The sequence below is a fragment of the Kitasatospora sp. NPDC096147 genome (assembly GCF_044763225.1).
GTDB lineage: Bacteria > Actinomycetota > Actinomycetes > Streptomycetales > Streptomycetaceae > Kitasatospora.
This window is the reverse complement of the sequence record NZ_JBIWFX010000011.1, coordinates 1-57,379: the sequence shown is the minus strand read 5'-3', so window position 1 is coordinate 57,379 and position 57,379 is coordinate 1. Positions and strand designations below refer to the sequence as shown.

Here is a 57,379-nt window from a genome sequence, read left to right as displayed (position 1 = left end):
CGCGGCGGGCAGCCGCGGCGCCCCGGGAGTGGGAGGAACCGCGCGGGTCGGGAGGCAGCTCACCGGCGGCCGAGGCTCCGTCAGCCGGTCGCCGGTGCTGCCGTTCCCGTCCGCGCGGTTCCCCGCCCCCGGGGCACTGCCTAGTCGGCCAGGCGGATCTCCAGGCCGGAGAGCACCTCCGGGTCGGCGATGACCTCGATGTCGTCGATGCTGCCGTCCGCCGCGAAGGCGAAGCGCAGCACCACGGCGAGGCGGCCGAACGGGGCCATCACCAGGGCGAGCGCGTCGTTCACCAGGGCCACCTCGGTGGCCCGGGCGCGGGCCATCGCCGCCATCGCGCCCCGGGCCACCGGGACCGCCCCGGACACCGTGACGGGCTCGGGCGTCGGGATGACCCTCCGGTCGGCCCGCAGGGCCACGTCCGGGTGGAGCAGGGCGAGCAGGGCCTCGAAGTCGCCGCCCCGGGTGGCGGCCAGGAAGGCGTCCAGCACCGTCCGACGGCGGCTCAGGTCCGGGTCGGGGGCGGGGGAGGCGCCGCGCACCCGGCGGCGGGCCCGGCTGGCCAGCTGCCGGACGGCGGCCGGGGTCTTCTCCAGCAGCGGGGCGATCTCGTCGAACGGGACCGCGAACATGTCGTGCAGCACGAAGGCCAGCCGCTCGGCCGGGGTCAGGGCGTCCAGCACCACCAGCAGCGCCAGCCCGACCGAGTCGGCCAGCAGTGCCTCCTCCTCCGGGTCGGCACCCGAGCCGCGCTCCAGGGCCTGGTCCGGTCCCTGCGGTCCGGCCTCCCAGGGGTCCTCGCGGCGGGTCCGCCGGGTGCGCAGCAGGTTGAGGCAGACCCGGCCGACCACCGTGGTCAGCCAGGCGGCGAGGTTCTCCACCGCCGAGACGTCAGCGCCGGCGGCCCGCAGCCACGCCTCCTGGAGCGCGTCGTCGGCCTCGCTCAGCGAGCCGAGCATCCGGTAGGCGACCGCGCGCAGGTGCTCGCGCTCCTCCTCGAAGCACCGTATGAGGTCCAACTGCCCGTCCACGTCCCCACGTCCCCCGTCCGCTCATGGTCATCCGGTGCCGGAGAACCTACCGGGCCCGGGTGGCCGGGGTGGTGGACGGGGCCGGATGCCGATGGTCCGTCAAGTCCGCCGGACCTGGTGGACCGGACCGGGCGTACCCATAGGCTGTCCGGAGCAATCCGTCGGAGCAGCCAGTGGGGGCACCCAGATGACGACAGGCCGGCCCGGGTCCGCCGCGCCCAACCAGGCGTACGCGGGACAGGTGGTGCAGTTTCCGGACCCGCTGCGGGCGGGGAAGTACCCGGCCGGGGTGCGGGTGGACGAGGACGGCCTGCCGGACTTCTCCCCGTACGCCGTCGCCGCCGCCGAGGTGGCCGATCCGCCGGACGGCTTCGGCGTGGACGAGATGCGGCTCACCGACTACGTCTCGGCCAACGCCGCCCTCTACACCCAGGGCCACGAGCTCTGGGCCGACCAGCCGACCGCCGTGGCCACTCCGGCGGGCTGGACCTGGCACCACGTCAGCCGCCGGGCCGAGCCGGGCTGGCGGCGGATGGAGCTGGTGCCGGTCGAGGTGAAGGCGCTGCTGCGCCACCACGGCGGCCTGGCCCACTCCGGCGCCGACCACCTCCGCCGGGGCACCCGGCCGCTCCAGGAGCAGCTCCCGGCGCACTTCCCGCTGGCCCTGGACGGCGGCGAGCCGCAGGCGGTCACCGAGGACCTGGTGCAGCGGGCCGAGCAGCGCCTCGGCCACCCGCTGCCGGCCCCCTACCGGGACTTCCTGAAGCTGGCCGGCGGCCGGGCCCCGGTCGGGGTCGCGCTGGACGTCGGCCTCGGACTGCTGCTGGACCAGCCGTTCCTGACGCTCAGTGAGGAGTACGGCGTCCGGGACCTGGTCTACGCGAACAAGTGCCTGCGCGACCACCTCACCAAGGACTACGTGGGCATCGCCTACCTCCAGGGCGGCCTGCTGGCCCTCAAGGTGCGGGGCGAGTCGGTCGGCTCGGTCTGGTTCAGCCCGTACGACGACGCCCGGGACACCGGCGACCCGGAGGAGACGCCCGACCAGCGGGTGGCCCGGCTGCTGCTGCCCTGCGGTGCGGACTTCGACGAGTTCCTGCTCCGCCTGGCGGGCAGCCCCCCGGAGCTGGAGACGGTGGCGGCGATGATGGTGGACGGCGGCTTCGTGCGCCCCGTCCCGGCGACTGCGGAAGGGGTGCGGCAGCCGTGGTGACCTACGCGCAGGCCCGCGAGACGGCCGAGGACTGGATCAACGCGGGCGTGCCGCGCTCGCAGCAACGCGAGGTCCGGGTGCGGGAGTTCGACCTGGGCTACGTCTGCTGGGCGGAGGAGCGGACCGAGACCCCGTCGGCCGATCCCGGCGCGGCCCCCGGGCCCCGGCTGGTGATCGCCCGGGAGAGCGGCGCCAGCACGCTCTGGCCCGCCCTCCCGGTGAACGAGGTGGTGGCCCGCTACGAGGCCGTCTACGGCACCCCGAGCGAGCCCAATCCGGCCGGTGCCGCCAAGCCCGCCCCCGGACAGGTGGAGGCCACCTCCTTCCTGCTGAGCCCGCCGCAGTGGCTCAAGGAGGCGGGGGAGGCGGCGATCGCCGCCGAGCGGGCCGATCTGGCCGGCGAGGGAGCCGGTGCGACCGGGGGAGCGGGTGGCGGCGCCGATGCCACGCTGCCCGGGCCGGGGGCGGCTGACGGGCCGCCGGGTGGTGCGGGTGCGGGTGCGGGTGCCGGTGCGGGTGCGAGTGGCGGCCGGTCGCCGGGCGGGCCGTCCGAGCCGGAGGGCATCGATGCCGCGCTGGCCTTCGCGCTGGGCGGCGGGGCCCTGGACCTGACCGACGAGCCGGGCGGCCCCGGGGCCCAGGCCGGGCCGGGTGCCCCGCCCGCACCGGGGGGTGCCGTACCGCCGGCCGGTCCCGGTGCCGTTCCGCCTTCGCCGGGCGGTCCGGGGGCGTTCCCTCCCGGGGCTCCCGGGGGCTTTCCGGCTGCCGCGTTCCCGCCGCCGGGGGCGCCCGGTGGTCAGCCGGGTGGTCAGCCGGGTGGGTTCCCGCCGCCGGGCGGGCCGTTCCCTGGCGCTCCGTCAGGGGGCGTGCCGCCGCACGCTCCGGGGGCTTTCCCGCCGGGAGCGCCCGGTGGGCCGTTCCCGCCCGGTGCTCCGTCCGGCTTCCCGCCGCCCGGCGGCCCGGGCACGCCGCCGCACGGCGCCGGTCCGTTCCCGCCACCGCCCGGGGCACCGTTCCCCGGCGCTCCGTCAGGTGGCATGCCGCCGGGAGCTCCGGGCGGCCCGGGTGGCTTCCCGCCGCCTCCGCCGGGTGGTCCGGGGGCGTTCCCGGCTGCCGCGTTCCCGCCGCCGGGGGCGCCCGGTGGTCAGCCGGGTGGGTTCCCGCCGCCGGGCGGGCCGTTCCCCGGCGCTCCGTCAGGAGGGCTGCCGCCGCAGGCTCCTGGCGGCTTCCCGCCGCCGGGCGGGCCCGGAGCTCCGCCGGTGTTCGCCACGCCGCCGCCGTCCGGCCGCCCGGCCGGGGACGCGCCGACCCTGCTCGCTCCACCGCCGGGCCATCCCGGTCATCCGGGTGGACCCGGTGTGCCCGGTCCGGGCCCGGCCGTCGACCCTGCCCACGCGCCGACCCTGCTGTCCCCGCCGCCGGGCCAGCCCGGCCACCCCGGTGTGCCCGGTCCGGGCCCGGCCGTCGATCCCGCGCACGCGCCGACCCTGCTGGCCTCCGAGGTCCCCGGGCTGAGCGGGCTGCCGGGCGCCCCCGGCCGGGGCGGGCCGACCGCGCCGCCGCCCCCGCCGCCCGCCGACCTGCGCGGCCCGGCCGGAGCCCCGCCCGTACCGCCGGGCCAGGCCCCCGGCCGGACCGCGACCGCGCCGCCCCCGCCGCCCCCGGCGGGGCTGCTCGGCGCGGACGGCGGCGCTCCCGGCCACCGCCCGGTGCCCGGTGCGGCCCCGGTCGGCTACGGGTACCCGGACGCCGCCTCGGCCGGGGCCCCGGCCCCCGCCGCACCCGCCGAACCGGCCGCCGCTCCGGCCCCGGCCCCGGTGGCCGACCCGGGCCAGCCCTCGGTCGGTCCGGGCAGCAGCGCGGTGGTCCGCTACCGGGGGCCGGACGGCTCCGAGCAGACGGTGATCCAGCGCAGCGAGCCCGGCACCCCGCACCCCGAGGTCAAGGTGCTCGGCGAGCTGCGCCGGCTCAACGTGCCGCCGGACCAGGTGCTCGAACTCCACACCGACCTGGAGCCCTGCGACCTGCCCGGCGGCTACTGCCGCCGGATGGTCCGGGCGGCCTGGCCGAACGTCCGGATCAGCCACACCGCCGGGTACGGCCACGACCACCAGGGCCGGCAGGCGGGCATGGCGGTGCTGCTGGACCACCTCGACCAGCTGCACCAGCTGGCGGCCGGTCCGCAGCGCCCGCGCACCGTCCGCACCCCGCTGCCCCCGCCGGGCTCGCCGCCGGCCGGTGCGGTGCCGCTGCCGCCCACCGACCCGCAGCAGCTGGCCGGTGAGCTCGGGCAGGTCTTCGGGCCCGCCGTGTTCCGCTTCGAGCAGCGCGCGGTGGCCCGCCAGGGCGTCCCGGAGCAGGTCGCCCAGGTGCTGATGTGGGCCGGTCTGCCGCGGGACTTCGCGCCGTTCTTCTGGGCCCAGGCCCAGGAGGGCCGGCCGATCCCGACGCTGGCCGAGCTGGCCGCCGAGCGCGGCCTGCCGGGCGGTCCGGACTTCGGCGGCTACCTGGTGCTGGGCAACGACTACGGCCGCCAGCTCTGCGTCCAGTACGGCACGGCGGCGGTGGTCGCGGTCGACCTGGAGCGGCCGGGCGCCGAGCCGCCGCGCTTCGTCAACAGCGGCGTGCTGGAGTTCGTCCGCTCGCTGGCCCTGCTGGGCCGGATGTGGCGTCTGCGGTACGGGCTGACGCCCGATCAGGCGGGCCGCTGGACGGTCGATTTCCAGGCCCAGCTCCAGGCGGTCGACCCGGCGGCGCTGAACGGTCCGGAGACCTGGTGGTCGGTGCTGCTGGAGCAGTTCTGGGACGGGCTGATGTAACAACCGCTCAACAACCGAGGGGCCCGCCGCACCGTGGCGGGCCCCTCGGCCGCGCGGACCGCCAGGCTGGTTCGTGGGGCCGCGCACCCGGAGGACCGGGGCCTTTCGGCCCCGTCCGGTCCGCCTGCCGGGGACCCGGCCGGAGCGTCCTCACCCACCTGCCCCGGCATGCCCTTGTTTGGGTTTCGTTGCCGCTTGCGCAAAATAGTTCAAGAGGACGGTCCTATCCGCGCCTGCCCTCGACCGGCACCGACAGGGGAAGAGACCATGAGCGACGCAGTCTCCCAGCACGGCTTCATCGTCACCCGCCGGGGCTACGCCCCCGAGCAGGTGGACCACGCGATGGCCGCGCTGACCGCCGAGCGCGACCGGGCCTGGGAGCAGCTCAGCGTGCTGGGCTCCGGCGTCCGGGAGATGGAGCGCCGACTGGCCGAGGTGCGCCAGAGCGCCGCCGACGCCCCGGAGCCGGACTACTCGGTGCTGAGCGAGCAGGCCGTGAAGCTGATGGGCATCGCGGACTCCGAGGCCACCGCGATCCAGGAGGCCGCCCAGCGGGCCGCCGAGGACGCCCGGGACGAGGCGTACGAGAACGGCCAGAAGGCCGCCGGCGCCGCCCGGGACTTCGCCCTGAAGACCCGGACGGAGGCCGACGCGGCGGCCCGCCGCACCGACGAGCGGACCCGGGCGGAGGCCGAGCAACTGCGGGCGACCGCCGACCGGGAGGCCCGGGCGGTCCGGGACTCGGCGACGGCGGACGCGGCCAAGGTGCGGGTGGCCGCCGCCGAGGCGCAGGAGCGCGCCGAGGCCAAGCTGGCCGAGCTGCGCCGCCGGGCCGACGAGACCTTCGCCGCCGCCGAGACCAAGGCGGACACCGAGGACAACAAGATCGCCACCACCGCCGAGCGGCGGGTGCGCGAGGCCGAGCAGCACCGGGAGTCGGTGCTGGCCAAGATCAAGATCGCCGATGCCGAGGCCCGCGCCGAGGCGGACCGGCTGGTCGAGGCGGCCCGCCGCGAGGCCCACAAGGTCACCATCATCAGCGAGCGCGAACAGCGCGAGTTCGCCGCCAAGTACGAGCAGGTGCAGCAGCACCTGGACCACATCAAGCAGACCCTGGCCGCGCTGACCGGCGCCGCCGTCGGCCAGATCGAGGCCGCCAAGGCGCTGGAGGCGCCCGCCACCCCCGCCGTCGCGCCGGCCCTGGACGCGCCCGCCGACCGGCCCGCCCTGGACGCCCCTGCGGTGGCGGCCGAGGAGCTCCCGACGGAGGTGCTGCCGGCCGTGCCGCCGGCCGCCCCGCTGCCGCCCAAGCCGCCGGCCCCGCCGGCCGTCGCCCTCGGCCCGGTGGCCGCGGCCCCGGCGCAGGCCCCTTCGGACGCCCCTTCGGACGCGCCGGCGGTCGGGCCCGAGGTGGAGACCCGGATCGTCCCCAAGGTGGTGATCGTGGACGAGGGCCACGAGTACCCGAGCGAGGTCATCCACCGCGGCTGACGCACCGTCGGACACACCGCGGGGCCCCGTCCACAGCCTGTGGACGGGGCCCCGCGGCGCACTGACCGGACGGGGTCAGAGCACCTCGACCGCCGGGCCGCTGAGCCGGCGGCGGCAGTCCAGCACGTAGCTCGCGTGGGCGGTGACGGCCTCGTAGTCGAAGTCGTCGTGGTCGGCGAGCAGCACCACCGCGTCGGCGGCGGCCAGCTCCTCCGGGGTGGCCTCGACCCGGACCACCGCGCTGAACGGCGTCTCCGGCTCGGTGGCCCGCTGGCCGGGGATCACCGGCTCAGCCACGTGCACGCCGGCCACCACGTGCGGGTCGGCGGCCCGGACCTCGGCGCCCATCCGCAGCAGCAGCTCGGCCACCCGGGCGGCCGGGGTCTCCCGGGCGTCGCCGGTGTTCTTCTTGTACGCCAGCCCGAGCAGCAGCACCCGGGAGCCGCGCACCGAGCGGTGCCTGTCGTTGAGTGCCTCGCCGAGGCGGCGGACCACGTAGTCGGGCATGTGGCTGTTGACGTCGTTGGCCAGCTCAACGAACCGGAAGGACTGGCCGAGCGCCCGCTCCACCCGCCAGGACAGGTAGGAGGGGTCGATCGGCAGGCAGTGCCCGCCGACGCCGGGGCCCGGGGTGAAGCGCAGGTAGCCGAAGGGCTTGGTGGAGGCGGCGTCGATCGCCTCCCAGACGTCGATGCCGAGGTCGTGGGCGAACATCGCGAGCTCGTTCACCAGCGCGATGTTGACGTGCCGGAAGGTGTTCTCCAGCAGCTTGGTGAGCTCCGCCTCCTTGGTGGAGGAGACCGGCACGGTGCGCTCGATCAGCTCGGAGTAGAAGGCGTCCACGGCGGCCAGGCCCTCCGGCGAGGTGCCGGAGACCACCTTGGGGGTGTTCTCCAGCTTCCAGGTCGGATTGCCCGGGTCGATCCGCTCGGGGCTGTAGCCGAGGTGGAAGTCCTGACCGGCCGTCAGGCCCGAGCCCTGCTCCAGGATCGGGGCCAGCAGCTCCTCGGTGGTGCCGGGGTAGGTGGTGGACTCCAGCACCACGGTCGCGCCGGGGCGCAGGTGCTGCGCCAGCAGCCGGGCCGAGGACTCGATGTAGGAGAGGTCCGGGACGCCGTCCCGCAGCGGCGTCGGCACGGTGATCACCGCGACGTCGAAGCCGGCCACCTCGGCCGGGTCGGCGGTCGGCTGGTAGCTCCCGTCCTCCAGCAGCGGGCGGAGCCGCTCGGCCGGGATGTCCTCGACGTAGGACTCGCCGAGGGCCAGGCGCTTGACCCGCCGCTCGTCCACGTCGTACCCGACCACCTGGTGCCCGACCTCCGCCGCGCGGACGGCCAGTGGCAGTCCTACGTAGCCCTGGCCCGCGATGACCACGCGCATGACGAAGTACCCCCTCCGTTGCGGTTCGCACGGTGTCCCCACACCGTCTTCACACGAGAGGGTACGGAGCCCTGACCGGCCGCGCCGGGGTTCGGGCAAAGTGGTCGAGGAGTGGTACGGGGAGCGGCCGGTGGGACGACCCCGGAAATGCCAGGTGCCGTGGCGTCCCCCAGGAAGGGACACCACGGCTCCCGCGATTGGGCACGGGCGCCCCCACCCAGGGCCGCCCGGCCACGCACTCCCGACCCCCATCGGAGGTGCGTCCGTGCCACCACAGCCATCCCCCACGGTTGGGTGCGGCGGGCACGAACACCATGCTGCGCGACCACCATGGACGTGCAGTGTCGGCAATATGTCGAGTTCGTGATCTGTGGGCGGGGTCGGGTGGCCGCCGGGCGTCCCTCCGGGAGCGCAATGGTCACGGCGGCGGGGCGGGTGGCGGCGTAGGCTGGACACCCCCGGGGCGCTCCGCGTTCCGGGTCGTTCGCGTTGCCCGGCCGGGCCTCTCCGGTGCCCGGGCACTCCAGCCGTGGAGCCGAGAAGCATGAGCCTGTCCGGACTGCTCGACGTCGTCGTCCGCGACGCCGCCCTCGCCGAGGCGATCGAGGCCGCCGCCGCCGGACAGCGGCAGCACCTCGACCTGGTCGGGCCGCCTGCCGCCCGCCCGTTCGCGATCGCCGCGCTGGCCCGCTCGCTGGCCGGATCGGCCGGCGAGCGGGGCCGGCCGGTGCTGGCGGTGACCGCGACCGGCCGGGAGGCCGAGGACCTGGCGGCCAGTCTGCGGTCGCTGCTGCCGCCGGACGCGGTGGCCGAGTTCCCGGCCTGGGAGACGCTGCCGCACGAGCGGCTGTCGCCGCGCTCGGACACCGTCGGCCGCCGGCTCGCGGTGCTGCGCCGGATCGTCCACCCGGGCGGGGTGGGCGCCTCCGGGGCGGAGGCCGGGGGAGACCCGGCGGCCGGGCCGGTGCAGGTGGTGGTGGCGCCGGTCCGTTCGGTGCTCCAGCCGCAGGTGAAGGGGCTGGCCGAGCTGGAGCCGGTGGCCCTGCGGCGGGGTGAGCAGCACGACCTCGGCGAGGTGTCCCGCCGGCTGGCGGCGGCTGCCTACTCCCGGGTCGAACTGGTCGAGAAGCGCGGTGAGTTCGCCGTCCGGGGAGGCATCCTGGACGTCTTCCCGCCGACCGAGGAGCACCCGCTCCGGATCGAGTTCTGGGGCGACGAGGTGGAGGAGATCCGCTTCTTCAAGATCGCCGACCAGCGCTCGCTGGAGATCGCCGAGCACGGCCTCTGGGCGCCGCCCTGCCGTGAGCTGCTGCTGACCGACCAGGTGAAGCTGCGGGCGGCCGAACTGGCCGAGCAGCACCCGGAGTTGGCCGAGATCCTGGACAAGATCGCCCAGGGCATCGCGGTCGAGGGCATGGAGTCGCTGGCCCCGGTGCTGGTGGACGACATGGAGCTGCTGCTCGACGTGCTGCCGCAGGGCTCGGTCACGGTGGTCTGCGACCCGGAGCGGATCCGCACCCGGGCGGCCGACCTGGTGGCGACCAGCCAGGAGTTCCTGCACGCCTCCTGGGTGGCGGCGGCGTCCGGGGGCGACCGGCCGATCGACGTCGAGATGATCGACGTCTCGGCCGCCTCGCTCTGGTCGCTGGCCGACGTCCGCGAGCACGCGGCGCGGATCGGGCTGCCCTGGTGGTCCGTCAGCCCGTTCGCCACCAGCGACTCCTCGGTGACCGAGATCCTCGAGTTCGACGCCGACACGCTCACCCTCGGCATGCACGCCGTCGAGGCGTACCGGGGCGACACCGCCCGCGCCATCGCCGACGCCAAGGAGCGGCTGAACGCCGACTGGCGGGTCGTCATGGTGACCGAGGGGCACGGCCCGGCCTCCCGGCTGGCCGAGGTGCTGAGCGGCGAGGGCATCCCGGCCCGGCTGGTGGCCGATCTGGACGGGGCGCCGACCCGGGACGTGGTGTACGTCTCCTGCGGCTCGATCGAGCACGGCTTCGTCGACGAGGCGCTCAAGCTCACCGTCATCACCGAGACCGACCTGTCCGGCCAGAAGTCCTCCACCAAGGACATGCGCCGGATGCCCTCGCGCCGCCGGAACGCGATCGACCCGCTGGCCCTGGCGGCCGGCGACTACGTGGTGCACGAGGCGCACGGCGTCGGCCGGTACGTGGAGATGGTGCAGCGCACCGTGCAGGGCGCCACCCGCGAGTACCTGGTGCTGGAGTACGCCCCCGCGAAGCGGGGCCACCCCGGCGACCGGCTGTTCGTGCCGACCGACCAGCTGGACCAGGTCACCAAGTACGTCGGCGGCGAGGCGCCCACCCTGCACCGGCTCGGCGGCGCGGACTGGGCGAAGACCAAGCAGCGGGCCAAGAAGGCGGTCAAGGAGATCGCCGCCGACCTGATCAAGCTCTACTCGGCCCGGATGGCCGCGCCCGGCCACACCTTCGGCCCGGACACCCCGTGGCAGCGCGAGCTGGAGGACGCCTTCCCGTACGCGGAGACGCCGGACCAGCTGACCACCATCGCCGAGGTGAAGTCGGACATGGAGAAGTCGGTCCCGATGGACCGGCTGATCTGCGGGGACGTCGGCTACGGCAAGACCGAGATCGCGGTCCGGGCGGCCTTCAAGGCGGTGCAGGACGGCAAGCAGGTGGCCGTCCTGGTGCCGACCACGCTGCTGGTGCAGCAGCACTTCTCCACCTTCGCCGAGCGGTACGCCAACTTCCCGGTGAACGTGAAGGCGCTGTCCCGGTTCCAGACCGACGCCGAGGCCAAGGCCGTGCTGGAGGGGCTGTTCGAGGGCTCGGTGGACGTGGTGATCGGCACCCACCGGCTATTCTCCAAGGAGACCAGGTTCAAGGACCTCGGGCTGGTGATCGTCGACGAGGAGCAGCGCTTCGGCGTCGAGCACAAGGAGCAGCTGAAGAAGCTGCGGGCCAACGTGGACGTGCTCACCATGTCCGCCACCCCGATCCCGCGCACCCTGGAGATGGCCGTCACCGGCATCCGGGAGATGTCCACCATCACCACCCCGCCGGAGGAGCGGCACCCGGTGCTGACCTTCGTCGGCCCGTACGACGAGAAGCAGATCTCGGCCGCGATCCGGCGTGAACTCCTGCGCGAGGGCCAGGTGTTCTACATCCACAACCGGGTCGAGTCGATCGACAAGGCGGCCGCCCGGATCAAGGAGCTGGTGCCGGAGGCCCGGGTCGCCACCGCGCACGGGCAGATGGGGGAGACCCAGCTGGAGAAGGTGGTGGTCGACTTCTGGGAGAAGGAGTTCGACGTGCTGGTCTCCACCACCATCGTGGAGTCGGGCATCGACATCTCGAACGCCAACACCCTGATCGTGGAGCGCGGCGACACCTTCGGCCTCTCCCAGCTGCACCAGCTGCGCGGCCGGGTCGGCCGGGGGCGCGAGCGCGGCTACGCGTACATGCTCTACCCGCCGGAGAAGCCGCTCACCGAGACCGCGCACGAGCGCCTGGCCACCATCGCCCAGCACACCGAGATGGGTGCCGGCATGTACGTCGCGATGAAGGACCTGGAGATCCGCGGCGCCGGCAACCTGCTCGGCGGCGAGCAGTCCGGCCACATCGCCGGGGTCGGCTTCGACCTCTACATGCGGATGGTCGGCGAGGCGGTGGCCGAGTTCCGCGAGTCGCTGGCGGCCGGTGGGGCGGAGCCGGAGGAGGAGCCGCTGGAGGTCAAGATCGAGCTGCCGGTGGACGCCCACGTGCCGCACGACTACGCGCCGGGGGAGCGCCTGCGGCTCCAGGCGTACCGCTCGATCGCGGCGGTGAACTCGGAGGAGGACATCGTCCAGGTCCGGGAGGAGCTGACGGACCGCTACGGGAAGCTGCCGGAGCCGGTGGAGAACCTGCTGCTGGTGGCGGCGCTGCGGCTGTACGCCCGGCGGTGCGGGATCGGGGACATCACCCTGCAGGGGCAGTTCGTCCGGTTCGGGCCGGTCGAGCTGCGGGAGTCCCAGCAGCTGCGGCTGAACCGGCTCTACCCGCGCAGCCAGGTCAAGGCGACGGCCCAGCAGCTGCTGGTGCCCCGGCCGTCCACCGGCCGGATCGGCGGCAAGCCGCTGGTGGGACGCGAACTGCTGGCCTGGAGCCGGGAGTTCCTGACCACCATGTTCGACGACCTGGCGGGTTCCAGGAACTGATCGTGGTGCTGGACGGGGCGGGCCTGGGACACCGGGCCCGCCCCGAGCCGTTCCTCCCCCGGTGGAGCGGACGGGGCGTCAGGAGAGCTTCCACTGGCCGGTCTGCGGGGCCATGCCGCTGTCCAGGGTGAACTGGACCTTGTCGATCTTGGCCTCCTTGGGCACCTCGAAGGTGACGAAGCCCAGGCCGGTCTCGTTCGGGGCGATGTTCGTCGAGCCCTCGAAGGACTTGCCCGCCTTGGTCTCGGCCAGCGTGGTGCCGTACGCCTGACCCTCGGCGTCGACCACCTTGGCGCTGTTGAACGGGGCGTCGCTGTACGCCTTGCTGCCGGTCGGCTTGATCCGGAACTGGACCGCGACCCAGCGCTTGCCGTCGGCGGGCTTGAAGAACTCGTCGCCCGGCTCGGCCGGGTCCACGATCTTGACCGCCGCCACGTCGGCGGTCTCCGCCTTGTCGAAGCCCTTGAGCCCGATGGTGTCGCCGATCTTGGCGGCCTGCTTCGGCGCCTCCGCCGCCTTGTCGGTGGCGGCGCCGGCGGCCTTGTCGGAGGTGGCGGCCGAGGGCTTGGCGTCGGTGGAGACGCCCGACTCGGCGGGGGTGCAGGCGACGGCGCCGAGCGCGACCAGGCCCGAGCTCAGCAGCAGGGCGGTGCGGCGGGCGGTGGTGGTGAGGGCCATGACGGTGGTCCGTTTCTCTCGGGTGAGGTCCGCGGCGGCGACTGCCGTTCGCGATGGGTCGATCACACCATCAGCTGTGAACAATGTCAACGACGAAATGGAGAACTGCTCTGTTCACGCGTGAACGCCTCGATCGGACCCGGCCCGCTATGCTGTGCGGTCACACCCGCCAGAAGGAGCCCTCGATGCCCGACCGCCCCGAGGTGACCGCCGCCGAGATCGCCAGGCTGGCGGGTGTCGGCCGGGCCGCCGTGAGCAACTGGCGGCGCCGGCACGCCGACTTCCCGCAGCCGGCCGGGGGCAGCGAGAGCAGCCCCACCTTCCGGCTGGACCAGGTCGAGCGGTGGCTGCGCGGGCAGGGCAAGCTGGCCGAGCTCCCGCTCCCCGAGCAGGTCTGGCGCCTGCTGGAGGTGCTGCGCGACCCGGGCGATCCGGCCGCCCACCCCGCCGCCGCGCTGCCCTGGGCGGGCGCCTTCCTGCTGCTGCTGCACCGCGAGCCGGCCGCCTGGGCCGCCCTGGCCGACGCGCCCGACCACACGCTGGCCGTCGAACTGCCGCGCACTGTCCGGAAGGTGACGACCGGTGCGCTGGGCCCGGAGGCCACCGCCGGGCTGGCCCTGACCGACCTCGCCGGGGCCACCCACCTCGACCTGGCCCGCCTGCTGGCCCGGCTCGCCGACGGCCCCGGGCCGGTCGCCGGGTACGAGCAGCTGCTCACCCGCTACGCCGAGGCGAACCCCCGGCTGGCCGGCCCGACCCCGCCCGAGGCCGCCGCCCTGCTGGCCGCACTGGTCGACGAGCGGGCCACGGCCGTGCTCGACCCGGCCTGCGGGCTCGGCCCTCTGCTGCTCGCCGCCCCGGCCGCCGGGCGGCGACTCGGCCAGGAACGGGACGGAGTGCACGCCGCCCTCGCGCTGCTCCGGCTCGCCCTGCACACCCCCGCCGACGCCCCCGGCCCGCTCGGCCTGGACCTGCGCCCCGGCGACGCGCTGCGCGCGGACGCCCACCCCGGCCTGGCGGCCGACGCGGTGCTCTGCCAGCCCCCGTACAACGAACGCGACTGGGGCCACGAGGAGTTGCAGTACGACCCGCGCTGGCTGGCCGGGCCGGTGCCGCCGCGCGGCGAGTCCGAGCTCGCCTGGGTGCTGCACTGCCTGGCGCACACCGCGCCCGGCGGGCTGGCCGCCCTGCTGCTGCCGCCGACCGTCGCCTCCCGCCGGGCCGGCCGCCGGGTACGGGCCGAGCTGCTGCGCACCGGCGCGCTGCGGGCCGTGGTCGCGCTGCCCGCCGGGGCCGCACCGCCCTACGGGGTGCCGCTCCACCTCTGGGTGCTGCGGCGGCCGGTGCCCGGGGACGACTTCCGCCACCTGCTGCTGCTGGACGCGGCCGGGGCGGTGGCCGGGGCCGGCGCCGAGGGCGGGCGGGAGCGGGTGGACCGGCCCGCGCTGCACCGCACCGTGCTGGACGCCTGGCGGGCCTTCGACACGGCGGCGGCCGGCCGGGGGCCGCTCCCCGCCGATCTGCCCGGGGTGCACCGGGCCGTCCCGGCGATCGAGCTGCTGGACGACGAGACCGACCTCGCCCCGGCCCGGCACCTGCCGCCCGCTGCGCCCGTCGAGTCGCCGGACGGCCTGACCCACCGTCAGCAGCGGCTGGCCGAGCGGCTGGCCGGGGTCGCCGGGGCGGTGGCCGGTCTGCCGGCCGTCCGGCCGGCGGCGGCGAGCGCCCCGCAGTCCACCGTGACGGTCGGTGAACTCGCCCGCTCCGGCGCCCTGGAGGTGTACCCCGGCGGCCAGGGTCCGGCGGTCCGCTCCCCGCTTGGCCCCGGGGACACCCCCGTGCTCACCGACCAGGACCTGATCACCGGCGCGGCCCCCGCGCTGGCGCTGGACGGCTCGGCCGTCGTCCTGGCCCGGCCGGGCGACGTGCTGGTGCCCACCCTGGCCACCTCCGCCGCCCAAGTGGTGCTCCCCGGCGGCCCGTTGGACGGCGTCGCACCCGGCGCCCGGGTGCACCTGCTCCGGCCGGACCCCGAGCAGCTCGACCCGCACCACCTGGCCGGCCTGCTGCGGGCCACCGACGCCACCCGGCGGGCCAGCAGCTACGCCTCCACCACCACCCGGCTGGACGTCCGCCGCCTGGAGCTGCCCCGCCTCCCGGTCGCCCGCCAGCGGGAGTTGGGCGAGGCGTTCCGCCGGATCGCCGCCTTCGAGGCCGAGCTCCGGGAGGCCACCACCCGGGCCCGGTCCCTCGCCCAGGCCCTCACCGACGGTCTCGCGGCGGGCACCCTGGAGCCGTAACCACCTTCGCCCGCGCACCGGCAGGCGGTAGCGTGTGCCGGGAGTTCCGCAGCCCTCGCACGGGAGTACGCATGGCAGGTCAGCAGTACGGGCCGTTCAAGGTGGGACCGAAGATCCTGCTCGCCCTGGTGCCGTTCCTGACCCTCGGTCTGCTGGGCATGGTGCCCTCGCTGGTGCTCGCCCTGCGCCGCCGCCGGGTGGCCGACGTGGTCGGCGCGGTGCTGGTCGGCCTGGTCCAGCTCTTCGTCTACGTCTACCTCGGGCTCAACGACCCGGACAGCGACGCCACCAACGGCCTGACGGTGGCCGGCGGGTTCGGCCTGGTGGCGCTCTGGCTCGGCGGCCCGGCGCACTTCCTGGTGATGGACAGCAGGCACATCTGGGGCACCGGCGCCCAGCCGCCCGCGCCCGCCGCCTGGTACCCGCAGCCGCCGCTCCAGGCGCAGCCCGGGTACCAGCCGTACCCGCAGCACCCCGCGCCGATGCCGGCCCCCGGGCCGCTGCCGGCTCCGCAGCCCCAGCCGTACCCGCCGGTCCAGCCGCAGGGCCCGGCCACCCAGGGCGACCTCCAGCAGTTGGGCGAGCTGCTGCGCCGTCAGGCGCAGGAGGGCCGCCCGTGAGCGGCGGCCGGTTGGTCGGCGGCCGGTACCGGCTGACGGAGAAGATCGGCCACGGTGGGATGGGCCAGGTCTGGGCGGCCCGGGACGAACGCCTCGGCCGCGCGGTCGCGGTGAAGCTGCTCCGGACCGACCGCTTCGGCGACGCGACGGACGGGCGCCCGGCCACCGACCGGGACGCCGCGCTGCGCCGCCGGTTCCTGCGCGAGTGCCGGGTGACCGCCGCGCTGGACCACCCGGGGCTGGTCACGGTCTTCGACGCCGGGGAGGACGACGGCGAGCTCTACCTGGTGATGCAGCGGGTGCCGGGCCTCAGCCTGGCCGACCTGATCGCCGAGCAGGACCCCTTCCCGGTGGACCGGGCGGTCGCCGTCGCGGCCCAACTCTGCGGTGCGCTGGGCGCGGTGCACGCGGCCAAGGTGGTGCACCGCGACCTCAAGCCGAGCAACGTGATGGTCCGCGAGGACGGCCGGGTGGTGCTGCTCGACCTGGGCATCGCCACCGCGCTGGACCCGGAGGCCACCCGGCTCACCATGACCGGCGTGCCGATCGGCAGCCCGGCCTACATGGCACCCGAGCAGGCGCTCGCGGCCGGTACCGACCGGCGGGCGGACCTGTACGCGCTCGGCTGCCTGCTGCACGAGATGCTCTCCGGCCAGGCTCCGTTCCGGGCCCCCACCGCGCTCGGCGTGCTCCGCCGGCACGTGGACGAACCGCCGGTGCCCCTGCGGGAGTTGCGGCCCGAGGTGCCGGCCGCGCTGGAGGCGCTGGTGCTGGACCTGCTGGCGAAGCGGCCCGAGGACCGTCCCGCCGACACCCGTCCGGTGTACGCCCGGCTGCTGCCGCTGCTCCCGCCCGGCCGGGCCGAACTCCGACCGGCCGGCGGCCCGTTGCCCGACCCGACCGCGCCCTACCGCTACCCGCACCAGCCGCTGCCCGGCACCGACCCGCTGCCGGCCGGCCCGGCGCTGGAGAGCCCGGTGCCCGAGGGTCCGGCGATCCTGCCCTCGGTGGCGGTGCCGCCGACCGCCGCCGGAGACCTGGCCGCAGCCTGCGACGAGCTCTCCGACCTGGTCGCCGCCCGCCGCTACCCCGAGGTCACCGAACTGGCCGCCCGGCTGCTGCCCCGGGCCCGGGCCGAACTCGGCGACACCGCACCGCTGGTGCGCACCGTACGGACCATCCACGCCCGCGCCCTGCTGACCCAGCACCGCTACCCCGAGGCGCTGGCCGAGTACCGGGAGCTGCTGGCCGGTGCGGCCGGCGATCCCGAGCGGTCCTTCGAACTCCGGGAGCAGATCGGCCTGTTGATGGCCCGCCAGGGCGAGCGCGGGGCGGCCTGGCACCACCTGCTGGAGCTGCTGCTCGAACGCGAGCGCGGCCACGGCCCGCACCACCCCGACGTGCTCCGGCTGCGCTCCCACCTGGCCGCGATCGGCCCGGCCACCCCGGCCCCGACCCCGGTCATCGGGAACCCGTACGCCTCCGGCTGAGCCGCGACCGGCCCGCCGGATGCACGGCTGTACGGGTGCGCGAATCATAGGGGCACGATCGGACGGGCGTTCCTCTCCCCTCCCGTCGGCGCGACACCAGCCTTCCGGGGGTGTCGGCACCCTTGGCCAAACGCCCCCGTGGCACGAGACTGGTGCACCGTCAGCTGAACCACGCGCGCCCCACAACTCCCGGGAGGCCCCACGTGATCCGCCACCTCCGCACCACCGCCGGAGTACTGCTCGCCGGAGCCGCGCTGACGGCCTGCGGGAGTCAGCCGCCGCACCAGGGGGCTGCGGCCGTGGTCGGTGGGGAGAAGATCAGCATCGCGGCGGTCGAGGCCCGGGTCGGCGAGGTGCGGCGGGGCGTGGCGGCCGAGACCGACGGGCAGCAGGCCGAGCGGGCCGGGCTGGTCCGCCGGACGGTGGTCGACCTGGTGCTGGACCGGGTGGTGGCCAAGGCGCTGGCGGACCGTCAGCTGGAGGTCACCGACGGGGAGGTCTCGCGGGCGAAGGAGAGCGAGGCGCAGATGATGGGCGGCCCGGCCGAGCTGGAGCGAGAACTGCTGGTGCGGCAGAACGTCCCGGCCACCGGTGTGGACGCCTTCTACCGGCAGCAGTTGGGCATCCGGAAGCTGGCCGGCGGCAAGGACCTCCGCACCCCCGAGGGCGACGCCGCGCTCCGGGCCGCGCTGACCGAGGCCGGGGCCGCGCTGAACATCGACGTCAACCCGCGCTACGGCAGCTGGGACGTCCGGCAGATCGGCCTGGTGGCCACCCCCACCGACTGGATCAAGCAGCCCGCCGCCACCACCTGACCGGGTAGGTTCGGAGGGTGGACACTCCGAAGCTGATCCTGCTCACCACCACCCACCGGATCGCCCCCGGCCTGCTCTCCTGGCCCGCCTGGGAGGCGCTGCGCGGGGCGGCCCGGGTGCTGGCCGGGGACCCGGCCCACCCCCAGCTGCCCGCCGTCCGGGCGGCCGGCGTCGAGGTGGAGCTCGTGGAGCGCGGCACCGCGCCCGCGCTGGCCCGGCTGCTGACCGGGGACCGGCCGGGGGTGACGGTCTGGCTCGGCAGCCCCGACGGCGACCCGGGCCTCACCGACGCGCTGGCCCGGATCGCGGTGGAGCAGGCCGGGCAGGCCCCGGAGATCGAGCTGCTGCCCGGCTCCTACGACCTGCCCGGCGCCCGGCTGCTCGACCTGGTCGCGGTGATGGACCGGCTGCGCTCCCCGGGCGGCTGCCCCTGGGACGCCGAGCAGACCCACGCCTCGCTGGTGAAGTACCTGGTGGAGGAGGCCTTCGAGCTGGTCGAGGCGATCGAGGACGGGGACCGCGTCACGCTCCGCGAGGAGCTCGGCGACGTGCTGCTCCAGGTGCTGTTCCACTCCCGGATCGCCGAGGAGCACCCGGAGGACCCGTTCACGGTGGACGACGTGGCCGGGGACATCGTGGAGAAGCTGATGTACCGTCACCCGCACGTCTTCGGCGACGTGCGGGCCGACGGCGCGGCCGAGGTGGAGGCCAACTGGGAGCAGCTCAAGGCCGCCGAGAAGCAGCGCGACTCGATCCTGGACGGCGTGCCGGCCGGGCTGCCCGCGCTGGCGTACACCGCCAAGCTGGTCTCCCGGGTCCGCCGGGCCGGCTTCACCGGCGTCCCGGACGCCCCGTACGAGCTGCCCGCCGTGCTCGACCGGCAGAGTCTGGGCAGGCTGCTGCTGGCCCTCGCCCAGCGGGCGTACGACGAGGACCTCGACATCGACCAGGCGCTGCGCGCCACCGCCCGTGCCTACCGGGACGAGGTCCGCGCGGCGGAGTGAGGGCTGGGCTCAGGCGGCGATCGGCGGGGCGACGACCTCGCCGATCGCGTCGCCGACCCGGGCCATCAGCTCGGCCAGCGGGCCGAGGTGGTCGGGGAGTTCGGCGAGGGTGAGGATGCGCTCGGCACCGGGGCCGCAGACGCAGAACAGATCGATCGGGCCGAGGTGCTTGGCGGCGGTGGAGACCAGGGCGGCCACGTCGGAGGGCTGCCGCACGTCACCGCTCACCCCGACCACCGGGCAGCCCGGCCGGTCCAGCTCGGTGGCCAGGTCCTCGGCCACGCCGGGCCGCTGATCGGCGATCAGCATGCCCGCCGCCCCCGCGGCGGCGAACCGCCGGGCCAGTCCGGCCCCCGATCCGCCCTCCAGCACCGCGATGACGACCACTGCCCCGGTTACTCGCATGGGACTGCTCCTCCTTGAGCCGCGCCCGGCGGGACGCGCCGCACCGGCGTCCCTCCAAGTCCGTATCGGAGGATCGTAAGCACGCTCCGATCCTCCGCAAGAGCAATTACCCACCAGGTGACCAGGCTCACTCCTGCCGTCTCCCGGGCCGGGTCCGGCCCGCCGCCCCGCCGCGTCGTGCCGTCGGCGGCTCCGCCCCGGGGCCGTCCTCGGGCACGCTCCCGGCGGGGCGGGCCCTGCGGGGAGGGGCGCCGCCGCCGGGTTACCGTTCACGGCATGCCGGAAAGCGCCGCCCCGACCCAGCCCTCCCTCTTCACCTGGGAGTTCGCCGCCGACCCGTACCCCGCGTACGCCTGGCTGCGCGAGCACGCCCCGGTGCACCGCACCACCCTGCCCAGCGGGGTGGACGCCTGGCTGGTCACCCGGTACGCGGACGCCCGGCAGGCGCTGGCCGACGCCCGGCTCTCCAAGAACCCGGCGCACCACAGCGGGCAGGCGCACCGCACCGGCCGGGTCGGCATCCCCGGGGAGCGGCAGGCCGACCTGATGACCCATCTGCTGAACATCGACCCGCCGGACCACACCCGGCTGCGCCGGCTGGTGTCCAAGGCCTTCACCCCGCGCCGGGTGGCCGAGTTCCAGCCCCGGGTGCAGGAGCTGACCGACCGCCTGATCGACGGCTTCGCGGCCCGGGGCGAGGCCGACCTGATCCACGAGTTCGCCTTCCCGCTCCCCATCTACGCGATCTGCGACCTGCTCGGCGTGCCGCCGGAGGACCAGGACGACCTGCGGGACTGGGCCGGGGCGATGATCCGGCACCACGGCGGCCAGCGTGGCGGGGTGGGCCGGGCGGTGAAGAAGATCCGCGGCTACCTGCTGGAGCTGATCCACCGCAAGCGCGCCGATCTCGGCGAGGACCTGATCTCCGGCCTGATCCGGGCGAGCGACCACGGTGAGCACCTGACGGAGAACGAGGCCGCCGCGATGGCCTTCATCCTGCTGTTCGCCGGCTTCGAGACCACCATCAACCTGATCGGCAACGGCACTTACGCGCTGCTGCGCAATCCGGTGCAGCGGGAGCGGCTCCAGGACTCGCTGCGCCGGGGCGAGAGCGCCCTGTTGGAGACGGCGGTGGAGGAACTGCTGCGTTACGACGGCCCGGTGGAGCTGGCCACCTGGCGGTTCGCCACCAGCCCGCTGGCCATCGGCGGGGTGGACATCCCGGTCGGCGACCCGGTGTTGGTGGTGCTGGCCGCCGCCGACCGCGATCCGGCGCGCTTCTCGGACGAGAACACCCTGGACCTGGCCCGGCAGGACAACCCCCACCTGGGCTTCGGCCACGGCATCCACTACTGCATCGGCGCCCCGCTGGCCCGGATGGAGGGGCAGCTCGCCCTGGCCGCCCTGCTGACCCGGCTGCCGGATCTGCAACTGGCCGCCGATCCGGCCGATCTGCGGTGGCGCGGTGGCCTGATCATGCGGGGCCTGCGGGAGTTGCCGGTCGCCTTTACCCCGGAGTCCGCAACTCCCCTGACCTGAGCGGACATCAGCTGACGGCGTGTCGGAGCAATCTGATCGTTCGTGATCTGAATGCGTATCAATCAGGCCACCGGGATACGGTTTGTGGACGACCCACAGCGCTGTGTGATTCCGGTGTGATGTGTTCGACATAAGCTTGTGATCCATCGGCTCATCTGCTTACCCTCCCTGGAGTCCGCAGCTGCGGACCCCGCGCGCGGAACGCCGAATCCTGCCCGCCGTGCACCGGGACACCGACCAGACCCTTGGGCAGGGGCGGGGGACCCACTCGTACGTCGCCGTCCCCCACGGCTTGGGGTGAAGCCGCCGAAAGGCGGCCGGGCCACCTCCCGGTCCGAACCCGACAGCTCACCTCGCAGGCGTGCGGAGAGGGATTCTTCATGCTGTTCACTGGTTCGGGCCGTCACCGTCGTCGTACCCAGGCCGAGAAGGCCGTCGCCGTCGTGGGCGTCGCCGGCGTCGGCATCGCCCTGCCGCTGATGGCCGCCACCGGCGCCTCGGCCGCCCCGGTCTCCACCTGGGACAAGGTCGCGCAGTGCGAGAGCGGCGGCAACTGGTCGATCAACACCGGCAACGGCTTCTACGGCGGGCTGCAGTTCACCTCCAGCACCTGGGCCGGCTTCGGCGGCAAGGCGTACGCCGCGCAGGCCAACCAGGCCACCAAGGGCCAGCAGATCGAGATCGCCGAGAAGGTGCTCGCCTCCCAGGGCCCCGGCGCCTGGCCGGTCTGCTCGGTGAAGGCCGGTCTGACCAAGGGCGGCGCCCCCGCCCAGGTGGACACCAAGTCCGAGACCAAGGCGTCCCGTTCGGAGAGCCGCCCGGCCGCGCCGAAGACCGAGGCCCCCAAGGCCGCGCCGAAGGTCGAGACCCCGAAGGCCGCCGCGCCGAAGACCACCGCGCCGAAGGCCGAGGCCCCGAAGGCCGCGCCGCAGCAGCAGGCCGCGCCGAAGGTCGAGACCCCGAAGGCCGCCGCGCCGACGGTGAACGCCCCGAAGCACGCCGCGCCGAAGACCCCGGCCGCCGGCAACTACACCGTCCAGGCCGGCGACACCCTCTCGGGCATCGCCGCCGCCAAGGGCCAGGACTGGCACCAGGTCTACCAGGCCAACCAGTCGGTCGTGGGCGGCAACCCGGACCTGATCTACCCCGGCCAGGTCCTCCAGCTGGGCTGATCCGACGCTCCGTCAGCCGGAGGGGCCGCACCGTGATCCGGTGCGGCCCCTCCGGGCGCGTCGCTGGTGTGCCCCGGGTGAACTACCGGTGGGTAGCAAGGCCACGAGGTGAGACAGGACCAAGGTCAGCGTGGTCCCGGGCCCGGGTGCGGTTAGGCTCTGGACGTATCGACCACACAGCCCCGCTTCCGCAAGGAGATGCCTCGTGCCGTCCATCGATGTCGTCGTAGCCCGCGAGATCCTCGACTCCCGTGGCAACCCCACGGTCGAGGTCGAGGTCGGCCTGGACGACGGCAGCACCGGCCGTGCCGCCGTCCCGTCCGGTGCCTCGACCGGCGCCTTCGAGGCGCTTGAGCTCCGCGACGGTGACAAGAACCGCTACTTCGGCAAGGGCGTCGAGAAGGCCGTGCTGGCCGTCATCGAGCAGATCGGCCCGGAGCTCGTCGGCTACGACGCGACCGAGCAGCGTCTGATCGACCAGGCCATGCTCGACCTGGACGCCACCCCGGACAAGTCCTCGCTCGGCGCCAACGCCATCCTCGGCGTCTCGCTCGCCGTGGCGCACGCCGCCTCCGAGGCCAGCGACCTGCCGCTGTTCCGCTACCTCGGCGGTCCGAACGCGCACGTGCTGCCCGTCCCGATGATGAACATCCTGAACGGCGGGTCGCACGCCGACTCCAACGTCGACATCCAGGAGTTCATGATCGCCCCGATCGGCGCGGAGTCCTTCTCCGAGGCCGTCCGCTGGGGCGTCGAGGTCTACCACACGCTCAAGGGCGTGCTGAAGGAGCGCGGCCTCTCCACCGGCCTGGGCGACGAGGGCGGCTTCGCGCCGAACCTGGACTCCAACCGCGAGGCCCTGGACCTGATCACCGAGGCCATCAAGAAGGCCGGCTACACCCCGGGCAAGGACGTCGCGCTGGCGCTCGACGTGGCCGCCTCCGAGTTCTACAAGGACGGCGCCTACCAGTTCGAGGGCAAGTCGCTGTCCTCGGCCGAGCTGGTCGCGTACTACGCCGAGCTGGTCGCCGCGTACCCGCTGGTCTCCATCGAGGACCCGCTGGACGAGTCCGACTGGGACGGCTGGAAGGCCATGACCGTCGAGCTGGGCGACAAGGTCCAGATCGTCGGCGACGACCTGTTCGTCACCAACCCCTCGCGGCTGGCCCGTGGCATCGAGACCGGCACCGCCAACGCGCTGCTGGTGAAGGTCAACCAGATCGGTTCGCTGACCGAGACCCTGGACGCCGTCGAGCTGGCCCAGCGCAACGGCTACCGCTGCATGATGTCGCACCGCTCCGGCGAGACCGAGGACGTCACCATCGCCGACCTGGCCGTCGCCACCAACTGCGGCCAGATCAAGACCGGTGCCCCGGCCCGCTCCGAGCGCGTCGCCAAGTACAACCAGCTGCTGCGCATCGAGGAGATCCTCGACGACGCCGCCGAGTACGCGGGCCGCGGCGCGTTCCCGCGGTTCAAGCACGAGGGCTGACCGCCCCGAGGGCTGACACTCGGCCAGCTGTGACCGGTGCCCCGGCTCCCACCCCGTAGGGTGGTGGGCCGGGGCACCGGCGTGTTGGAGGAGGGGTACCGGCGATGTGGAAGATTCCGGGCTTGGCGGCGCGACCGCGCTTCACCAGCCGCGCCACCGTGCTGGTGCTGGTCCTCTGCTCGCTGGTGGCGATCCTCGCCTACCCCACCCGGCAGTACATCGCGCAGCGCTCGGAGATCAACGCCCAGCGGGCCAAGGCCGAGCACGCCAAGGCCCAGGTGGAGAAGCTCAGCCGGGAGAAGGCGCGCTGGCAGGACCCGGAGTTCGTGAAGGCGCAGGCCCGTGAGCGGCTGCACTACGCGATGCCCGGCGAGACCCCGTTCATCTCGGTGGACCCGGCCCCGCCGGCCACCACGCCCTCCTCGGCCGACGGTGCGTCAGCCCCGCAGGCCAAGGCCGCCCAGCCCTGGTACGCCAGCGTCTGGGACTCGGTCGACCAGGCCGACACCACCCCCGTCCCGCGCTAGACGCAGTCCACCCCAGAGGCAGCAGCGATCCATGACTGACACCCCCGCCACCGACGCCCCCCCGGTCGACGACCAGGACGTCGCCGCCATCGCGGCCCAGCTCGGCCGGGTGCCGCGCGGCCTGCGCGGCGTCGCCCACCGCTGTCCGTGCGGCAACCCGGACGTGGTGGAGACCGCGCCCCGGCTGCCCGACGGCACGCCGTTCCCGACGCTGTACTACCTGACCTGCCCCAAGGCCGCCTCGCTGATCGGCACCCTGGAGGCCGACGGCGTGATGAAGGATCAGACCGCCCGCCTCGCCGGGGATCCGGAGCTGGCGGCGGCGTACCGGGCGGCGCACGAGGACTACATCGCCCGCCGGGACGCCATCGAGGTGCTGGAGGGCTTCCCGAGCGCCGGCGGCATGCCGGACCGGGTGAAGTGCCTGCACGTGCTGGTCGGCCACTCGCTGGCGGCCGGCGAGGGCGTCAACCCGCTCGGCGACGAGGCGATCGGGATGCTGGAGGACTGGTGGGCCAAGGGCCCGTGCGTCTCCCCGGAGGAGGTCGAGGCGGCCGGTGCGCGGGTGCTGAAGAACCGTGCCAAGGCCCACGACCACGCGGCCGTGATCGCGGCCAAGGAGCAGCTGACCGCCGAGCGGGCCGCGAAGAAGGCCGCCGAGCAGGCCGCCGGGGCGGAGCAGGGGGAGTCCGCGTGAGCGTCACCAGGGTCGGCGCGATCGACTGCGGCACCAACTCCATCCGGCTGCTGGTCGCCGACCTGGACCCGGAGACCGGGGAGATCACCGACCTGGACCGCCGGATGGTGATCAACCGGCTGGGCCAGGGCGTGGACCGCACCGGCCGCCTCGCCCCCGAGGCGCTGGAGCGCACCTTCGCCGCCTGCCGCGAGTACGCCGCGGTGCTGGCCGAGCACGGGGTCGGCCCGGACCGGCTGCGGTTCGTGGCCACCAGCGCCTCCCGGGACGCCGAGAACAGCGCCGAGTACGTGGCCGGGGTCAAGGAGATCCTGGGCGTCGAGCCGACCGTGGTGAGCGGCGACGAGGAGGCCCGGCTCTCCTTCACCGGTGCCACCAAGGAGCTGACCGGCGGTCAGTTCCCCGGCCCGTACCTGGTCTTCGACCTGGGCGGCGGCTCCACCGAGTTCGTGCTGGGCACCACCGGGGTCGAGGCGGCCCGCTCGGTGGACATCGGCTGCGTCCGGCTGACCGAGCGGCACTTCGGCGGTGGCGGCGGGGTGCCGACCGCCGAGCAGATCGCGCTGGCCCGGGCCGACGTGGACGCCGCGCTGGACCGGGCCGCCGAGGCGGTGCCGCTGACCGCGGCGGCCACCCTGGTCGGCCTGGCCGGCACCGTGACCACGGTGGCGGGCATCGCGCTGGGGCTGCCGGAGTACGACTCGGCCCGGATCCACCACGCCCGGCTGACGGTCCGCCAGGTGCGGGAGACCGCCCACCGGCTGCTGGAGATGGAGCACGCCGAGCGGGCCGCGATCCCGGTCATGCACCCGGGCCGGGTGGACGTGATCGGGGCCGGCGCCCTGGTGCTGCTGGAGATCATGGAGCGCACCGGGGCCGCCGAACTGGTGGTCAGCGAGCACGACATCCTGGACGGCGTGGCCTGGAGCCTGGTCTCCTGACGCCCCGTCGGACACCTCCGCGAGCGGCCCCGGAGTGCCTGGATGGCACCCGGGGCCGCCCGCTGCACCGGGTGTCGCAAGAACCTTCGTGAATTTCTTCACATGGCGAACCAGCCTTTCGTCGCACTCAGCAGTCCGGTCTGTCCGATATGCGGGACCGAAGGCCCCCGGCGGGACTCGTTCGATGGTTCGAAGGCAGGCGTCGAGCTGGGTAATGGAATCGAAACAACGGCCGGGGAACCGGGACCTGACCGGGATCGTTGCTGCTCAGCGACGGGGTCCACCGGGGGCGCCGGCCGGGCGGATCGGGAACGGCACCGGGGCGGGGCGAGGTGACACCATCGCCCTCCGGGTGTGGCCGCGCAGTGTAGCAGGTGGTGTCCAGAGGCTTGTGACGGGCCTCACGAAGGTGCCCCCGAACGGGGGTGGATACTTTCGGATATGAGCACCACGGAGCGTCCTCGCATCCTGATCGTCGGCGGTGGTTACGTCGGCCTGTATGCCGCGATGCGCATTCTCAAGAAGATGCGCTACGGCGAAGCGACCGTCACGGTCGTCGACCCGCGGTCGTACATGACGTACCTGCCCTTCCTTCCCGAGGCGGCCGGCGGCAACGTCGCGCCTCGCAACCTCGTCGCGCCGCTGCGCAGCGCCCTCAAGAAGGCGGAGGTGCTCACCGGTGCGGTCACCGGTGTGGACCACGCCCGCAAGGTCGCCACCATCCAGCCCGCAGCGGGCGACTCCTACGAGCTGCCCTTCGACTACCTGGTCGTCGCCACCGGCTCGGTCTCCCGCACCTTCCCGATCCCCGGCCTGGCCGAGCACGGCATCGGCATGAAGACCGTCGAGGAGGCCATCAGCCTCCGCAACCACGTGATGGCCCAGCTGGACCGGGCCGAGTCCACCACGGACGAGGCGATCCGCCGCAAGGCGCTCACCTTCGTGGTCATCGGCGGCGGCTTCGCCGGCATCGAGACCATCGCCGAGATCGAGGACATGGCGCGCGACGCCGCCAAGATCTACCGGACCGTCAGCCGCGACGACATGCGCTTCATCGTCGTCGAGGCCGCCAACCGCATCCTCCCCGAGATGGGCCCGGACCTCGGTCTGTGGACCAAGGAGAAGCTCGAGGAGCGGAACATCGAGGTCTACATCGAGACCTCGATGGACTCCTGCGTCGACCAGCACGTGGTGCTGAAGAACGGCATGGAGATGGACGCCTCCACCATCGTGTGGACGGCCGGCGTCAAGCCGAACCCGGTGCTGTCGCAGTTCGGCCTCCCGCTCGGCCCGCGCGGCCACGTGGACGCCGCGCCGACCCTCCAGGTCACCGGCTTCGACTACGTCTGGGCCGCCGGCGACAACGCCCAGGTGCCCGACCTCGCCGCCGGCGAGGGCGCCTGGTGCCCGCCGAACGCGCAGCACGCCGTCCGGCAGGCCGCCGTCCTCGGCGACAACGTGATCTCCGGCATGCGCGGCTTCCCGCAGGCCGAGTACAAGCACAAGAACCTCGGTGCGGTGGCCGGCCTCGGCCTGCACAAGGGCGTGGCCATCCTGTTCGGCAAGGTCAAGCTCAAGGGCCGGCTGGCCTGGTGGTTCCACCGCGGCTACCACGGCGCGATGGTCCCGACCATGAACCGCAAGATCCGGGTCTTCACCGACTGGACGCTGGCGATGTTCCTCAAGCGCGAGACCGTCGGCCTGGCCCAGATGGAGAAGCCGTTCGAGGCGTTCCAGGAGGCCACCGGCCCCGCGCCGAAGGCGGCCGTCCCGGCCCCCGCCGCTGCGCCCGCGAAGGAGCTGGCCAGCAAGTGAGCGACTGGCCCCGGGAGTTCACCGCCCCCGGGGTATGAGTCGGAGGCTCTCCGCCCGGCAACGTCGCCGGACCACGACCTCCGTGGTGCTCAGCCGGTCACGTGAACCGGGCGGAGTACAGCAGTTGGTACCGCAGAAGGCCCCCGCCGGATCCCGGCGGGGGCCTTCCGCGTGCTCCCGAGGGGGCGTCAGTCGGTCTTGATGCTGGTCAGGATGTCCAGCTTGGAAGCCTTCCGGGCGGGCCACAGGGCGGCCACCAGGCCGACCAGGCCGGCCGTCAGCAGGAAGAGCGCCAGCTGGCCGTAGGGCGGCTCGGTGACCAGGCCGGGGATGACCGCGTCCAGGGTGGAGTTGACCGCCCAGGCCAGGAAGACCCCGAGCAGCACCCCGATGGTGGCGCCGAACAGCGAGATCACCACCGACTCCAGCCGGACCATCCGCTTGACGCCGCTGCGGTCCAGGCCGATCGCCCGCAGCATGCCGATCTCGCGCTTGCGCTCGAAGACCGACATCGCCAGCGTGTTCACCACACCGAGGACGGCGACCAGCACCGACATCGCCAGCAGGCCGTACATCAGCTTCAGGATGATGGAGATGACCGAGCTGAACTCGTCCCGCATGTCCTGCTGGGTCTTGGTCTCGATCACCGGGTTGTTCCCGGTGGCGTCCCGCAGGGACTGGGCCAGCGCACCGGTCGCGCCGTCGGTGCCGCGCACCAGGACCTTGCTGAAGTCGGCCTCGGGCGAGTACTTGGCCAACACGGTGTCGGCCACCACGGCGTCGCCGAGCAGGTCGATCCGCTGGTAGACGCCGCCGACCGTGACGGTGCCGCCGGCGGTGTCCCCGTAGCCGGCCTTCACGGTCGAGCCGACGGTCAGGCGGTTCTCCTTGGCCACGTCCGAGGCGATCAGCACCTGACCCTTGGTCAGGGCGTCGGCGGAGCCGGCGTCCAGGGTCAGCGAGAGCAGCTTGGGCAGGGCCTGGACGTTCACCCCGGTGACCTCGCCACCCCGGCCGGGCAGGTCCCAGTAGCCCTTGTACAGGGGGCTGGAGGCGGTCACCCCGGGGGCCTTGGCGATCTTGTCGGCCAGCTCCGGGGCCAGGTTGATCCCGTTGGCGGAGGTGACGTTGTAGTCGGCCACCACGCCCTTGGTGACGATCCGGTCCACCGCGTTGCCGACCGAGGTGCCGAGCACCGTCATGGCGGACACCAGGGTGAGGCCGATGGTGAGGGCGGCGGCGGTGCTGGCGGTGCGGCGCGGATTGCGCACCGCGTTGCGCCGGGCCAGCTTGCCCGGGGTGCCGGCCAGCTTGGCCAGCACCGGGCCGGTCACCGCGATCACCGGGCGGGAGAGCAGCGGCAGCAGGACGAAGATGCCGATCATGGTGATCGGGGCGCCGCCGCCGATCACGAACCGGCCGGTCTCGCCGCCCTTGGAGGCGCCGCCGAGGATCATCGCGATGCCGCCGGCGGTGATCACCGAGCCGATCACGTTCCGGACGATCAGGCTCTTCTGCGAGGCCGGGTTGTCACCGCTGGACATCGCGGCCACCGGGGCGACCCGGGAGGCCCGCAGGGCCGGGAAGAGCGCGGAGACCACGGTGACCAGCACACCGACCACCAGGGCGGTGATCACGGTCGCCGGGGCGACCACCAGCGGGCCGGACGGCAGGCCCTCGGCGAAGGCCTTGAGCAGGGCCTGCATCGCGGCGCCGATCCCGATGCCGGTCAGCAGACCGGCGATCGAGGCGGTCAGGCCGATCAGCAGCGCCTCGACCAGCACCGAGCGGGTGATCTGGCCGCGGGCCGCACCGATGGCGCGCAGCAGGGCGAGCTCCTTGGTGCGCTGGGCCACCAGCATGGAGAAGGTGTTGGCGATGAGGAAGATGCCGACGAAGAGCGAGATGCCGGCGAAGACCAGCAGCAGGGTCTTCATGAACTTGGTGCCGGAGTCGATCGCCTTGGCCTGCGAGGCCGTCAGCTGGTCACCGGTCTGTACGGTGAAGTGCGCGTCCTTGGGCAGCTGGGCGACCACCGCGTCCTGCAGCGCGGTCTGCGAGGTGCCCGGCTTGGCCTGGAGGTCGATGCCGGAGAAGCGGCCGGGCGAGACCAGCAGGTCCTGCGCGGAGGCGGTGTCGAACAGCGCGAGCGTGGTGCCCGCCTCGACGTTCGGGTCGTCGGTGGTGAAGACGCCGGACAGCTTCAGGTCCCGGGCCGGGCCGTTCCCCGCGACCCGGACGGTGTCGCCGACCTTGTACCCGCCCTTGTCGGCGGTGCCCCGGTCCAGCGCGACCTCGCCGGCCTTCTTCGGGCCCTGGCCCTCGGCCATCGGGTAGCGCGGGTCCTGGCCGTTCGCCTCCGGCGCCCAGTTGGCGCCCTTGGCGGACCCGGCGTCGCCGATCAGCTTGCCCTTCTTGTCGGCCACGGCGGCGAAGCCGTCCGCCACGCCGCGGGCCTTCGCCGCGCCGGGAAGGGCGGCGAGCTGGTCGACGGTGGCCTTGGTCAGCTCGGGGCTCTTCTTCTCGGTGGGCAGTGCGGTCGCACCGGCCGAGTAGTCGGTGACCTGGACCGAGATGTCGGTGTAGCTCTTGGAGAAGCTGTTCTTCAGGGCCTTGTCGAAGGTGTCGGAGAAGACCATGGTGCCGGCCACGAAGGCCGTGCCGAGCATGACGGCGAGGACCGTCATGAGCAGCCGGCCCTTGTGGGCCGCCACGTTGCGCAGTGCGGTGCGGAACATCGGATGTCGTCCTGGGGGAGTGGGTGCGGGCGGGCGGTCGGCGGTGACGGTGCGTCAGGCCGTCAGCTCGTCCGGCCCTTGGCGTCGAAGCGGCGCATCCGGTCCAGCACGGAGTCGGCGGTCGGGCCGTGCAGCTCGTCCACGATCCGGCCGTCGGCCAGGAAGACCACCCGGTCCGCGTAGGAGGCGGCGACCGGGTCGTGGGTGACCATCACGACCGTCTGGCCCAGCTCGCGTACCGAGTTGCGCAGGAAGGAGAGGATCTCGGCGCCGGAGCGGGAGTCGAGGTTCCCGGTCGGCTCGTCGGCGAAGACGATGTCCGGCTTGCTGGCCAGCGCGCGGGCGCAGGCGACGCGCTGCTGCTGGCCGCCGGAGAGCTGGCTGGGGCGGTGCGAGAGGCGGCCGGAGAGGCCGACCGTCTCGACCACGCGGTCCAGCCAGGGCTGGTCCACCTTGCGGCCGGCGATGTCCATCGGCAGCGTGATGTTCTCCAGCGCGGTCAGGGTCGGCAGCAGGTTGAACGCCTGGAAGATGAAGCCGATCTTGTCCCGGCGCAGCTTGGTGAGCTGCTTGTCCTTGAGGCCGACCAGCTCGGTGTCCCCGATGGTGGAGGAGCCGGAGCTCACCGTGTCCAGGCCCGCCATGCAGTGCATGAGGGTGGACTTGCCGGAGCCCGAGGGGCCCATGATGGCGGTGAACTGGCCCTGCGGGAACGCCACGCTGACGTTGTCCAGCGCGACCACCCGGGTCTCGCCGTCGCCGTAGACCTTGTTGAGGCCGGTGGCACGGGCAGCCGCCTGGCCGGTGTGGGCGGCGTACGCGGGCTTGGTGATCACGGGGGACTCCTTGCGGACGTGAGGTGGGTCGGGGGCGGCCGGGCACGGGGCCCGACACCAGACCATCATCCATTCGATGATCATGGAATCCGTCCCCCGCCGGGACGGTCGGGCCCACCGCCGCTGGGCGTACGAGGGGAGGCCCCGCCTCCTCCTGCGGTATGACGTCGACCCCGAGTGAGCAGAGGTGGCCGGATCGCGACGGAGCGTGTCCGATTTCCAGACGATTCGTCAGATGGCAAGGAAACATGACAAATTGGCTGGCTGAGAGTGTGCGCAAGGGTGCTCTGGGCGACTAGTCTCAGGGGGGAAGCCCGTACGAGGGGCGGAAGGTCCCGCCCGGGTGGTGGAACGCAGACACGGGCAGCTTAAAACTGCTTGGCCGTAGGCCGTGCCGGTTCGAGTCCGGCCCCGGGCACCAACACGACCCCGCGCACCTGCCGGTGCGCGTGCGCGAGATCATCCTCGCGGCTGAGGCTCATTCCTTTGCCAAGGCATTACCCTGGTGTGGTGCGGGTGGCACCACGCCGCCCCGGAGGGAATGACAATGAGAAGCAGCAACCCGGTCTTCTCGCGGGAGGGGTCCTTCACCCGCGACACCGGATACGCGGGATTCCACACGGCCCAGCAGCCCCAGACCGGAGCGCCGCAGGCCGGCAGCCCGTACGGCGGCAACCCGTACGGCAACAACCCCTACGCCCAGCCGCAGGCCGGTCAGGTGACCGACGAGCAGCTGGTCCAGATGTACCAGGCCCCCTCGGCCGGTCCGCTGCAGACCGGCCGGATGACCATGGACGACGTGGTCGCCCGGACCGCGATCACGCTGCTGACGCTGGTCGTCTCCGGCGCGGTGGCCTGGTTCGCGCTGCCCGCCACCTCCTTCGGCCCGGCCATCGGCGCCGCGCTGGCGGCCATGGTGGTCGGCCTGGTGATCAGCTTCAAGCGGAGCGTGAACCCCGGGCTGATCATCGCGTACGCGGCCCTGGAGGGCTTCTTCCTCGGCGCCGTCAGCCACGCCTTCGAGTCCATGTGGGACGGCATCGTCGTGCAGGCGGTGCTCGGCACCGCGGCGGTCTTCGCGGCGATGCTGATCGCCTACAAGTCCGGCCGGATCCGGGTCACCCCGCGCTACACCCGGATCGGCATCGCGATCGCCATGGGCTTCGTGCTGCTGATGCTGGTGAACCTGGTGGCCTCGATGTTCGGCGCCGACATGGGCCTGCGCTCTGGCCCGCTGGGCATCCTGGTCGGCATCGTCGGCATCGCGCTCGGCGCCTTCTTCCTCTCGCTGGACTTCGCCGAGATCGAGGCCGGCATCCAGGGCGGCGCCCCGGAGAAGGAGGCCTGGCGGGCCGCCTTCGGGCTCACCCTCTCGCTGGTCTGGATCTACCTGGAGATGCTGCGCCTGATCGCCATCCTGCGCGGCGACGACTGATTTCCGGTCAATCCGCTTGAGGCCCGCCCCGGTTGGACCGGGGCGGGCCTCCGCCGTTCCCGGCAGCGCATAGGCTCGACCGCATGGCTGACGCACAGACCTTCCTGACCGCCGTGGACCGGCTGGCCGACCGATTCCGTTCGATGCCGCAGAGCCGGCTGCTGGCCCCGGTGACCGGCTACCCCAGCCGGGCGGCGGCGGTGCTGGCGCTGGCCGCCGACTCGGCCGGACGGGCGCTGGAGCTGGCCGGTCTGCCGCCGAGGGAGTTCCCGGACGCCGGTGCCTTCGCGGTGGGCGACCAACTGGCCGTCGCCGGACGGGAGCTGGCCGCGGTGGCCGGGCCGGAGGTGCTGGCCCAGGCGCTGGACGCGGTGCGGGCGGCGGACGAACTGACCGCCTGACCCGGCAGGCGGGCCCGCCCGCAGGTACGCCAACGGCCGGTCGAGTCGGTAACCCCGATGACTCGACCGGCCGTTGGCCTGCTGAGGGCGGATCAGATGCTGGCGACCACCCGGTCGGCCAGTACGTAGACGGCCTCCTCGTCGGTGGAGAAGGTCAGCGAGTACGAGCCGGAGAACCGCGAGCCACCGAGCAGCCGGACGTCCTCACCGGCCCGGACGGCGTCGATCAGCCGGTAGGCGGCCTCCCGGTCGCCGGGGGCGACGCAGAGCGTGGTGCCGTCGGCGAAGGCGTAGACGTCCAGGGTGCCCAGCGGGCCCGGGCGGACGTCGGTCAGCGCGACGCCCTCGTCGGCCAGGGTGGCCAGCCGGGTGTCGGTCCACTCGCGGGACGGGGTCTGGCTGGGCACGAAGTCCGGGTGCGAGGGGTGCCGGCGCGGGTCCGGGGCGGTCACCGGCTCGGTGTCGGCGGCCGGGTCGGTGTCCAGCGCGGCGTCGGCGTCCAGCAGGCCGGCCTCCAGGCCGGTGGCCAGCAGGTCCGCCTCGCGGCGGGCCCGGATCTCACCGGCGCTCTCCACCGGGTGGGCCCCCGAGGGGTGGACGCCCGAGGGGTGGACGCCGGCCGGACGGGCGGTGCCGGTGCCGCCGTCCTCCTGGATCAGGTCCTCCAGGGCGCTGCGCAGCGCCTCGCCGAACTCCGGGTCCATGGTGCCGTGGTCGGGAGCGTCCTGCGGCCCGGTCGGACGCGGGAAGAACAGCGGCCACTCCTCCTGGGCACTGGTGAACGGGGAGTCGAAGATCGGGGCGTCCTCGGCCGCCCTGGCCTCCTGCTCGGCCCAGAACGCCCGGGCCTCGGCGATCTCCCGCTCGCGGTCGGCGGCCAGCGCCTCGTGCACCGCCCGGCGTATCACGGTCTCGTCAACCGCCGCCGGGGCGGCGGCACTTGCGGCGGCGGCCGCGGCGCTCTGCTCGGCGAGGCGGCGGGCGAGGCGGCGGCCCTGGACGAGCAGGGCGACGGAGAGGGCGATCAGGACCAGCAGCAGGGTGGTGTACACGACGCTCACGGAACGTACTCCTAGGGAGGAGCGGAACGGGGTTACGTCTCCACAGTGCCGCATGGGCGGCTGATGCTGCAGTGGCAGATGTCCGATTTGTCTGTGACTTCTGCCCTTGTCCTCAAATTGTTAGGGAGTACCGCTCTACGCTGCGGAGTTGAACGATTCCGGGGCGTCGACGAAACGCCCTCCCGGGGGGTGCGCCGAGGGCCGGATCGCCCTTCGGGTGTGATCCGGCCCTCAGTTACTCCATGTCACTCCGAACGGGTGGCCGGAGTATGGGGGTTCAGCTCAGGCGCTCGATGACCATCGCCATGCCCTGGCCGCCGCCGACGCACATGGTCTCCAGGCCGAACTGCTTGTCGTGCCACTGCAGGGAGTTGATCAGGGTGGTGGTCAGCCGGGCGCCGGTCATGCCGAAGGGGTGGCCGACGGCGATCGCGCCGCCGTTGACGTTCAGCTTCTCCAGCGGGATGCCCAGGTCCCGGTAGGACGGGATCACCTGGGCGGCGAAGGCCTCGTTGATCTCGACCAGGTCGATGTCGTCGATGGTCAGCCCGGCCCGCTTGAGCGCCTGGCGGCTGGCCTCGACCGGGCCGTAGCCCATGATCTCGGGGGAGAGGCCGCTGATGCCGGTGGAGACCACCCGGGCCAGCGGGGTGAGGCCGAGCTCGCGGGCCTTGGTGTCGGACATGATCACCAGGGCCGCCGCGCCGTCGTTCAGCGGGCAGCAGTTGCCGGCCGTGACGGTGCCGTCCGGGCGGAAGACCGGCTTCAGGCCGGAGACGGCCTCCAGGGTGACCCCGGCGCGCGGGCCGTCGTCGGCCGAGACCACGGTGCCGTCGGGCAGGGTGACCGGGGTGATCTCGCGCTGCCAGAAGCCCGAGGCGATGGCGGCCTCGGCCAGGTTCTGCGAGCGGACGCCGAACTCGTCCTGCTCGGCCCGGGTGATCCCCTTGAGCGCGGCCAGGTTCTCGGCGGTCTGGCCCATCGCGATGTAGGCGTCCGGCAGCAGGCCGTCCTCGCGCGGGTCGTGCCACTCGCCGCCGCCCTTGGCGGCCCGGTCGGCGGTGCGGGCCACCGCGTCGGCGAACAGCGGGTTGGTGGTGCCGGGCATGCCGTCCGAGGTGCCGTTGACGCTGCGCGAGACGGTCTCCACGCCTGCGGAGATGAAGACGTCGCCCTCGCCGGCCTTGATCGCGTGCAGTGCCATCCGGGTGGTCTGGAGCGAGGAGGAGCAGTACCGGGTGATGGTCGCGCCGGGCAGGTAGTCCATGCCCATCTGGACGGCGATGATCCGGGCCAGGTTGTGGCCCTGCTCGCCGCCGGGCAGGCCGCAGCCGAGCATCAGGTCGTCGATCAGGCGCGGGTCCAGCTCGGGCACCTTGGCCAGCGCGGCACCGATGATCTGCGCGGTCAGGTCGTCCGGGCGGATGTCCTTCAGCGAGCCCTTGAAGGCCCGGCCGATCGGCGAACGGGCGGCGCTGACGATGACGGCTTCGGGCATGGTGGGCTCCTCGCTGGGTGTCCGGGCTGGCGGGGGCGTGCGCGCACGGCCGCGCGAGGGCGGCGGCAGCGGTCGGCCCGGGAGAAAGTTACCGCTTGGTAGCTCAGCCGTCACCCGTCCCCGCGTGTGAGTTGGCCGACGCCGGCTCGGGGGTCGAGTCGGCCGGGTCCGGCAGGCCGAAGCGCAGCCGCAGCTTCACCTGGGCCCAGCGCCGGCCGAAGTCGCCGATCCGCTCGTCGGCGGTCACCTCGGTACCCGAACGGCCGGCCGCCGCAGCCGCCGCGACGGCCACCGGCAGCACCTGCTCGGCCCCGGGCGCCACCGGCTCCCGCTCGTCCGGCCAGAGGTCCAGCGCGGCGCAGAGCGAGGGCAGCAGGGCCATCGCGGCGGTCGCGTACCCCTGGGCCGAGGGGTGGTAGCGGTCGGCGGCGAACATCTCCGGCCGGGCCGCGAACTCCGGGCCCAGCAGCGAGCCCAGCGAGACGGTGCGACCGCCCTGCTCGACCACCGCGATGGTCTGCGCGGCGGCCAGCTCCCGGCTCATCCGGCGGGCCACCCAGCGCAGCGGCGGACGGACCGGCTTGATGGTGCCGAGGTCCGGGCAGGTGCCGACCACCACCTGGCAGCCGGCCTCGCGCAGCGCCCGGACCGCGTCGCCGAGCTGACGGACCGCCAGGGCGGGCGGCGTGCGCTTGGTGACGTCGTTGGCGCCGACGATGATCACGGCCAGCTCCGGGCGGCGCGGCAGCACCTGCGTCACCTGCTCGGCCAGGTCCGCCGAGCGACCACCCGAGCGGGCCACGTTCACCAGCCGGACCCGCCGCTCGGCCACCGAGGCGAGCCCGGCCGAGAGCAGCGCGCCCGGGGTCTCGTGGCCCCGCCGCACGCCCAGCCCGGCCGCCGTCGAATCCCCCAGGAAGCCCAGCACCAGCGGCTCCTGCTCACCGGCCGGATCGGCGAAGGCGGCCCCGTACACCCCGTCCGCGCGCGGCGGATCGCCCTCCAATAGTCCGACCGCGCGGACCGCCAGCCGGCTCTCGGTGACCAGCAGTCCGACGAACCCCGCACCGAGCAGCCCGAGCCCGCCGCCGCCGTACGCGGCGGCGGTGGCGATCCTCCGGGCCGCCCGGGCCCGCGACTCCCTCGTCAACCCCGCACCCCCTTCCTCCGCCGGGCCCCGATCACCGGGGCGGGTACCTTCTGTCCCCTTCTGGGTACCCAACGACGGCCGGGGCTACCGGGTACCCTCCGCCATCCGGGGAGAGAACGTCAGGTGCCGCGCGCTGCGCGTCGCGCGCCGCGCGGGCGGTGGGCCGGGCGGTGGCCTGCGGCCGGCCCGGCGGTCCTCGGGCGGGACACCGGCTGCTGCCGTGCCGCGCTGCGGGCCGGGCAGCGTGCACGGCGCTGCGCGGGCGGGCAGGCGAGCCGATGGGGCGCGGGCGGTGGGCCGGGCGGTGGCCTGTCCTCGGTCGGGGCGCCGGCTCCTGCCGCGTCGTACTGCGGGCCGGGCAGCGTCGTGCCGGGCGGTACGGCGGGCGGGGTGGGTGGGCGGTGCGAGTCCGGGCGGTCGGCCCCGGAGCGGCATGGCGTCGGTCGGCTCCGGCCGTGGCAGGCGGCCTCGGCGGTTGTCGGGGAGGCGAACGGCCCGCAGGCTCCGCCCGGGCGGTTCGCCGTCCCGGGAGTGTCCGTCCATCCCTTGAGACGCCCTAGGCTTTGAGGTGCTCACAGACATCGCCCCGCCCAGACCGGAGGACCCCGTGCGGTACCACAATTCGATCATCGACCTGGTCGGCGGCACGCCGCTGGTGAAGCTCAACAAGGTCACCGAGGGGATCTCCGCCACGGTGCTGGCGAAGGTGGAGTACTTCAACCCCGGCGGGTCGGTGAAGGACCGGATCGCGATGCGCATGATCGAGGCCGCCGAGGCCTCCGGCGCCCTCAAGCCCGGCGGGACCATCGTCGAGCCGACCTCCGGCAACACCGGCGTCGGCCTGGCGATCGTGGCCCAGCAGAAGGGCTACAAGTGCATCTTCGTCTGCCCGGACAAGGTCTCCACCGACAAGATCAACACCCTCCGGGCGTACGGCGCCGAGGTGGTGGTCTGCCCGACCGCCGTCGCGCCCGAGCACCCGGACTCGTACTACAACGTCTCCGACCGCCTGGTCCGGGAGACCCCGAACGCCTGGAAGCCGGACCAGTACTCCAACCCGGACAACCCGGCGTCGCACTACCACTCGACCGGCCCCGAGCTCTGGGAGCAGACCGAGGGGAAGATCACCCACTTCGTCGCGGGCGTCGGCACCGGCGGCACCATCTCCGGCACCGGCCGCTATCTGAAGGACGCCTCGAAGGGCGCCGTACAGGTGATCGGCGCCGACCCGGAGGGCTCGGTCTACTCCGGCGGCACCGGCCGGCCGTACCTGGTCGAGGGCGTCGGCGAGGACTTCTGGCCGACCGCCTACGACCGCACGGTGGCGGACGAGATCGTCCCGGTGTCGGACAAGGACTCGTTCCGGATGACCCGCCGCCTGGCCAAGGAGGAGGGCCTGCTGGTCGGCGGCTCCTGCGGGATGGCCGTGGTGGCGGCGCTGGAGGTGGCCAAGCGGCTCGGCCCGGACGACGTGGTCGTGGTGCTGCTGCCGGACGGCGGCCGGGGCTACCTGTCGAAGATCTTCAACGACGACTGGATGGCCGACTACGGCTTCCTGCCCTCGGAGACCGACGAGGCGCACATCGGCGAGGTGCTGGCCCGCAAGGACGCCCTGGAGCACGAGGGCATCCCGCAGTTCGTCCACATGCACCCCAACGAGACCGTCGCCGAGGCGGTCCGGGTGCTGCGCGACTTCGGCGTCTCGCAGATGCCGGTGGTCTCCCCGGGGGCCGGGCACCCGGACATCATGGCCGGTGAGGTGATCGGCTCGGTGGCCGAGCGGGACCTGCTGGAGGGCCTGTTCGCCCAGCGGATCGCGCTCACCGACACGCTGGAGAGCGTGATGTCCAAGCCGATGCCGGTGGTCGGCTCGGGCGAGACGGTCACCAGCCTGATGACCGTGCTGGAGAAGTCTGACGCCGCGGTGGTGCTGGTGGAGGGCAAGCCGCAGGGCATCGTGACCAGTCAGGACCTGCTCGCCTACCTGGCCAGCCGGGCCGGCCACTGACCGCACCGCTGACCCTCCGTCAGCCGCCCCGCCCGGCGCGGCGGCTGACGGATCGCTCCTCGCACGAAGTGGTACACCGGCGTCACCTGCGCGCATCACGCGGTTAACACGGCTCGGGCACTGTAGTGGTCAACGGCGAGACGCCGAAGCAGGTGACAGCGGACGCGGGAGCGGCTCCCCGCCCCGAGGTCACCACGGACACGTCGGTCGGCCCTGACCCGGCCCTCCGTGTCCCGCCCGTGGGGGCTGCCGTCGTCCCGCCCCTGCCCGGCCCAGGCCGGAGCAGGGTGCGGTGGCCCCTGCGGCACCCACCGCGCCGCAAGGCGCGTCCGCGCCGCTCCCGGGTGGGGGAGCACGCGCGGACGGTGTGGCCGGTCCCCTTCCGAGGGGGCCGGCCGCACCCGTTTCCCGGCCCGGCCCCGGCTCGCCTAGGCTCGCCCCCATGACCACCACTGACCTGCCCGAGCAGGACGCCCCCCGATACGTACGCCTCAGCATCGAGATCGTCGCCGAGATCACCGACGAGCAGGCCCTCAAGGGCGCCGCCCTGGCCCAGGTGGAGGCCGACGAGTACCTGGACGACGAGGAGCGCGGCCAGTCCGTGGAGGCGATCGAGCTGGACCCGTCCGGTTCGCTCGCGCACTTCATCGACCCGGTGGCGCTGCTGGCCGGCGTCCCCGGCGTCGAGCTGACCTCGGCCACCTGGGAGTCGGCCCGGACCGAGTACGACGAGGACCAGGAGACCTGGACCGAGTACGCGGACCAGTAAGCCCTCCTCGAATCGCCCGTCCGGAGCCCCGGACGGGCGATTTGTCCGTTCTGGCGGCATCTTCAGTACTCTCGTACGATCTCAACCGTTTGGTGATGGAACCGCTTCCGCCCGGATCGCGTTGATTTGGTACGTAACGCCCGTTGGTGAAGAGCAGGGAGAACCGCCGTGAAGCAGACCGAGAACCCGCGCTGGAGCAGGCGCGGTGTGCTGGCCGGAATGCTGGGCGCACCGGTCCTGCTGCTGGCGGCCTGCAACGACGACAAGCCGTCCGGCGGCAGTGCCGCCGGTGGCGGCGCGGGCAGCGGGGGGACGGGCGGCGGCAGTTCGCCGAAGACCTCGGTCGCGAAGATCACCGTCGTCCCGGCGGACGGCGTCACCGACGCCCCGTTCACCGAGCCGGTCAAGGTCACCGTGCTGGACGGGAAGCTGAGCTCGGTGAAGCTCACCGCCGAGGGCGGCAAGGAGATACCCGGGCAGCTCGCCGCCGACGGGGCGAGCTGGACCTCGACCGAGCCGCTGGCCAGCGGCACCAAGTACGCCCTGGCGGCGGTCGCGCTGGACGCCGGGAAGCTGGAGGCGGACGCCAACGCCGAGTTCGCCACCGCCTCGCCGGCCAACACCTTCGTCGGCTACTTCACCCCGGAGAACGGCGCCACCGTCGGCGTCGGCATGCCGGTCTCGATCAACTTCAACAAGCCGGTCACCGACCGCAAGGCCGTTCAGCAGGCGATCACGGTGACCGCCGACCCGGGCGTCGAGGTGGTCGGGCACTGGTACTCCAGCACCCGGCTGGACTTCCGCCCCGAGCAGTACTGGGCCAAGGGCACCAAGGTCACCCTGAAGCTGCGGCTGAAGGACGTGCAGGGCGCCAAGGGCGTCTACGGCACCCAGTCCAAGGACGTCACCTTCACCATCGGCCGCAGCCAGGTCAGCGTCGCCGACCTGGCCAAGGACACCCTCACGGTGACCACCGACGGCCAGGTGACCGCCACCTACCCCGTCATCGGCGGCTCGCCGGAGCACCGGACCTGGGCCGGCAAGCTGGTCATCTCCGAGCAGTACCGGCAGACCAAGATGGACTCGCAGACCGTCGGCCTGGGCGACGAGTACAACATCCCGGACGTCCCGCACGCCCAGCGGCTGACCACCTCGGGGACCTTCATCCACGGCAACTACTGGTCCCCGGCATCACAATTCGGCAACGCCAACACCAGCCACGGCTGCATCGCCCTGCGGGACGTCAAGGGCGGTGGCGATCCGGGGACGAACGGGGCCAGGTTCTACGCGAGTTCGATGGTCGGCGACGTGGTCGAGGTGGTCAACTCCGGTGACAAGACGGTGACTCCGTCGAACGGTCTGAACGGCTGGAACATGGACTGGAGCGCCTGGAAGGCGGGCAGCGCGGTCTGACCCGGTCAACGGATCGTCATAAGACCCGGATAAGTTATGGGGTACGTCCCCGTTCCGCCACGAGCGCGGAAAAGGGGATGCCCCGGCCGGTGAAAGCTGCTTGCCTGGGCGATGTAGCCAAGTCGAAGCACAGCGGCCCGGTGAGCAGTCCGGGCACCTTTCACGGGGGAGACGTCCCATCAACACCACCCTGCGCCGTACGGTCCGCGTGACCGTCGCTGCCACCGCCTGTTCCGTCGTGCTGGCCGGCGGCCTGGTCGCCTGCGGCACCGTCAAGCAGCTGTCCGCCGCCGACAAGGTCTCCGGTGCCTTCGGCAAGCTGTACGAGGCCAAGAGCTTCAAGGCCGAGCTCGGCTTCGACGCGACCGCCGACCAGATCATCGCCTTCGACAAGGCGGTGACCAAGGACAAGAGCGACCAGATCGAGAAGGACGCGGCCGAGCTGATGGCCGGCATCAAGCTCTCGATCGCGATGTCCGCCGACAAGCCGCTGAAGGACGTGCCGGGCCTCAAGGACGGCAGCCAGGCCACCGACATCAACTCGATCCCGGACGACCTCGGGTTCGACTTCGCCTACGGCATCACCGGCAAGGACGGCGCCGCCCTGGCCGACCTGCGCTACGTGGACGGCACCTTCTACGGGAAGGCCGACGTCGACGGCATCGCCAAGATCGCCGGCGAGGACACCAAGGACCTCAAGAAGTCCACCTCGGTCTTCCCGAAGGTGATCCAGGACGCCGTCGGCGGCAAGTGGGTCTCGGTCGACACCAAGACCTTCAAGGAGCTGGCGAAGGAGGCCACCGCCGCGGCTGGCGCCAAGGGTGCCACCCCGTCTCCGGCCCCGTCGGTCGACCCGAAGGTCGCCTCCGGCCTGGTCAACACGGTCAAGGACGTCATCTCCCGCAACGTCAGCTTCGAGGACAAGGGCAAGCACGAGGGCGCCGACCACATCTACGTGGCCGCTCCCGCGAAGGCCTTCGCCGAGGACCTGCTGAAGAGCGTCAAGCCGGTGGCCAAGGACATCCCCGGCTTCGACGACCTGCCGTCCTCGGTGCCCTCCGACTTCCCGGACAAGAAGGTCGGCGTCGACGTCTTCATCAAGGACGGCGCGCTCTCCGCGCTCTCCTTCGACCTGGCCCAGTTCGCCAAGGACGCCCCGGCCGACGTGCACCTGCCGGTCAAGGTGGCCTTCGCCAAGGACGCCGAGGTGAAGGCCCCGGAGGGTGCCACCGCGTTCACCAAGAAGGACTTCGAGGACACCATGGCCGCCGTCATGGGCGCCGCGATGGGCGGCACGACCAAGCCGGGCTCGACCACCGGCGCGGGCACCGGCACCGGCGGCGGCGCGGCTGCCGCCACCCTGACCGACGCCCAGGTCAAGGAGCTCGCCGCGCTGGGCGGCGTGCCCGAGGCGCAGATCAAGGTGCTCGCCCAGGCGGGCATGGGCTACGACCAGCTGAAGGCCCTCATCGCGGCCGGCTGACACCCGCTCAGGACGGAGGCCCCGTCACTCCCCCCGAGGGGAGTGACGGGGCCTCCGTCGTCCCGGGGTCAGGCCCGGGCCACGCCGATCGGGCAGCTCGCGCCGGTGCCGCCGAGGCCGCAGTAGCCGTTCGGGTTCTTGGCGTCGGAGAGGTACTGCTGGTGGTACGTCTCGGCCGGGTAGAACGGGCCGGCCGGCGCGATCTCGGTGGTGATCGGGCCGAGGCCGATCGCGGTCAGCGCGGGCTGGAAGGCGTCCTTGCCCGCCAGGGCCGCGGCCAACTGCGCGGGGGAGTGGGTGTAGACGGCGGAGCGGTACTGGGTGCCCCGGTCGTTCCCCTGGCGGAAGCCCTGGGTGGGGTCGTGGGACTCCCAGAAGGTCTTCAGCAGCGTCTCGTAGGAGATCAGCTCGGGGTCGTACACCACCCGGACCACCTCGGTGTGGGCGGTCAGGCCGCTGCACACCTCCTCGTAGGTGGGATTCGGGGTGTGGCCGCCCTGGTAGCCGACCAGGGTGGTCCAGACGCCGGGCAGCCGCCAGAAGGTGCGCTCGGCACCCCAGAAGCAGCCGAGGGCGAAGTCCGCGACCTCCAGGCCCGCCGGGTACGGGCCGGTGAGCGGGGTGCCCAGGACGGTGTGCGGCTCGGTGGGGGTGAAGGACGGCTCGGCCCGGCCGGGCAGCGCCTGGTCGGCGGTGACGAGCTCGCTCTTGGAACGGTTGAACAGCACGGCCTGCTCCCGGGGTTCGACATCGGGGGGTGACCGGTACAACGGCGGGGCCCGCCCCGGCATTCCGGAGCGGGCCCCACGGGCGGCGAACGGGTGACGTCCCGTCAGCGGGCGCCGCCGAGCGCCGCGACCACCGTGCCGCGCAGCGCCACGAACTCGTCCGGGCCGTCCTCCCCGTCCAGGAACGGCCGGGGGATGACCGGGCCGAGCGCCCGGAGCTGGGCCAGCGCCTCCGGGTACCGGCCCTGGCCGACCAGGAAGCGGACCGCCCAGCCCCGGGCGGCGGCGGCCTTCGGGTGGTCGGGGCGGGCTACCGCGAGGTCGGCCAGCAGCGCGTCCACCGCGGCCCGCAGCTCGGGGCCGGTGCGGGTGGCGGCGTCGTCGTACTGCTCGGTGTACGCGTCCAGCCTGTACAGCGTGAGCAGGCTGCCGGCCGGGGCGGCGGCGATCGCGCCGTCCACGAAGGCGTGCATCAGCTCGTGGCTGCCGTGCCACTTGCGGCACCAGTACTGCATGGCCTGCCAGTGGCCGTCCCAGTGCTGCGGGGCACGGGCGAAGACCTCGGCCCAGAGCGCGCGGAACTCGTCGTTGGTCCAGTTCTGGCCGCGGGCCAGGGCCAGCTGGGAGAGGAAGGGGCTCGGGTCGTCGGCCGGGGCCAGCCGGACGGCCTCGGCACCGGTGGCCCGGGCCTCGGCCAGCTTGGCCCGGAAGCCCTGCGCCATCTCGTCGGTCACGGTGTTCGAGTAGCCGCCGCCGCGGATCCGCCAGCCGGCGTGCACCAGCGCGGCGGTCTGGATCGCGGCGGCGTCCGAGGACTCCGGCCGCTCCAGCCGCCAGGCGTTCAGCCAGGCGTCGTCCCGCCCGGCCAGCGAGACCAGCAGCTCGATCCGGTCGTAGCGTTCGTCCCAGTCCCGGCCGGCCGCCTCGACGTACCCGGCGGCCGGGCGCCAGTCGCCGTGCCCGGCGGCGTCCAGGGCGGCCCGGGCCGAGTCGTCCAGGGTGGTGTGGCCGAGCACCAGCCCGCCGTTCGGCACCAGGCCGAACTGCTCGGCGACGGCCGGTCGGTCGAGCAGCGCCGCGTGCCGCAGGCCGGCCTCGGCCTGCCGCCGGACGGCCCGCCGGCGGAGCACCGACTTGCCGACGGTGAACAGCAGCGTGACGACCGCGATGGTGAGGAAGAGCACGAAGGACTCCGGTGGTTCGTGGAGTTGACGGAGGATCAGAGGGCGCGGGCCGCCGACAGGCGGCGCAGCGGTGTGGTGTCGGGGAGGTCCGCCACGGCGGCGTCCAGGGCCGGGCCGAACTCCTCGGACCAGCCCTCGGGCAGCCGCAGGACGGAGCCCTCGGCCCAGGACAGCTCCCAGTGCGCCAGCCCGGCCTCGGCCAGGGCGAGCACGGTCAGCTCGGCCAGGTGGGCCCGGAGCACCGGACGGGCCAGCTCGCGGGCGCCCAGACCGGTGGCCGCGGTGGTCCGGCCGTCCCGGGGCAGCCGGCCGGCCAGCTCCCAGCCCCGGCCGGTCTCCAGGGCGGTCAGCGCACCTTCGGGGGTGCCGGGCAGCCCCATCGCGGTGAGCGCGGCGGCGGTGACGGCGCAGTCCTGCCGGCACCGGGCCAGCGAGGTCTCCTGGATCAGCTCGTCCCACTCGACCCGGCGCTTGGCGGCGGCCTCGGGCACCAACGAGACGGTCTCCAGCGCCGCGAGCAGCAGCTCCGGCTCGCGGAGCAGGGCCAGTGCCCCCCGGCCGCCGCCGGCCGCCCGGCCGTCCTCCGGCAGGGCCTCGACCGCGGCCACCCGCAGGGCGATCGGCGGGTGCGAGTCGTACGGGTCCTGGTGCTGCTCCGGCAGTTCGAGGCCCAGACGGGCCAGCTCGGCCCGGCGGTCCGGGTCGGCCAGCAGCTCGGTGAAGCCGCCGTAGACCTGGCCGGGCGGCGGCAGCAGGCCGGCCTCCCAGCCGATGGTGGCGTAGCGCCGGAGGTAGAAGCCCTCGGCCGCTTCGAGCAGCGGGATGCGGCGCAGCGCGGCGGCGGTGGCGTCCCGGCCGGCGATGGCGGCGGCGGTCCGGTCGGCGGCGTACTCCTGACGGCGGCTCACCGCCTCGGAGACCCGGAAGTAGAGCTTGGCGTACAGCCCGAAGACCCGGGCCAGCGCCCGGTCCACGCCGCCGCCGGCGGTCAGCTCGTGCGGCTTCTTGCCCTTGGCGATCCGTACCGCGTCGTCGGCCGCGTACTCGGCCTGCCTGTTCTCCCGGCGCCGCTCGGCCCGCAGGTTCAGGCTGTCGACGGTGTGGGTGATCGCGCTGCGGCCGGCCATGGTGAGCGCGGCGAGCTTCACGTCCCGGTTGCTGTAGTGGCCGAACTCGTGGGCCAGCACGGCGTCCAGCTCGTCCTCGGTCAGGCCGGCCAGCAGCGGGGCGCCGATCTCCAGGTGGCGGCGGCCGGGCAGCAGCCCGAGCAGCTTGGTGTCCTCCCGGACGGAGGCGTTCACCCCGGGGGTGATCCGCAGCTCGGCGGGGCCCCGGACGCCGGTCAGCCCGGCCAACCGGTCCACCCGGGCCCAGAGTTCGGGCTGCTCGGCCCGGCTGACCGCGAGGCCGCTGTCCGGGCCGTCGTACCGGGGACGGCGGGTCAGGAAGACCACCCGGGCGACCGGGTAGACCACGGCCAGGCTGAGCACGATCAGCTTGGCGATCCCGAGGTTGAACCGGCCGGTCTCCACCACCAGGGCGACGTCCAGCCCGACCACGGTGAGCACCATGGCGGCGGCCAGCAGGTAGAAGCCGACCAGCAGGGCCACCGCGAGCGCCGCCCGTCCGGTGGTGCTCGGTCCCGTCGGTCGCGGGGGCATGCCCATCCGCTGTCCTCCCCCTGCTCGCTGCCGGTGCCCGTCGCTCCGCTCGTGTCGGACACGTGTACGGAGCGTGGAGATCGTAGCCGCCCCGCGCGCGGGAGTTGACGGACGGTCCGGCGGAGGGTCACAACGACCGCATTGGTCCCGTTCGCGCACTAGGCTCGGAGCATGACCGAGCACCCTCTTCCCCAGGGCTTCGAGACCCTCGCCATCCACGCGGGCCAGGAAGCAGACCCCCAGACCGGGGCCGTCGTCACGCCGATCTACCAGGTGTCCACCTACAAGCAGGACGGGGTGGGCGGCCTGCGCGGCGGTTACGAGTACAGCCGCTCCGCCAACCCGACCCGCACCGCGCTGGAGGAGTGCCTGGCCGCGATCGAGGGCGGCGCCCGCGGTCTGGCCTTCGCCTCCGGTCTGGCGGCCGAGGACACCCTGCTGCGCACCGTGCTGAAGCCGGGCGACCACATCGTCATCCCGAACGACGCCTACGGCGGCACCTTCCGGCTGTTCGCCAAGGTGCTGACCCGCTGGGGCGTGGAGTTCTCGGTGGCCGACACCCAGAGCCTGGACGCCGTCCGGGAGGCGATCCGCCCGGGCACCAGGGCGGTCTGGGTGGAGACCCCGTCCAACCCGCTGCTGGGCATCTCCGACATCGCCGGCCTGGCCGACGTCGCGCACGCGGCGGGTGCGCTGCTGGTGGTGGACAACACCTTCGCCAGCTCGTACCTGCAGCAGCCGATCGCCTTCGGCGCCGACGTGGTGGTGCACTCCACCACCAAGTACATGGGCGGCCACTCGGACGTGGTCGGCGGCGCCCTGGTGGCGGCCGACGCGGGCCTGGGCGAGGAGCTGGCGTACCACCAGAACGCGATGGGCGCGGTCTCCGGCCCGTTCGACGCCTGGCTGGTGCTGCGCGGCATCAAGACCCTCGGGGTCCGGATGGACCGGCACAGCTCCAACGCCGAGAAGGTGGCCGAGCTGCTGCTCTCGCACCCGAAGGTCAGCCAGGTCTACTACCCGGGCCTGCCGGAGCACCAGGGCCACGACATCGCGGCCAAGCAGATGAAGGCCTTCGGCGGCATGGTGTCGTTCCGGGTCGCGGGCGGTCAGCAGGCGGCGGTCGAGGTCTGCAACCGGGCGGAGCTCTTCACCCTGGGCGAGTCGCTGGGCGGCGTGGAGTCGCTGATCGAGCACCCGGGCCTGATGACCCACGCCTCGGTCGCGGGCTCCGCGCTGGAGGTCCCGGCCGACCTGGTCCGGGTGTCGGTCGGCATCGAGGCGATCGACGACCTGCTGGCGGACCTGACCCGGGCACTGGGCTGATCCCTCCGCTTCCGGGGGCGCGCGCCTGATGGCGCGCGCCCCTTCGGCTATCCGTGCTCCAACTCCCTTCCGCACCACCGCACCCGAGGAACCATGCAGAACTGGCCGGTCACCCTGGACGACGTGCGCGGCGCGCACAAGATGCTCGCCGGGGTCGCCCGGGTCACCCCGATGGAGACCAGCCGGTACCTCTCCGGCCTGGTCGGCTCCCCGGTCCACCTCAAGTGCGAGAACCTCCAGCGCACCGGCTCCTTCAAGCTGCGCGGCGCCTACGTGCGGATCGCCGGCCTGACCCCGGTGCAGAAGGCGGGCGGCGTGGTGGCCGCCAGCGCGGGCAACCACGCGCAGGGCGTGGCCCTGGCCGCCTCGCTGCTCGGGGTCCGCGCCACGGTCTTCATGCCGCGGGCCGCGCCGCTGCCCAAGGTGGCCGCGACCAGGGACTACGGCGCCGAGGTGAAGCTGCACGGGGCGACCGTGGACGAGGCGCTGCGGGCCGCCCAGCAGTACTCGGAGGCCACCGGCGCGGTCTTCATCCACCCCTTCGACCACTGGGACGTGGTGACCGGCCAGGCCACCCTCGGCCTGGAGATCCTGGAGCAGTGCCCGGAGGTGCGCACCATCCTGGTCGGGGTGGGCGGCGGCGGGCTGCTAGCGGGCATCGCGGCGGCGGTCAAGCCGCTGCGCCCGGACGTCCGGGTGGTCGGGGTGCAGGCCGCCGGGGCGGCCGCCTACCCGCCCTCGCTGGCCGCCGGGCGCCCGGTCTCGCTGGAGCGCTTCGCCACCATGGCCGACGGCATCATGGTCGGCCGCCCCGGCGACATCCCCTTCGAGGTGGTGAACACGCTGGCCGACGGCGTCCGGACGGTCTCCGAGGAGGGCCTCTCGCGGGCCCTGCTGGTCGGTCTGGAGCGGTTGAAGATGGTGGTCGAGCCGGCCGGGGCCAGCCCGCTGGCGGCCCTGCTGGAGGACCCGGAGGCCTACCGGGGCGGCCCGGTGGTGGCGGTGCTCTCCGGCGGCAACATCGACCCGCAGCTGATGCAGCGGGTGCTGCGGCACGGCCTGGCCGCCGCCGGGCGCTACCTCTCGCTGCGGGTCCGGCTGACCGACAAGCCGGGCGCGCTGGCCGACCTGCTGGCGGTGCTCACCCGGGTGGACGCCAACGTGCTGGACGTGGCGCACGTGCGGATCGACCCGCAGCTCGGGCTGACCGAGGTGGAGGTGGACCTGCACCTGGAGACCAAGGGACCGGAGCACTGCGCCCTGGTGGTCGGCGAACTCCGGGACGACGGCTACGTGGTGAGCCGCTGACCGAAAACCACGGGCGGTTGTCGGTGGGAGCTGAGAGGGTGTCAGCGCGGTGGTCCGCGCCCCTCCGGCGTGCCACCACCCCCGGCCTCGACGCGATATATCGCGTCCACCGGGGTCCGTCGGCATGAATCCCGGTGCGCCCGGGTAGTGCAGTGGGATAAAACGGACAAATTACTAGTCTCTGTGCAAGTCATTCCGTAAGAGGAGATGAGGCAGGCTCATGGCGCCAGCCATCCAAGCCGAGAACCTGGTCAAGACCTTCGGTGACGTACGCGCCCTCGACGGCGTCAGCCTGGACGTCCCCGAAGGCACGGTGCTCGGGCTGCTCGGCCCCAACGGCGCCGGCAAGACCACCACCGTACGGGTCCTCACCACCCTGCTCCGCCCGGACTCCGGCCACGCCGTGGTCGCCGGGGTGGACGTGCTCAAGCACCCCAACCAGGTGCGCAGCCTGATCGGCCTGTCCGGCCAGTACGCCGCCGTCGACGAGTACCTGACGGGGCGTGAGAACCTCCAGATGGTCGGCGAGCTGTACCAGATGACCAACCGCGACTCCAAGGCCCGCGCCAAGGAGCTGCTGGACTGGTTCAACCTCACCGAGGCCGCCGACCGCACCGCCAAGACCTACTCCGGCGGCATGCGCCGACGGCTCGACCTGGCCGCCGCCCTGGTGGTCCGCCCGCCGGTGATGTTCCTGGACGAGCCGACCACCGGCCTCGACCCGAGGAACCGGCTGGCGCTCTGGGAGGTGATCGAGACCCTGGTCGAGCAGGGCACCACCCTGCTGCTCACCACCCAGTACCTGGAGGAGGCCGACCGCCTCGCCCACGACATCGCGGTGGTGGACCACGGCAAGGTGATCGCGCGCGGCACCGCCGACCAGCTCAAGGCCCAGATCGGCGGCGAGCGGATCGAGGTGGTGGTGCACCGGGGCGACGACGTCACCGAGGCGATGGCCGCGCTCGGCCCGTACGCCAAGGGAGACCCGGCGCTGGAGAAGAACACCCGGAGGATCACCGTGCCGGTCAGCGGCGGTGCCCGGGTGCTCGCCGACGTGATCCGCGAGCTGGACGCCCGCTCGATCGAGATCGACGACATCGGCCTGCGCCGCCCGACCCTGGACGACGTCTTCCTCTCCCTCACCGGCCGGGCCACGGTCGAGGAGGACGAGGAGGGCGAGGGCGAGCAGAAGCCCGCCAAGGGGCGCAAGAGCCACGGGAAGGACGCCTGATGACCACGGCCAACCCGCAACAGGCCATCGGCACCGCCGTGGCCCACCCCAAGCACGGTCTGGCGGCGATGCTGCACGACTCCTGGGTGGTCGCCAAGCGCAACCTGCGCCGGATGACCCGCATCCCGGAGATCGTGGTCTTCGGCCTGATGCAGCCGGTGATGTTCGTGCTGCTCTTCACCTACGTGATGGGCGGCGCGATCCAGATCCCCGGTGCCGAGGCGAGCACCGACACCTACACGCAGTTCCTGATGGCGGGCATCTTCGCCCAGACCGTCACCTTCGCGGTGGCCGGCGCCTCGGCCGGCATCGCGGAGGACATGACCAAGGGCCTGGTCGACCGCTTCCGCTCGCTGCCGATGGCCCGCTCCGCCGTGCTGGTCGGCCGCACCCTGGCCGACCTGGTGCAGACCGCCTTCACCCTGCTGGTGCTGGCGATCGTGGCGGCCATCGTCGGCTGGCGGTTCCACGAGGGCTTCCCCAAGGCGCTCGGCGCCTTCGCGCTGCTGCTCCTGCTCGGGTACGCCTTCTCCTGGATCGGCGCGCTGATCGGCCTCTCGGTGCGCAGTCCGGAGGCGGCCACCTCGGCCGGTCTGATCTGGCTGTTCCCGCTGACCTTCGTCTCCAACGCCTTCGTGCCGATCAGCTCGATGCCGGGCTGGCTGCAGGGGATCGCGTACTGGAACCCGTTCAGTGCCACCGTGCAGGCCTGCCGCGACCTGTTCGGCAACCAGCTCGGGCCGGTGCAGGGCGGCTGGCCGATGGAGAACGCGGTGCTGGTCTCGGTGCTGTGGTCGCTGGTGATCCTGGCGCTGTTCGGCTGGCTCTCGGTGCGCAAGTACCGCTCCGCCGTGGGGTGAGTGACGGTACGACAGGAGCGGCCGTCCCCGGCGTGGGGGCGGCCGCTCCGGCGTGTCGAGGGGGCGTCAGCCGGTGTGCGCCTCGACCGCGACGATCTTGACCATGGCGCGCTTGCCGTTCGGCAGCTCGTAGTGCGCCTCGTCGCCGATCTTCTTGCCGTCGATCGCCACGCCCAGCGGGGACTGCGGCGAGTAGACGTCGATGTCGGTGGTGCCCGCCATCTCGCGGGAGCCGATCAGGAACTTCATGGTGTCGTCCTCGTCGCCGTCGAAGGCCACGGTCACCACGGTGCCGGGGGCGACCGCGTCGGTGCCCGCCGGGGCCTCGCCGACCTGGGCCCGCTCCAGCAGCTGGGTGAGCTGACGGATGCGCAGCTCGCCCTTGCCCTGGTCGTCGCGGGCGGCGTGGTAGCCGGCGTTCTCCTTGAGGTCACCCTCCTCGCGCGCCGCCTCGATCTTCTGGGTGATCTCGGAACGCCAGGTGGTGGTCATGTACTCCAGCTCAGCCTTGAGCTTGTCGTAGCCGGCCTGAGTGAGCCAGGTCACGTTCTCGCTGGTCTGGGTCACGGGTGCTCCTCGTAGGTGCAGGGTCGCGCTGAGGGTGGGTCAGCAGCCGAACGGTGTCGTACTACAAAGCAACGCCCGGCTTCCGGGCACAAGGTGCGGAAGGGGCGAAACCACGAGCCTAACAACTTCCGTCCCCGAAGGGGAGGCGTTACTTCGGGGGACGTGCCGCCCCGGCGGACTCCGGCCTCACTTCGCCGGGGTGCAGCCCAGCAGCTCGGCGGCGGTGGCCCGGGCGGTGGTGCGCAGGGTGACCACCTCGTCCCAGGTCGAGCCCGCGGCCGGCACCTGGAAGTCGTGCAGCCCGACCACCCCGCCGTCCTCGGCCTGCGCCCGGACGGTGCAGACCCCCGCCTTCCCCTCGCTCTTGTGCACGGAGAGCTGCACCTTCACCTCGCTCTCCGAGACCACCTGGAAGCCGGGCAGCAGCCCGTTCATCTCGGACCCCTTGGACACGTACGAGTAGCCCAGCCAGCCGACCAAGGCCAGCCCGAGCACGCCGCAGACCAGGCCGGCGGTGCGCAGCCGGCGGTCGGCCTCCTGGTCGGAGGAGCGGCCGTAGCGGCCCTGCGGGGCGGCCGGGGCGGCGGGGGCGGTGGTCGTACGTCCGGAGTCCATGGCGGCTCGGTCCTTTCGGGGAGGGGCCGCCGGTCTGCGGAGGGAATGGACGGGCCCTTCGTTCAGTCACTATAGGAGTGGTACGTCCGCGCCGGAGGCGGCGGGGGGAGCGGCCCGATGAACCGGATGATTCCCGGAAGGAACCAGGCGTTGACTGAGCAGTTGCGACTGATGGCGGTGCACGCGCACCCGGACGACGAGTCCAGCAAGGGCGCGGCCACCATGGCGATGTACGTGTCGCAGGGGGTGGACGTCCTGGTCGCCACCTGTACCGGGGGCGAGCGCGGCTCGATCCTCAACCCCAAGCTCCAGGGCGACCCGTGGATCGAGGAGAACATCCACGAGGTCCGCAGCAAGGAGATGGACGCGGCCCGGGAGATCCTCGGGGTGAGGCAGGCGTGGCTCGGCTTCGTCGACTCCGGCCTCCCCGAGGGCGACCCGCTGCCGCCCCTGCCGGAGGGCTGCTTCGGACTCCAGGACGTGGCCGAGGCCGCCGCGCCGCTGGTGAAGCTGATCCGCGAGTTCCGCCCGCACGTGATCACCACGTACGACGAGAACGGCGGCTACCCGCACCCGGACCACATCATGACCCACAAGATCACCATGGCGGCCTGGGACGCGGCCGGTGACCCGGAGGCGTACCCGGGCCTGGGCGAGCCGTGGCAGCCCTCGAAGCTGTACTACAACGGCTTCACCATGAACCGGATCAAGACCATGCACGCCTACCTGACCGAGCACGGCATCGAGTCGCCGTACGGCGAGTGGATCGACGGCTGGGAGAAGAGCGGTCGCAAGGACCGGGAGATCACCACCCGGGTGCGCTGCGACGACTGGTTCGAGACCCGGGACCGCGCGCTGATCGCGCACGCCACCCAGATCGACCCGGACGGCCCGTGGTTCCGCGTCCCGCTGGACGTCCAGAAGGCCGTCTGGCCGACCGAGGACTACGAGCTGGCCCGCTCGCTGGTCGACACCGACCTGCCGGAGGACGACCTGTTCGCCGGCCTGCGCACGCCGGCCGGCACCGCCGCCGCCTCGGCCTGACGGCACGACACCTTCCACCCCGGTGGTCCGGCCCGTGTAGGGCCGGGCCACCATTGGAGACATGAGCACCCCGATGCACCTCGCCACCGACCTCGCCACCACGGCCCTCGCCTTCGACAAGGCCAAGGTGACCCCCGGTCTGCTCGGCTTCGTGGTCTTCGCCGCCCTCGGCGTGGCCACCTGGTTCCTGGTCAAGTCGATGAACAAGCAGTTCGGGCGGGTGAACTTCGTCGAGGAGCCCGAGCCGGCCGCCGCGCCCGCCGCCGCGCCGGCCGCCGCGCCGGCCAAGACCGCCCGGGACTGACGGCGGCTCAGCCCGGCAGCAGCCGGGCCAGCCCGTCCCGGAGCCCGGTGCGCTCGGTGGAGACGAAGCGGTGCAGGGTGCGCGAGGCGAAGGCGGTCCGCTGGGCCGTGCGCCGGCGCTCCCGGTCGTAGTCGCGCAGCGCGGCCGCCAGGCCGGTGCGCCCGTGCCGGACCACCGCCCGGGTGAGCGCCCCGGCGTCCAGGATCGCGGTGCAGGCGCCCTGGCCCAGATTGGGTGTCATGGCGTGCGCCGCGTCGCCGACCAGGGCCGTCCGGCCGTCGTGCACGAAGCTCGGCAGGGCCGGGTACAGGTGCCGCATCTCGTAGCGGAGCCAGCAGGCCGGGTCGGTGGTGCCGAGGATGCGGGGGATCGGGTCGTGCCAGCCCTCGAACAGCCCCGGCAGGTCGGCGGCGGTGGTGCCATCCGGGACCGCCGCGTACCAGTTGGTCCGGCCCGGCTCGACCGGGGTCAGACCGAAGAAGCGGCCCCGGCCCCAGGTCTCGCCGTGCAGCCCGCTCTCGAAGTCGGCGATGCCGATCCAGGCCACCGAGCCGATCGGCACGGGCCCGGCGGCACCGCCGAAGCAGTCCTGCCGCACCACGCTCCGGATGCCGTCGGCCCCGACCAGCAGGTCGTGCCCGGCCCGCACGTCGGCCACCCCGGCGACCGGCTCGCCCAGCTTCACCGGGACGTCCCCGAAGGACTCCAGCCCGGCCAGCAGCGCGTCGATCAAGTACGGGCGGGAGAGCAGCAGTTCGGGCTTGCCGGCCTTCTTCTCCACCCGGTCCAGCGGCAGCCGCGCCAGCACCCGGCCGTCCGGCCGGCGGATCCGGGCGTCGCGGTAGGGCACCGCCCGGCGGCGCACCGCCGCGCCGACCCCGAGCTCCTCCAGCGCGTCCTGCGCGGCGGGCGTCAGCGCGAAGGCGGTGCCGTAGCGCTCCACCTCGGTGCGGCGCTCCAGCACCGTCACCAGCCAGCCCGCCCGGCGCAGCCCGATCGCGGTCGCCAGCCCGCCGACTCCCGCCCCCACCACGATGGCCGTACCCGTCATCACGCCCCCCGGCGTCGTCCCGTCCCTGGCCTACCACACCTGTGGTACCACGCCTGGGGTAGATTGGGCAATGCGCGTACCAGCAAGGAGAACTGACGGTGAGTGGGAGCCGACGCGAGGTCCTGGGGGACGCCGCGATCCGGGTGCTGGCCGAGGCCGGCGGGCGCGGGCTGACCCACCGCGCCGTGGACGCCGCCGCCGGGCTGCCGCTCGGCACCGCGAAGAACTACCACCCGAGCCGGGACGCCCTGCTCCGCGCCGTCGCCGAGCGGATCGTCGAGCAGTACGAACGCACCACCGCCGAGCTGATGGTCTCCGGCGCCCGCCCGGTCGACCGGGCGAGCCTGGCCGCGCTCCTCACCGGCCTGCTCCGCAACGTGGCCGGCCCCGGCGCCCCCCGGATGCTCGCCTACCTGGAACTCCAGGCCGAGGCCGCCCGCCGCCCCTGGCTCGCCGACATCCTGGCCCCGGTGGTCGCCGCCGACTTCACCGGATTCGAGCACGCCCAGCGCGCGGCCGGCCTCCCCGTCACCCCCCGTCGGGCCGCCACCGTCACCCTGGCCCTGCACGCCGCCATCCCCCAACTCCTCGGCGGCAGCCCGTCGGCGGTCCGCAGCGCGGGCCTGGACGACCTCGACGCCTTCGTGCACGGCCTGCTGGAGTCGGTCTACGGGCCGTGAGGAGCCGCGGGAGTGCGGCCGTGCGGGCCGGGCGCCTGCTCAGGCTCCCTTGGCCGCCGCGACGAAGTCGCGGATCAGCGCGGGGTCCTTGACGCCGCGCTCGGCCTCGACCCCGCTCGACACGTCGACGCCCCAGGGACGGACCGCGCCGATCGCCTCCGCGACGTTGCCGGGGGTCAGACCGCCGGCCAGCAGCCAGTGCCCGGTCGGGCGGGCGTCCGCGAGCCGGCCGAGGTCCCAGCGCTCCCCGTGGCCGTACCGGGGGGAGTCGAGCAGCAGCATCGCCTCGCCGTAGGCGCCGGTGGTGAGGTCGGGCTGCTCCTCGCCGACCGGGCCGAGGTGGGTGGCGCGCAGCAGTACCAGGGGGAGGGCGGCCAGTGCCGCGAAGTCCTCCCGGGCGTAACGGCCGTGCAGTTGAAGGGCGTTCAGGCCGGCGGCCAGGGCCAGGCGGCCGGCCTCGGCGGCGGGGATGCCGCTGACCACGCCGACCGACAGCACTCCGGGCGGCAGGTCGCCCGCCAGTCCGCGGGCGGTGGCGGGGTCGAGTCGGCGCACGCTCTCGGTCAGCATGAAGCCGACGGCGTCCGCCCCGGCGTCCACGGCGGCGGTCACATCGGCCGCGTTTCGTACCCCGCACACTTTGACGAACATATCCGTCACCCTAGTCATCCGAACGGGCGGCGGTAGTCGAACAGCGAATGCGGCGGGATTCCGCGCATCTCGATTCCGATACTTCCGGAATATCATCTCTCACTTCTGTTCGAGGTCCGGGGCGCACCGGTCCTGGCTGTATCGTCGTGCATACGCCAAGCGATTTGATCCTTGTTCGGAAGTCCTGGAGGACTGCCTTGAACATCAGCTTCCTTCTGACGTCGCTCGCGATTGTCGCCACGCCCGGCACGGGCGCCCTCTACACCGTCGCGGCGGGGCTCTCGCGTGGCACCCGGGCCAGTCTGGTGGCGGCATTCGGATGCACGCTCGGCATCGTCCCGCACATGGCCGCGGCCATCACCGGTCTGGCCGCCGTGCTGAACGCGAGCGCGGTCGCGTTCCAGACCCTCAAGTACGCCGGGGTGGCCTACCTGCTCTACATGGCCTGGGGGACGCTCCGCGACCGGGGCACCCTCACGGTGGACGAGAACGCGCCGGAGGTCCCCGCGCTCAAGGTGATCATGACGGGCATCACCATCAACCTGCTCAACCCGAAGCTCACCATCTTCTTCTTCGCATTCCTGCCGCAGTTCGTGCACACCGACCGCTCGGACGCCTGGCTCCCGATGACCCAACTCAGCATCGTCTTCATGCTGATGACCTTCTTGGTCTTCGCGCTCTACGGCCGCTTCGCGGCGGCCTTCCGCGACAAGGTGGTGGCCCGGCCCTCCGTGGTCACCGGGATGCGGCGCACCTTCGCCGGCTCCTTCGCCGCCCTCGCCGCGGTGCTGGCCTTCGAGGTCTGACCTTCCGTCACCAACGATCCGACCACTAGTAGCTAGGCGGTTCCGTGTACTTCCAGCACTCGTCCGACATCTGGCGCGACTTCCCGGCCCTGGTGCCCGGTGTGCTCCTGGTGTCCGACGTCTCCTCCGAGACTCCGGTCCGCGACCAGGTCGCCGCCCTGTACGAGAGCGCCGACGCCCGGCTGGCCGCGGCGACCGAGGGCGAGATGCCGGAGATCCAGGCGTGGCGGCGGGCCTTCTCGACCATGGGGCTCAAGCCGACCCAGTACCGCTGCGCCTCCGAGTCGCTGCTGCGCCGGTACCGCAAGGAGCGGTCGCTGCCGGAGATCCACCCGCTGATCGACCTGTGCAACGCGGTCTCGCTGGCGTACGCCGTCCCGATCGCGGTCTTCGACCTCGCCAAGGTGACCGACCACCTGGAGGTGGGGTACGCCAAGGGCACCGAGTCCTACCTGACCTTCTCCGGCGAGACCGAGACCGCGCCCGAGGGCGAGGTGGTCTTCGTGGACGGCGCCGACCAGGCGCACGCCCGCCGCTGGACCAACCGGCAGAGCGGCCTCTCCTCGATCCAGCCCGGCACCCGCTCGGCGCTGATCGTCACCGAGGCGCTGCACGAGTCGGCCCCGGCCGACGTCGAGCGGCTGCTGGAGACGCTGACCCGGGAGCTCTCCGCGCACTGGACGGTCGCGGCGAAGCCGGCGGTGCTGAGCGCGAGCGCGCCCCGCTACGACTTCTGACGGTACGACTTCCGGCGGTACGGCTCCTGACGGTGCGTCCGTCGGACACGCGGACGGGCGTGGTGCGGGGGAGGACCCCGCACCACGCCCGTCCGCGTGTGGTCACCAGCCGCGGTTGGCGTAGCGCTCGGTCTCGGGCAGGGTGTCGCAGTTGATGCCGACCATGGCCTCGCCGAGGTTGCGGGAGGCGTCCGCGATGATCTTCGGGTCGTCGAAGAA

General features: G+C 73.4%; 46 protein-coding genes, 1 tRNA gene, 2 pseudogenes and 1 riboswitch. Of the genes and pseudogenes, 32 read left to right on the top strand and 17 right to left on the bottom strand.

All coding sequences use genetic code 11. The features are described 5' to 3' along the window. Positions 1-140: 140 nt before the first annotated feature. On the bottom strand, positions 141-1,019 hold the full coding sequence (locus ACIRBX_RS28480) for a sigma-70 family RNA polymerase sigma factor (RefSeq protein WP_402300895.1): 879 nt from the start codon (positions 1,017-1,019) through the stop codon (positions 141-143). 199 nt (positions 1,020-1,218) lie between these two features. Here ACIRBX_RS28480 and ACIRBX_RS28475 point away from each other — a divergent pair, with 199 nt between their 5' ends. The 3 genes from ACIRBX_RS28475 to ACIRBX_RS28465 all read left to right on the top strand — a co-directional run bounded on the left by ACIRBX_RS28475 (position 1,219) and on the right by ACIRBX_RS28465 (position 6,554). Next, on the top strand, positions 1,219-2,244 hold the full coding sequence (locus ACIRBX_RS28475) for an SMI1/KNR4 family protein (protein ID WP_402300893.1): 1,026 nt from the start codon (positions 1,219-1,221) through the stop codon (positions 2,242-2,244). Continuing rightward, entirely contained in the window at positions 2,238-5,063 is a 2,826-nt protein-coding gene (locus ACIRBX_RS28470) for an SUKH-4 family immunity protein (protein WP_402300891.1), read from the top strand. The genes ACIRBX_RS28475 and ACIRBX_RS28470 overlap by 7 nt, the downstream gene beginning before the upstream one ends. Before the next feature lie 267 nt (positions 5,064-5,330). Then, on the top strand, positions 5,331-6,554 hold the full coding sequence (locus ACIRBX_RS28465; protein ID WP_402300890.1) for a hypothetical protein: 1,224 nt from the start codon (positions 5,331-5,333) through the stop codon (positions 6,552-6,554). Between the two features lie 75 nt (positions 6,555-6,629). Here ACIRBX_RS28465 and ACIRBX_RS28460 read toward each other — a convergent pair whose 3' ends face one another. Then, positions 6,630-7,934: a nucleotide sugar dehydrogenase gene (locus ACIRBX_RS28460; protein ID WP_402300888.1), complete on the bottom strand. Its 1,305-nt coding sequence runs from the start codon at positions 7,932-7,934 to the stop codon at positions 6,630-6,632. Between the two features lie 544 nt (positions 7,935-8,478). Here ACIRBX_RS28460 and mfd point away from each other — a divergent pair. Beyond that, complete coding sequence (gene mfd / locus ACIRBX_RS28455) at positions 8,479-12,120, top strand: transcription-repair coupling factor (protein WP_402300887.1); 3,642 nt, start codon at positions 8,479-8,481, stop codon at positions 12,118-12,120. A gap of 78 nt (positions 12,121-12,198) precedes the next feature. On the opposite strand, the gene ACIRBX_RS28450 is transcribed toward mfd, so the two are convergent. After that, entirely contained in the window at positions 12,199-12,798 is a 600-nt protein-coding gene (locus tag ACIRBX_RS28450) for a DUF4352 domain-containing protein (RefSeq protein ID WP_402300885.1), read from the bottom strand. A 185-nt stretch (positions 12,799-12,983) separates the two neighbouring features. Between ACIRBX_RS28450 and ACIRBX_RS28445 the strand changes: the two genes are divergently transcribed. The 5 genes from ACIRBX_RS28445 to ACIRBX_RS28425 all read left to right on the top strand — a co-directional run bounded on the left by ACIRBX_RS28445 (position 12,984) and on the right by ACIRBX_RS28425 (position 19,027). Continuing rightward, the gene (locus ACIRBX_RS28445; RefSeq protein WP_402300884.1) at positions 12,984-15,098 is read left to right on the top strand and encodes an N-6 DNA methylase; all 2,115 of its coding nucleotides are present in this window, start codon (positions 12,984-12,986) and stop codon (positions 15,096-15,098) included. Between the two features lie 71 nt (positions 15,099-15,169). Next, positions 15,170-15,718, top strand: a complete 549-nt coding sequence (locus ACIRBX_RS28440) for a hypothetical protein (protein WP_402300883.1) — start codon at positions 15,170-15,172, stop codon at positions 15,716-15,718. Then, entirely contained in the window at positions 15,715-17,208 is a 1,494-nt protein-coding gene (locus tag ACIRBX_RS28435) for a protein kinase (RefSeq protein ID WP_402300881.1), read from the top strand. The genes ACIRBX_RS28440 and ACIRBX_RS28435 overlap by 4 nt, the downstream gene beginning before the upstream one ends. Before the next feature lie 203 nt (positions 17,209-17,411). Then, positions 17,412-18,023 (top strand): SurA N-terminal domain-containing protein, encoded by a 612-nt coding sequence (locus ACIRBX_RS28430; protein WP_402300879.1) that lies wholly within the window; start codon positions 17,412-17,414, stop codon positions 18,021-18,023. 17 nt (positions 18,024-18,040) lie between these two features. After that, entirely contained in the window at positions 18,041-19,027 is a 987-nt protein-coding gene (locus tag ACIRBX_RS28425) for a MazG family protein (RefSeq protein ID WP_402300877.1), read from the top strand. Positions 19,028-19,036: 9 nt separating this feature from the next. Here ACIRBX_RS28425 and ACIRBX_RS28420 read toward each other — a convergent pair whose 3' ends face one another. Next, a complete protein-coding gene (locus tag ACIRBX_RS28420; RefSeq protein ID WP_402300876.1) occupies positions 19,037-19,432 on the bottom strand; it encodes an SDR family NAD(P)-dependent oxidoreductase in 396 nt (131 codons plus the stop codon). Between the two features lie 276 nt (positions 19,433-19,708). Between ACIRBX_RS28420 and ACIRBX_RS28415 the strand changes: the two genes are divergently transcribed. The 7 genes and pseudogenes from ACIRBX_RS28415 (at position 19,709) to ACIRBX_RS28385 (ending at position 27,615) form a co-directional block, all read left to right on the top strand. Further along, positions 19,709-20,971, top strand: coding sequence for a cytochrome P450 (locus ACIRBX_RS28415; protein WP_402300874.1), 1,263 nt, complete (start codon positions 19,709-19,711; stop codon positions 20,969-20,971). A gap of 224 nt (positions 20,972-21,195) precedes the next feature. Then, positions 21,196-21,347: riboswitch (cyclic di-AMP (ydaO/yuaA leader) on the top strand. A 4-nt stretch (positions 21,348-21,351) separates the two neighbouring features. Beyond that, complete coding sequence (locus tag ACIRBX_RS28410) at positions 21,352-22,143, top strand: transglycosylase family protein (RefSeq protein ID WP_402300871.1); 792 nt, start codon at positions 21,352-21,354, stop codon at positions 22,141-22,143. 205 nt (positions 22,144-22,348) lie between these two features. Then, complete coding sequence (eno, locus tag ACIRBX_RS28405) at positions 22,349-23,635, top strand: phosphopyruvate hydratase (protein WP_402300869.1); 1,287 nt, start codon at positions 22,349-22,351, stop codon at positions 23,633-23,635. Between the two features lie 104 nt (positions 23,636-23,739). Then, positions 23,740-24,162: a septum formation initiator family protein gene (locus tag ACIRBX_RS28400; RefSeq protein WP_402300866.1), complete on the top strand. Its 423-nt coding sequence runs from the start codon at positions 23,740-23,742 to the stop codon at positions 24,160-24,162. Between the two features lie 31 nt (positions 24,163-24,193). Then, positions 24,194-24,700 (top strand): annotated as a pseudogene (locus ACIRBX_RS28395) (DUF501 domain-containing protein); the annotation flags it as partial. 155 nt (positions 24,701-24,855) lie between these two features. After that, positions 24,856-25,800 carry an exopolyphosphatase gene (locus ACIRBX_RS28390; protein WP_402300864.1) on the top strand — a complete coding sequence of 315 codons (945 nt, stop codon included), beginning with the start codon at positions 24,856-24,858 and terminating at the stop codon, positions 25,798-25,800. Positions 25,801-26,241: 441 nt separating this feature from the next. Beyond that, a complete protein-coding gene (locus ACIRBX_RS28385) occupies positions 26,242-27,615 on the top strand; it encodes an NAD(P)/FAD-dependent oxidoreductase (protein ID WP_402300863.1) in 1,374 nt (457 codons plus the stop codon). Between the two features lie 188 nt (positions 27,616-27,803). Here the strand turns inward: ACIRBX_RS28385 and ACIRBX_RS28380 are convergent, their stop codons facing one another. Both ACIRBX_RS28380 and ACIRBX_RS28375 read right to left on the bottom strand, forming a co-directional pair. Next, on the bottom strand, positions 27,804-30,353 hold the full coding sequence (locus tag ACIRBX_RS28380; RefSeq protein WP_402300860.1) for an ABC transporter permease: 2,550 nt from the start codon (positions 30,351-30,353) through the stop codon (positions 27,804-27,806). 62 nt (positions 30,354-30,415) lie between these two features. Next, a complete protein-coding gene (locus ACIRBX_RS28375) occupies positions 30,416-31,186 on the bottom strand; it encodes an ABC transporter ATP-binding protein (protein WP_402301229.1) in 771 nt (256 codons plus the stop codon). Between the two features lie 340 nt (positions 31,187-31,526). On the opposite strand from ACIRBX_RS28375, the gene ACIRBX_RS28370 reads away from it, so the two are divergent. The 3 genes from ACIRBX_RS28370 (at position 31,527) to ACIRBX_RS28360 (ending at position 33,025) form a co-directional block, all read left to right on the top strand. After that, a tRNA-Leu gene (locus ACIRBX_RS28370) sits at positions 31,527-31,610 on the top strand. Positions 31,611-31,736: 126 nt separating this feature from the next. After that, a complete protein-coding gene (locus ACIRBX_RS28365; protein ID WP_402300859.1) occupies positions 31,737-32,624 on the top strand; it encodes a Bax inhibitor-1/YccA family protein in 888 nt (295 codons plus the stop codon). An 83-nt stretch (positions 32,625-32,707) separates the two neighbouring features. Next, on the top strand, positions 32,708-33,025 hold the full coding sequence (locus ACIRBX_RS28360; protein ID WP_402300857.1) for a hypothetical protein: 318 nt from the start codon (positions 32,708-32,710) through the stop codon (positions 33,023-33,025). 92 nt (positions 33,026-33,117) lie between these two features. Here ACIRBX_RS28360 and ACIRBX_RS28355 read toward each other — a convergent pair whose 3' ends face one another. The 3 genes from ACIRBX_RS28355 to ACIRBX_RS28345 all read right to left on the bottom strand — a co-directional run bounded on the left by ACIRBX_RS28355 (position 33,118) and on the right by ACIRBX_RS28345 (position 36,734). Continuing rightward, entirely contained in the window at positions 33,118-34,086 is a 969-nt protein-coding gene (locus ACIRBX_RS28355; RefSeq protein WP_402300855.1) for a hypothetical protein, read from the bottom strand. Between the two features lie 277 nt (positions 34,087-34,363). After that, positions 34,364-35,584: an acetyl-CoA C-acetyltransferase gene (locus tag ACIRBX_RS28350; protein ID WP_402300853.1), complete on the bottom strand. Its 1,221-nt coding sequence runs from the start codon at positions 35,582-35,584 to the stop codon at positions 34,364-34,366. A gap of 103 nt (positions 35,585-35,687) precedes the next feature. After that, complete coding sequence (locus ACIRBX_RS28345) at positions 35,688-36,734, bottom strand: SGNH/GDSL hydrolase family protein (RefSeq protein ID WP_402300851.1); 1,047 nt, start codon at positions 36,732-36,734, stop codon at positions 35,688-35,690. Positions 36,735-37,341: 607 nt separating this feature from the next. Between ACIRBX_RS28345 and ACIRBX_RS28340 the strand changes: the two genes are divergently transcribed. The 4 genes from ACIRBX_RS28340 to ACIRBX_RS28325 all read left to right on the top strand — a co-directional run bounded on the left by ACIRBX_RS28340 (position 37,342) and on the right by ACIRBX_RS28325 (position 42,407). Beyond that, positions 37,342-38,742 (top strand): cystathionine beta-synthase, encoded by a 1,401-nt coding sequence (locus tag ACIRBX_RS28340; protein WP_402300849.1) that lies wholly within the window; start codon positions 37,342-37,344, stop codon positions 38,740-38,742. A gap of 442 nt (positions 38,743-39,184) precedes the next feature. Further along, positions 39,185-39,511 (top strand): hypothetical protein, encoded by a 327-nt coding sequence (locus ACIRBX_RS28335; protein WP_402300847.1) that lies wholly within the window; start codon positions 39,185-39,187, stop codon positions 39,509-39,511. Positions 39,512-39,730: 219 nt separating this feature from the next. Continuing rightward, positions 39,731-40,924 (top strand): Ig-like domain-containing protein, encoded by a 1,194-nt coding sequence (locus ACIRBX_RS28330; protein ID WP_402301226.1) that lies wholly within the window; start codon positions 39,731-39,733, stop codon positions 40,922-40,924. Between the two features lie 208 nt (positions 40,925-41,132). Then, entirely contained in the window at positions 41,133-42,407 is a 1,275-nt protein-coding gene (locus ACIRBX_RS28325; RefSeq protein WP_402300845.1) for a hypothetical protein, read from the top strand. A gap of 68 nt (positions 42,408-42,475) precedes the next feature. Here ACIRBX_RS28325 and msrA read toward each other — a convergent pair whose 3' ends face one another. From msrA to ACIRBX_RS28310, 3 genes are all read right to left on the bottom strand, one after another. Beyond that, positions 42,476-43,135: a peptide-methionine (S)-S-oxide reductase MsrA gene (gene msrA / locus ACIRBX_RS28320; RefSeq protein ID WP_402300843.1), complete on the bottom strand. Its 660-nt coding sequence runs from the start codon at positions 43,133-43,135 to the stop codon at positions 42,476-42,478. Positions 43,136-43,239: 104 nt separating this feature from the next. After that, positions 43,240-44,319, bottom strand: coding sequence for a hypothetical protein (locus tag ACIRBX_RS28315; protein WP_402300841.1), 1,080 nt, complete (start codon positions 44,317-44,319; stop codon positions 43,240-43,242). Between the two features lie 35 nt (positions 44,320-44,354). Beyond that, the gene (locus tag ACIRBX_RS28310) at positions 44,355-45,980 is read right to left on the bottom strand and encodes a M48 family metalloprotease (protein ID WP_402300840.1); all 1,626 of its coding nucleotides are present in this window, start codon (positions 45,978-45,980) and stop codon (positions 44,355-44,357) included. 171 nt (positions 45,981-46,151) lie between these two features. Here ACIRBX_RS28310 and ACIRBX_RS28305 point away from each other — a divergent pair, with 171 nt between their 5' ends. The 4 genes from ACIRBX_RS28305 (at position 46,152) to ACIRBX_RS28290 (ending at position 50,705) form a co-directional block, all read left to right on the top strand. Beyond that, positions 46,152-47,306: a cystathionine gamma-synthase gene (locus tag ACIRBX_RS28305; protein WP_402300838.1), complete on the top strand. Its 1,155-nt coding sequence runs from the start codon at positions 46,152-46,154 to the stop codon at positions 47,304-47,306. A 93-nt stretch (positions 47,307-47,399) separates the two neighbouring features. Next, complete coding sequence (gene ilvA / locus ACIRBX_RS28300; protein ID WP_402300836.1) at positions 47,400-48,614, top strand: threonine ammonia-lyase; 1,215 nt, start codon at positions 47,400-47,402, stop codon at positions 48,612-48,614. 220 nt (positions 48,615-48,834) lie between these two features. Further along, positions 48,835-49,845: an ATP-binding cassette domain-containing protein gene (locus ACIRBX_RS28295; protein WP_402300834.1), complete on the top strand. Its 1,011-nt coding sequence runs from the start codon at positions 48,835-48,837 to the stop codon at positions 49,843-49,845. After that, entirely contained in the window at positions 49,845-50,705 is an 861-nt protein-coding gene (locus ACIRBX_RS28290) for an ABC transporter permease (RefSeq protein WP_402300833.1), read from the top strand. The genes ACIRBX_RS28295 and ACIRBX_RS28290 overlap by 1 nt, the downstream gene beginning before the upstream one ends. 66 nt (positions 50,706-50,771) lie before the next feature. Here the strand turns inward: ACIRBX_RS28290 and greA are convergent, their stop codons facing one another. Beyond that, on the bottom strand, positions 50,772-51,272 hold the full coding sequence (gene greA, locus ACIRBX_RS28285) for a transcription elongation factor GreA (protein WP_402300831.1): 501 nt from the start codon (positions 51,270-51,272) through the stop codon (positions 50,772-50,774). 186 nt (positions 51,273-51,458) lie between these two features. After that, the gene (locus tag ACIRBX_RS28280) at positions 51,459-51,887 is read right to left on the bottom strand and encodes a DUF4307 domain-containing protein (protein ID WP_402300829.1); all 429 of its coding nucleotides are present in this window, start codon (positions 51,885-51,887) and stop codon (positions 51,459-51,461) included. Between the two features lie 150 nt (positions 51,888-52,037). On the opposite strand from ACIRBX_RS28280, the gene mca reads away from it, so the two are divergent. After that, positions 52,038-52,931: a mycothiol conjugate amidase Mca gene (mca, locus tag ACIRBX_RS28275; RefSeq protein ID WP_402300827.1), complete on the top strand. Its 894-nt coding sequence runs from the start codon at positions 52,038-52,040 to the stop codon at positions 52,929-52,931. A 61-nt stretch (positions 52,932-52,992) separates the two neighbouring features. Beyond that, entirely contained in the window at positions 52,993-53,235 is a 243-nt protein-coding gene (locus tag ACIRBX_RS28270; protein ID WP_402300825.1) for a hypothetical protein, read from the top strand. Positions 53,236-53,242: 7 nt separating this feature from the next. Here the strand turns inward: ACIRBX_RS28270 and ACIRBX_RS28265 are convergent, their stop codons facing one another. Next, positions 53,243-54,286, bottom strand: a complete 1,044-nt coding sequence (locus tag ACIRBX_RS28265) for an FAD-dependent oxidoreductase (RefSeq protein ID WP_402300823.1) — start codon at positions 54,284-54,286, stop codon at positions 53,243-53,245. 98 nt (positions 54,287-54,384) lie between these two features. Between ACIRBX_RS28265 and ACIRBX_RS28260 the strand changes: the two genes are divergently transcribed. Next, a complete protein-coding gene (locus ACIRBX_RS28260; protein WP_402300822.1) occupies positions 54,385-54,966 on the top strand; it encodes a TetR/AcrR family transcriptional regulator in 582 nt (193 codons plus the stop codon). 39 nt (positions 54,967-55,005) lie between these two features. Here ACIRBX_RS28260 and ACIRBX_RS28255 read toward each other — a convergent pair whose 3' ends face one another. After that, entirely contained in the window at positions 55,006-55,617 is a 612-nt protein-coding gene (locus tag ACIRBX_RS28255) for a phosphoribosylanthranilate isomerase (RefSeq protein ID WP_402300821.1), read from the bottom strand. A gap of 197 nt (positions 55,618-55,814) precedes the next feature. On the opposite strand from ACIRBX_RS28255, the gene ACIRBX_RS28250 reads away from it, so the two are divergent. Both ACIRBX_RS28250 and ACIRBX_RS28245 read left to right on the top strand, forming a co-directional pair. Then, positions 55,815-56,423 (top strand): LysE family translocator, encoded by a 609-nt coding sequence (locus tag ACIRBX_RS28250; RefSeq protein ID WP_402300818.1) that lies wholly within the window; start codon positions 55,815-55,817, stop codon positions 56,421-56,423. Between the two features lie 44 nt (positions 56,424-56,467). Further along, positions 56,468-57,160, top strand: coding sequence for a B3/4 domain-containing protein (locus ACIRBX_RS28245; RefSeq protein WP_402300816.1), 693 nt, complete (start codon positions 56,468-56,470; stop codon positions 57,158-57,160). Between the two features lie 102 nt (positions 57,161-57,262). Here ACIRBX_RS28245 and ACIRBX_RS28240 read toward each other — a convergent pair. Beyond that, positions 57,263-57,379, bottom strand: a pseudogene (locus ACIRBX_RS28240) (pyridoxal 5'-phosphate synthase lyase subunit PdxS); the annotation flags it as partial.

Coding starts and splice junctions, on each gene's coding strand:
- ACIRBX_RS28475 (WP_402300893.1), top strand. CDS start 1,219: ATGACGACAGGCCGGCCCGGGTCCGCCGCGCCCAACCAGGCGTACGCG.
- ACIRBX_RS28465 (WP_402300890.1), top strand. CDS start 5,331: ATGAGCGACGCAGTCTCCCAGCACGGCTTCATCGTCACCCGCCGGGGC.
- ACIRBX_RS28460 (WP_402300888.1), bottom strand. CDS start 7,934: ATGCGCGTGGTCATCGCGGGCCAGGGCTACGTAGGACTGCCACTGGCC.
- mfd (WP_402300887.1), top strand. CDS start 8,479: ATGAGCCTGTCCGGACTGCTCGACGTCGTCGTCCGCGACGCCGCCCTC.
- ACIRBX_RS28450 (WP_402300885.1), bottom strand. CDS start 12,798: ATGGCCCTCACCACCACCGCCCGCCGCACCGCCCTGCTGCTGAGCTCG.
- ACIRBX_RS28445 (WP_402300884.1), top strand. CDS start 12,984: ATGCCCGACCGCCCCGAGGTGACCGCCGCCGAGATCGCCAGGCTGGCG.
- ACIRBX_RS28440 (WP_402300883.1), top strand. CDS start 15,170: ATGGCAGGTCAGCAGTACGGGCCGTTCAAGGTGGGACCGAAGATCCTG.
- ACIRBX_RS28420 (WP_402300876.1), bottom strand. CDS start 19,432: ATGCGAGTAACCGGGGCAGTGGTCGTCATCGCGGTGCTGGAGGGCGGA.
- ACIRBX_RS28415 (WP_402300874.1), top strand. CDS start 19,709: ATGCCGGAAAGCGCCGCCCCGACCCAGCCCTCCCTCTTCACCTGGGAG.
- ACIRBX_RS28410 (WP_402300871.1), top strand. CDS start 21,352: ATGCTGTTCACTGGTTCGGGCCGTCACCGTCGTCGTACCCAGGCCGAG.
- ACIRBX_RS28400 (WP_402300866.1), top strand. CDS start 23,740: ATGTGGAAGATTCCGGGCTTGGCGGCGCGACCGCGCTTCACCAGCCGC.
- ACIRBX_RS28385 (WP_402300863.1), top strand. CDS start 26,242: ATGAGCACCACGGAGCGTCCTCGCATCCTGATCGTCGGCGGTGGTTAC.
- ACIRBX_RS28380 (WP_402300860.1), bottom strand. CDS start 30,353: ATGTTCCGCACCGCACTGCGCAACGTGGCGGCCCACAAGGGCCGGCTG.
- ACIRBX_RS28365 (WP_402300859.1), top strand. CDS start 31,737: ATGAGAAGCAGCAACCCGGTCTTCTCGCGGGAGGGGTCCTTCACCCGC.
- ACIRBX_RS28360 (WP_402300857.1), top strand. CDS start 32,708: ATGGCTGACGCACAGACCTTCCTGACCGCCGTGGACCGGCTGGCCGAC.
- ACIRBX_RS28350 (WP_402300853.1), bottom strand. CDS start 35,584: ATGCCCGAAGCCGTCATCGTCAGCGCCGCCCGTTCGCCGATCGGCCGG.
- ACIRBX_RS28335 (WP_402300847.1), top strand. CDS start 39,185: ATGACCACCACTGACCTGCCCGAGCAGGACGCCCCCCGATACGTACGC.
- ACIRBX_RS28330 (WP_402301226.1), top strand. CDS start 39,731: ATGCTGGGCGCACCGGTCCTGCTGCTGGCGGCCTGCAACGACGACAAG.
- ACIRBX_RS28310 (WP_402300840.1), bottom strand. CDS start 45,980: ATGCCCCCGCGACCGACGGGACCGAGCACCACCGGACGGGCGGCGCTC.
- ACIRBX_RS28305 (WP_402300838.1), top strand. CDS start 46,152: ATGACCGAGCACCCTCTTCCCCAGGGCTTCGAGACCCTCGCCATCCAC.
- ilvA (WP_402300836.1), top strand. CDS start 47,400: ATGCAGAACTGGCCGGTCACCCTGGACGACGTGCGCGGCGCGCACAAG.
- ACIRBX_RS28295 (WP_402300834.1), top strand. CDS start 48,835: ATGGCGCCAGCCATCCAAGCCGAGAACCTGGTCAAGACCTTCGGTGAC.
- ACIRBX_RS28290 (WP_402300833.1), top strand. CDS start 49,845: ATGACCACGGCCAACCCGCAACAGGCCATCGGCACCGCCGTGGCCCAC.
- ACIRBX_RS28280 (WP_402300829.1), bottom strand. CDS start 51,887: ATGGACTCCGGACGTACGACCACCGCCCCCGCCGCCCCGGCCGCCCCG.
- ACIRBX_RS28270 (WP_402300825.1), top strand. CDS start 52,993: ATGAGCACCCCGATGCACCTCGCCACCGACCTCGCCACCACGGCCCTC.
- ACIRBX_RS28265 (WP_402300823.1), bottom strand. CDS start 54,286: ATGACGGGTACGGCCATCGTGGTGGGGGCGGGAGTCGGCGGGCTGGCG.
- ACIRBX_RS28255 (WP_402300821.1), bottom strand. CDS start 55,617: ATGTTCGTCAAAGTGTGCGGGGTACGAAACGCGGCCGATGTGACCGCC.